This is a genomic window from Candidatus Neomarinimicrobiota bacterium, from assembly GCA_030743815.1.
Taxonomy (GTDB): domain Bacteria; phylum Fidelibacterota; class Marinisomatia; order Marinisomatales; family S15-B10; genus UBA2146.
In genome coordinates this window covers 1-54,013 of the sequence record JASLRT010000023.1, presented here as the reverse complement: position 1 = coordinate 54,013, position 54,013 = coordinate 1, and the positions used below count along the sequence as shown (strand labels likewise).

At 48.6% G+C, this 54,013-nt stretch carries 50 protein-coding genes; 45 read left to right on the top strand and 5 right to left on the bottom strand.

Going from position 1 to position 54,013, the window contains the following annotated elements:
* From QF669_02155 to arsC, 5 genes are all read right to left on the bottom strand, one after another.
* A partial coding sequence (locus tag QF669_02155) for a GTPase (GenBank protein ID MDP6456249.1) occupies positions 1 to 432 on the bottom strand: 432 nt, incomplete at its 3' end.
* 146 nt (positions 433 to 578) lie between these two features.
* Positions 579 to 2,213, bottom strand: coding sequence for an L-glutamate gamma-semialdehyde dehydrogenase (gene pruA, locus QF669_02150; protein ID MDP6456248.1), 1,635 nt, complete (start codon positions 2,211 to 2,213; stop codon positions 579 to 581).
* A gap of 177 nt (positions 2,214 to 2,390) precedes the next feature.
* On the bottom strand, positions 2,391 to 2,879 hold the full coding sequence (locus tag QF669_02145; GenBank protein MDP6456247.1) for a GNAT family N-acetyltransferase: 489 nt from the start codon (positions 2,877 to 2,879) through the stop codon (positions 2,391 to 2,393).
* A gap of 31 nt (positions 2,880 to 2,910) precedes the next feature.
* Positions 2,911 to 3,681, bottom strand: a complete 771-nt coding sequence (locus tag QF669_02140; protein MDP6456246.1) for a sulfite exporter TauE/SafE family protein — start codon at positions 3,679 to 3,681, stop codon at positions 2,911 to 2,913.
* 43 nt (positions 3,682 to 3,724) lie between these two features.
* Positions 3,725 to 4,078, bottom strand: coding sequence for an arsenate reductase (glutaredoxin) (gene arsC / locus QF669_02135; protein MDP6456245.1), 354 nt, complete (start codon positions 4,076 to 4,078; stop codon positions 3,725 to 3,727).
* A 254-nt stretch (positions 4,079 to 4,332) separates the two neighbouring features.
* Here arsC and QF669_02130 point away from each other — a divergent pair, with 254 nt between their 5' ends.
* The 45 genes from QF669_02130 to ccsA all read left to right on the top strand — a co-directional run.
* Complete coding sequence (locus tag QF669_02130; protein ID MDP6456244.1) at positions 4,333 to 5,349, top strand: rod shape-determining protein; 1,017 nt, start codon at positions 4,333 to 4,335, stop codon at positions 5,347 to 5,349.
* 9 nt (positions 5,350 to 5,358) lie between these two features.
* Positions 5,359 to 6,150 carry a rod shape-determining protein MreC gene (gene mreC, locus QF669_02125; protein MDP6456243.1) on the top strand — a complete coding sequence of 264 codons (792 nt, stop codon included), beginning with the start codon at positions 5,359 to 5,361 and terminating at the stop codon, positions 6,148 to 6,150.
* On the top strand, positions 6,147 to 6,641 hold the full coding sequence (gene mreD, locus QF669_02120) for a rod shape-determining protein MreD (protein ID MDP6456242.1): 495 nt from the start codon (positions 6,147 to 6,149) through the stop codon (positions 6,639 to 6,641). The genes mreC and mreD overlap by 4 nt, the downstream gene beginning before the upstream one ends.
* A 6-nt stretch (positions 6,642 to 6,647) precedes the next feature.
* Positions 6,648 to 8,423: a penicillin-binding protein 2 gene (gene mrdA / locus QF669_02115; protein ID MDP6456241.1), complete on the top strand. Its 1,776-nt coding sequence runs from the start codon at positions 6,648 to 6,650 to the stop codon at positions 8,421 to 8,423.
* A complete protein-coding gene (locus QF669_02110; protein ID MDP6456240.1) occupies positions 8,420 to 9,643 on the top strand; it encodes an FtsW/RodA/SpoVE family cell cycle protein in 1,224 nt (407 codons plus the stop codon). Before mrdA ends, QF669_02110 begins: the two co-directional genes overlap by 4 nt.
* Positions 9,644 to 9,769: 126 nt before the next feature.
* Positions 9,770 to 10,624: a tetratricopeptide repeat protein gene (locus tag QF669_02105; protein ID MDP6456239.1), complete on the top strand. Its 855-nt coding sequence runs from the start codon at positions 9,770 to 9,772 to the stop codon at positions 10,622 to 10,624.
* Positions 10,625 to 10,663: 39 nt separating this feature from the next.
* On the top strand, positions 10,664 to 11,506 hold the full coding sequence (locus tag QF669_02100; GenBank protein ID MDP6456238.1) for a glycogen/starch synthase: 843 nt from the start codon (positions 10,664 to 10,666) through the stop codon (positions 11,504 to 11,506).
* A 29-nt stretch (positions 11,507 to 11,535) separates the two neighbouring features.
* Positions 11,536 to 12,795 (top strand): hypothetical protein, encoded by a 1,260-nt coding sequence (locus tag QF669_02095; protein MDP6456237.1) that lies wholly within the window; start codon positions 11,536 to 11,538, stop codon positions 12,793 to 12,795.
* On the top strand, positions 12,782 to 14,020 hold the full coding sequence (locus QF669_02090; GenBank protein ID MDP6456236.1) for a hypothetical protein: 1,239 nt from the start codon (positions 12,782 to 12,784) through the stop codon (positions 14,018 to 14,020). Before QF669_02095 ends, QF669_02090 begins: the two co-directional genes overlap by 14 nt.
* Position 14,021: 1 nt before the next feature.
* Positions 14,022 to 15,317, top strand: a complete 1,296-nt coding sequence (locus QF669_02085) for a hypothetical protein (GenBank protein ID MDP6456235.1) — start codon at positions 14,022 to 14,024, stop codon at positions 15,315 to 15,317.
* 129 nt (positions 15,318 to 15,446) lie between these two features.
* Complete coding sequence (gene glyA, locus QF669_02080; GenBank protein ID MDP6456234.1) at positions 15,447 to 16,760, top strand: serine hydroxymethyltransferase; 1,314 nt, start codon at positions 15,447 to 15,449, stop codon at positions 16,758 to 16,760.
* 134 nt (positions 16,761 to 16,894) lie between these two features.
* Positions 16,895 to 17,713: a TRAP transporter TatT component family protein gene (locus QF669_02075; protein MDP6456233.1), complete on the top strand. Its 819-nt coding sequence runs from the start codon at positions 16,895 to 16,897 to the stop codon at positions 17,711 to 17,713.
* On the top strand, positions 17,697 to 18,728 hold the full coding sequence (dctP, locus tag QF669_02070; protein ID MDP6456232.1) for a TRAP transporter substrate-binding protein DctP: 1,032 nt from the start codon (positions 17,697 to 17,699) through the stop codon (positions 18,726 to 18,728). Before QF669_02075 ends, dctP begins: the two co-directional genes overlap by 17 nt.
* Positions 18,725 to 20,545, top strand: a complete 1,821-nt coding sequence (locus tag QF669_02065) for a TRAP transporter large permease subunit (protein ID MDP6456231.1) — start codon at positions 18,725 to 18,727, stop codon at positions 20,543 to 20,545. Before dctP ends, QF669_02065 begins: the two co-directional genes overlap by 4 nt.
* 159 nt (positions 20,546 to 20,704) lie before the next feature.
* The gene (locus QF669_02060; GenBank protein ID MDP6456230.1) at positions 20,705 to 22,027 is read left to right on the top strand and encodes a PorV/PorQ family protein; all 1,323 of its coding nucleotides are present in this window, start codon (positions 20,705 to 20,707) and stop codon (positions 22,025 to 22,027) included.
* Between the two features lie 66 nt (positions 22,028 to 22,093).
* Positions 22,094 to 24,979, top strand: coding sequence for a T9SS type A sorting domain-containing protein (locus QF669_02055; protein MDP6456229.1), 2,886 nt, complete (start codon positions 22,094 to 22,096; stop codon positions 24,977 to 24,979).
* A 14-nt stretch (positions 24,980 to 24,993) separates the two neighbouring features.
* Positions 24,994 to 27,972 (top strand): BamA/TamA family outer membrane protein, encoded by a 2,979-nt coding sequence (locus QF669_02050; GenBank protein ID MDP6456228.1) that lies wholly within the window; start codon positions 24,994 to 24,996, stop codon positions 27,970 to 27,972.
* Positions 27,973 to 27,974: 2 nt separating this feature from the next.
* Positions 27,975 to 28,859, top strand: coding sequence for a hypothetical protein (locus tag QF669_02045; protein MDP6456227.1), 885 nt, complete (start codon positions 27,975 to 27,977; stop codon positions 28,857 to 28,859).
* 30 nt (positions 28,860 to 28,889) lie between these two features.
* Positions 28,890 to 29,663: an outer membrane protein assembly factor BamD gene (gene bamD / locus QF669_02040; GenBank protein ID MDP6456226.1), complete on the top strand. Its 774-nt coding sequence runs from the start codon at positions 28,890 to 28,892 to the stop codon at positions 29,661 to 29,663.
* The gene (gene nadD / locus QF669_02035; protein MDP6456225.1) at positions 29,660 to 30,244 is read left to right on the top strand and encodes a nicotinate-nucleotide adenylyltransferase; all 585 of its coding nucleotides are present in this window, start codon (positions 29,660 to 29,662) and stop codon (positions 30,242 to 30,244) included. Before bamD ends, nadD begins: the two co-directional genes overlap by 4 nt.
* Positions 30,245 to 30,395: 151 nt before the next feature.
* Complete coding sequence (locus QF669_02030; GenBank protein MDP6456224.1) at positions 30,396 to 31,316, top strand: calcium/sodium antiporter; 921 nt, start codon at positions 30,396 to 30,398, stop codon at positions 31,314 to 31,316.
* Positions 31,317 to 31,463: 147 nt separating this feature from the next.
* Entirely contained in the window at positions 31,464 to 32,114 is a 651-nt protein-coding gene (locus QF669_02025) for an ATP-binding cassette domain-containing protein (GenBank protein MDP6456223.1), read from the top strand.
* Positions 32,111 to 32,980 carry a permease-like cell division protein FtsX gene (locus QF669_02020; GenBank protein MDP6456222.1) on the top strand — a complete coding sequence of 290 codons (870 nt, stop codon included), beginning with the start codon at positions 32,111 to 32,113 and terminating at the stop codon, positions 32,978 to 32,980. The genes QF669_02025 and QF669_02020 overlap by 4 nt, the downstream gene beginning before the upstream one ends.
* An 81-nt stretch (positions 32,981 to 33,061) precedes the next feature.
* Positions 33,062 to 34,105, top strand: a complete 1,044-nt coding sequence (hrcA, locus tag QF669_02015; GenBank protein ID MDP6456221.1) for a heat-inducible transcriptional repressor HrcA — start codon at positions 33,062 to 33,064, stop codon at positions 34,103 to 34,105.
* A complete protein-coding gene (grpE, locus tag QF669_02010) occupies positions 34,095 to 34,715 on the top strand; it encodes a nucleotide exchange factor GrpE (protein MDP6456220.1) in 621 nt (206 codons plus the stop codon). The genes hrcA and grpE overlap by 11 nt, the downstream gene beginning before the upstream one ends.
* Position 34,716: 1 nt before the next feature.
* Entirely contained in the window at positions 34,717 to 35,832 is a 1,116-nt protein-coding gene (gene dnaJ, locus QF669_02005; GenBank protein ID MDP6456219.1) for a molecular chaperone DnaJ, read from the top strand.
* Between the two features lie 29 nt (positions 35,833 to 35,861).
* Positions 35,862 to 36,266, top strand: a complete 405-nt coding sequence (locus tag QF669_02000; protein ID MDP6456218.1) for a helix-hairpin-helix domain-containing protein — start codon at positions 35,862 to 35,864, stop codon at positions 36,264 to 36,266.
* A gap of 35 nt (positions 36,267 to 36,301) precedes the next feature.
* The gene (locus QF669_01995) at positions 36,302 to 37,066 is read left to right on the top strand and encodes a hypothetical protein (GenBank protein ID MDP6456217.1); all 765 of its coding nucleotides are present in this window, start codon (positions 36,302 to 36,304) and stop codon (positions 37,064 to 37,066) included.
* Between the two features lie 36 nt (positions 37,067 to 37,102).
* Positions 37,103 to 37,993, top strand: a complete 891-nt coding sequence (locus QF669_01990; GenBank protein ID MDP6456216.1) for a hypothetical protein — start codon at positions 37,103 to 37,105, stop codon at positions 37,991 to 37,993.
* Complete coding sequence (locus QF669_01985) at positions 37,993 to 38,295, top strand: hypothetical protein (protein ID MDP6456215.1); 303 nt, start codon at positions 37,993 to 37,995, stop codon at positions 38,293 to 38,295. The genes QF669_01990 and QF669_01985 overlap by 1 nt, the downstream gene beginning before the upstream one ends.
* A complete protein-coding gene (gene rsmD, locus QF669_01980; protein ID MDP6456214.1) occupies positions 38,288 to 38,815 on the top strand; it encodes a 16S rRNA (guanine(966)-N(2))-methyltransferase RsmD in 528 nt (175 codons plus the stop codon). The genes QF669_01985 and rsmD overlap by 8 nt, the downstream gene beginning before the upstream one ends.
* Positions 38,812 to 39,297 carry a pantetheine-phosphate adenylyltransferase gene (gene coaD, locus QF669_01975; GenBank protein ID MDP6456213.1) on the top strand — a complete coding sequence of 162 codons (486 nt, stop codon included), beginning with the start codon at positions 38,812 to 38,814 and terminating at the stop codon, positions 39,295 to 39,297. The genes rsmD and coaD overlap by 4 nt, the downstream gene beginning before the upstream one ends.
* Positions 39,298 to 39,428: 131 nt before the next feature.
* Entirely contained in the window at positions 39,429 to 39,731 is a 303-nt protein-coding gene (locus QF669_01970) for a zinc ribbon domain-containing protein (protein ID MDP6456212.1), read from the top strand.
* A 114-nt stretch (positions 39,732 to 39,845) separates the two neighbouring features.
* A complete protein-coding gene (locus tag QF669_01965) occupies positions 39,846 to 41,045 on the top strand; it encodes an isocitrate/isopropylmalate family dehydrogenase (GenBank protein ID MDP6456211.1) in 1,200 nt (399 codons plus the stop codon).
* A gap of 139 nt (positions 41,046 to 41,184) precedes the next feature.
* Complete coding sequence (gene obgE, locus QF669_01960) at positions 41,185 to 42,162, top strand: GTPase ObgE (GenBank protein ID MDP6456210.1); 978 nt, start codon at positions 41,185 to 41,187, stop codon at positions 42,160 to 42,162.
* On the top strand, positions 42,149 to 43,243 hold the full coding sequence (gene dprA, locus QF669_01955; GenBank protein MDP6456209.1) for a DNA-processing protein DprA: 1,095 nt from the start codon (positions 42,149 to 42,151) through the stop codon (positions 43,241 to 43,243). Before obgE ends, dprA begins: the two co-directional genes overlap by 14 nt.
* Positions 43,244 to 43,423: 180 nt before the next feature.
* On the top strand, positions 43,424 to 44,464 hold the full coding sequence (locus QF669_01950; protein ID MDP6456208.1) for a bifunctional oligoribonuclease/PAP phosphatase NrnA: 1,041 nt from the start codon (positions 43,424 to 43,426) through the stop codon (positions 44,462 to 44,464).
* A 4-nt stretch (positions 44,465 to 44,468) separates the two neighbouring features.
* Entirely contained in the window at positions 44,469 to 45,323 is an 855-nt protein-coding gene (ispH, locus tag QF669_01945) for a 4-hydroxy-3-methylbut-2-enyl diphosphate reductase (protein ID MDP6456207.1), read from the top strand.
* A gap of 1 nt (position 45,324) precedes the next feature.
* On the top strand, positions 45,325 to 46,206 hold the full coding sequence (gene pdxS, locus QF669_01940; protein ID MDP6456206.1) for a pyridoxal 5'-phosphate synthase lyase subunit PdxS: 882 nt from the start codon (positions 45,325 to 45,327) through the stop codon (positions 46,204 to 46,206).
* Positions 46,206 to 46,793 carry a pyridoxal 5'-phosphate synthase glutaminase subunit PdxT gene (gene pdxT / locus QF669_01935; GenBank protein ID MDP6456205.1) on the top strand — a complete coding sequence of 196 codons (588 nt, stop codon included), beginning with the start codon at positions 46,206 to 46,208 and terminating at the stop codon, positions 46,791 to 46,793. The genes pdxS and pdxT overlap by 1 nt, the downstream gene beginning before the upstream one ends.
* Positions 46,783 to 48,675: a 1-deoxy-D-xylulose-5-phosphate synthase gene (gene dxs, locus QF669_01930; GenBank protein MDP6456204.1), complete on the top strand. Its 1,893-nt coding sequence runs from the start codon at positions 46,783 to 46,785 to the stop codon at positions 48,673 to 48,675. The genes pdxT and dxs overlap by 11 nt, the downstream gene beginning before the upstream one ends.
* A gap of 12 nt (positions 48,676 to 48,687) precedes the next feature.
* The gene (locus QF669_01925) at positions 48,688 to 50,436 is read left to right on the top strand and encodes a carbon starvation protein A (GenBank protein MDP6456203.1); all 1,749 of its coding nucleotides are present in this window, start codon (positions 48,688 to 48,690) and stop codon (positions 50,434 to 50,436) included.
* Complete coding sequence (locus QF669_01920; GenBank protein MDP6456202.1) at positions 50,429 to 52,090, top strand: methylmalonyl-CoA mutase family protein; 1,662 nt, start codon at positions 50,429 to 50,431, stop codon at positions 52,088 to 52,090. Before QF669_01925 ends, QF669_01920 begins: the two co-directional genes overlap by 8 nt.
* A gap of 18 nt (positions 52,091 to 52,108) precedes the next feature.
* A complete protein-coding gene (locus tag QF669_01915) occupies positions 52,109 to 52,516 on the top strand; it encodes a cytochrome c maturation protein CcmE (protein ID MDP6456201.1) in 408 nt (135 codons plus the stop codon).
* 28 nt (positions 52,517 to 52,544) lie between these two features.
* Positions 52,545 to 54,013, top strand: a 1,469-nt coding sequence (gene ccsA / locus QF669_01910; protein ID MDP6456200.1) for a cytochrome c biogenesis protein CcsA, incomplete at its 3' end; no start/stop codon positions are given.

Below are 54,013 nucleotides of genomic sequence, written 5' to 3'. Positions count from 1 at the left end.
TACTTCTGCCACTCGCCGAGTCGTCTGACTTTTCCCAGATCCGGTTCTGACAGCGCCGATTGCTATTACCGGTTTATTAGATTTGATCATTGTCTTTTCGCCACCCAAGAGCTTGAAATTTGACCCGCACTTCAGGACTTCCGACGCCTTGTGCATCACATATTGATGGGAAACATCGCTGTAGGCGAAGACTACATCGTCGATTTTCATTTCAGATATCAGACGGGACAGATCAGCCTCGTCCAGAATGGGTATCCCATCGGGATACAGTTCACCACTGAGAGCGGGTGGATATAGCCTACCTTCGATGTTGGGGATTTGCGTTGCCGTGAAGGCGACAACCTCGCTTTGCGGATCATCGCGGTAGATTACGTTGAAATCATGAAAATCACGCCCAGCGGCTCCCATGATGAGGACTCGAGTTCTTCTCATATCTGTTCAGGCCTTTCGCAGCTTATGCTTGATTCTATAGAAAACCCCGTGCCATCGCACTTGGAACAGGAGTTGCTTTGAGAGGAGAAAATGTTAGCTGAATCCGAAGAAGCTCCTGAATCCGAGAATTCTTTTGATGAACCTGATCATTCGTCAGCCATGAATGGATACCTATAATCTTTTGGGGGATCGAAATTTTCCTTGATGGTCCTCTGAGAAACCCAGCGTGCTAAGTTCCAGATAGAACCTGCCTTGTCGTTCGTTCCTGATGCCCTGCTGCCGCCGAATGGTTGCTGGCCTACCACAGCTCCTGTCGGCTTATCATTGATGTAGAAGTTACCCGCGGCATGAGTGAGTGCTAGCGAGGCATCATCGATGGCAGCTCTGTCTTGAGCCATAATACATCCCGTCAGGGCATAGATCGACGTTCGATCAACCAGTTGCAGAGTATCCTGCCATTCATTGGGATCGTAAACGTAAATAGTCAGGACGGGGCCAAATATCTCTTCTTCCATCGTTTTGAAGTGGGGATCGGTAGTAATGATAGTAGTTGGTTCAACAAAGTAGCCCACCGAGTCGTCATAGCCTCCGCCCGTGAGAAACTCGGCGTCGGACGATTCTTTTGCGTAGTTTATGTAGTCAACAATTGAGCCGAAAGCCGGTTTGTCTATCACCGCGTTCATGAAGTTCGTGAAATCTTCTACGTCTCCCATTCTGATGGATTCCACTTCGGCAGTGTACCGATCCTTCACCTCCGGCCAGATGGTTGACGGGATGTACGCCCGCGAGAGTGCGGAACACTTCTGTCCCTGATACTCAAATGCACCCCGCACCATACAGGTAACTAGGGCGTCGAGATCGGCGGATTCATGAGCTACACAGAAATCTTTGCCTCCAGTTTCGCCCACGATGCGAGGATAAGTAGCATAGCCGGCGATGTTTTCTCCAACTGTTTTCCACATGGACTGAAAGACAGCTGTTGAGCCGGTAAAATGGATTCCAGTCAGATCGGTATTCGGCAAAACAGTTGGTCCAACTTTAGAGCCTGGTCCCGGGATGAAATTGATAACGCCGTCTGGAATGCCTGCTTCCTGGAAAAGTTTCATCAGGTAATATGCAGGGAAGACAGCGCTGGAAGCCGGCTTCCAGAGCGAAACGTTGCCCATGAGGACAGGGGAGGTGGGGAGGTTCCCGGCGATAGAGACAAAATTGAACGGTGTCACCGCGAATACGAAACCTTCCAGCGGTCTGTGTTCTGTCCGGTTTTTCGTTGGCTTGGGAGAATACATCGGCTGATGACTGTATAATTCCTGCGCGTACCACGGATTAAAGCGGTAGAAATCAATAAGTTCACAAGCTGAATCGATCTCGGCCTGGAAGACGTTCTTGCTTACATTCAGCATGGTCGCCGCATTCAGGAGATTGCGATAGGGACCCGCCAGAAGATCTGCCATTGTGTGAAAAATTGCTGATCTTTCTTCCAGTGAACTTCGTGACCAATCGTGCCACGCCTCCTTCGCACTCTCTATTGCCAGATTGACTTCCGCCTTGCCCGCTTTGTGGTATCGTGCCAGGATGTGCTGATGATTGTGAGGCATAACACAATCGGTAAAATTGCCGGTTCGTACCTCTTTGCCGCTGATAATAAGAGGAATCTCAATTTCGGTGGTTCGGAGTTTCCTCAGTTCTGCCATAAGACTGTTACGTTCATCAGAGCCCGGTTCGTACGACTTGATGGGTTCGTTTACCGGTTCTGGACAGGGAATGATTTTATTAGTCATGATTCCGATAGATTGTAAAAAGATGATTATGCTGGATCAGATAACGATTAAATTTAGGAGAAGGGGGAGCTGGCAGGCAAGGGAAAGACAGTATAGTTTTCGATTGTGGAGCTTTTCTGCTGGGTCTGTTTTGTCGTTGCAAAACTGACATAAGTGCGAACTGTTTCCTGAAGAGGGTCAATCAGCTGACTTGTTTGTACTGCCGACCGGTGGTAAGACAAAGTCTTTCTCCATAATCTTGAAGCCGGACCATTCCATGCCGAGGTTCAGGTATACCTGTTGCGCTAACTTGTTTTCATCATGTACATAGACACGGATACCGCGGACTTCCTCTTTTTTTGCGGCCAATTCGGCTAAATATTCGTGGAGAGCTCGATAGATACCTTGTCGCCTGTATTTGGGTTTCACATAGACGCTTTGAATCCACCACATGACGCCGTTGCGCCAGTCAGTGAATTCGGTGGTGATCATCACCTGTCCCACGATTTCACCGTCTACTTCAGCGAGAGTGTAGAATCCCTGTTGCGGTTGCTGCAGAAATTGAGTGACGCCGCTCTTCAAAATTTTTGGTTCCAGGGATCGATTTTCACTTTCTTCAGCAAGGGCACTATTAAAGGCTACAATAATAGCTATGTCAGCTTCTGTCGCATTACGGATAGTGATCATAATTAATTCCTTTGTCTATTCAAGTTTTTCTTTAAATAAGACCCGACCCTAATGCAATACTCAGGACGATTAATGATATGGCAACAAATCTCTGGATATGAATCATAGTCACTTTCTCAACCATTCGCTTTCCGAGGTAAGCACCGAGAAATGCCGCCAGAGATCCGGCCAGGACAAGTTTACTATTTTCTAATTCTAGGATAGAGAAATTAACGCCGTAGACGGTGAGACGGGTGATATCAACCATGCAAGCGATGGTGACACCCGTACCGATGAACTGTTCCTTAGTAAGTCCTGTGTTAGCGAGGAAGGCACTTCTCATGGCTCCCTGGTGTCCGGAAAGTCCGCCGAACAGGCCGCTTAGAACGCCACCCAACGGCAACAGGCTGACGCTGAACTCGAGTTTTCGAAACATTGGCAGCACCTCAATCAATGCGAAGATGACTATGAGAGCGGCGATCATAAGTTTCACCCATTCTACTTCGAACTGTCTGGCGAACCAGGTGTAAGTTGCAACGGGAGGAAGACCTGAGATGCGTGTTAGAATCCAAGCCCCGGCGGCGGCAAAAACGATTGCTGGCATCCCGAATTTTACCACTACGTCGCCGCGACGATATTTGCCAAAGAGTGACAGTTTGAAAAAGTTGTTGGCCAGGTGAACAACGGCAGTTGCTACGATCGCTACCTGCATGGGAAAGAAAATGGCCATGACGGGCATGAGGAGAGAACCGAGACCAAAGCCCGAGAAGAGCGTTAACCCCGATACCAACAGAGCGACAAGTGAAACGATTATGTATTCCATCAGGGAGTTGATCTTTCAGGTCGTTACCAACCTGTCACATCTTTCAATGCAGTAGCTCAAGCACTCTATCTGGCGGCCGCCCGAGAACTACCTGATCTCCCTTTATTGCAATGGGGCGCTCCATCAGCTTTGGATGTGCTACCATCTGTCGAAAAAGTTCAGCGTCGTCTTCCAGTTTATCCTTCAGTCCAAGCTCTTTGAAATCGACCTCACGCCTGCGGATAAAATCCTTGGGGCGGAGACCCATCATTGAAGCCAGCTTCTTCAGGGTAGTCGCGTCAGGCGTCGTCTTAAGATACTCCACGATCTGAGGCTCAACTCCCTTATCTCTGAGAATCTGCACGGATTCCCGGATCTTTGATCAGCGCGGGTTATGATAGTTGGTAATGTCGTTCATTTGGTTCCTCCATTAGTTTTACCTACTTTCAGTGGATTGATTACTGGTCGAATTTATTCTATTCAGATAAAAATTACTTCCATTGAAAAATTCTCATTTCCAGTTTGGTTTCTCATCTCGCTTGTGATATACACATGATTGCTTAGATTCAGATTGACTAGTAGTTTGCCGGACAGTAACTTATAACCCTCCCGAGGACTCCGAGGAAGGGAAAATCATCTAAATTTGTTATTTCTTTAGCGTGAGTAGAGTAAATGAATAGTTTCCGTCCGGGTGGATGGGTTTCCGGTGATATCGCCATTGACTTGGGGACGGCCAATACACTTATCTGGCTTCAGGGCAAGGGGGTGGTTATTAATGAGCCATCCATTGTTGCCCGGGGAATTAATGACGGAGTTATCCTTGCAGTGGGAAATGAAGCGAATGAGATGGTTGGCAAGACTCACCGGGACATAGAGACGATCCGACCTCTGAAAGATGGTGTAATTGCCGATTTCGAGATGACTGACGGTTTGCTACAAGGATTCGTCAGGAAGATTCGATTCAATCGGATAGCCCGTCCCAGAATGGTCATCTGTGTTCCCAGCGGTGTTACTGAGGTGGAGAGGCGTGCTGTGAAGGACTCCGGTGAAAGAGCTAATGCACGTGAGATATATCTTATTGAGGAACCCGTGGCTGCGGCCATCGGCATCGGCCTCGATATAAGCAAGCCTGTGGGCAATATGATCGTAGATATTGGTGGCGGGACTACAGAGATTGCTGTCATTGCCCTCAACGGTGTTGTCACGAAAGAGACGATCAGGGTAGCCGGAAGGGCCATGGACAAGGCAGTCGTTTCTTGGTTTCGTAACGAACACAAGTTAGAAATCGGTGAACCGACCGCGGAGAGAATTAAAGTTTCTGTGGGCACAGCCATGCGCATGAATGATAAGCCAATTACCGTAAAGGGGCGCGATATGGTTTCCGGTATTCCGAAAACAGTCGAGATATCCTCTGATGAACTACGGCAAGCCCTCAAGGATACTGTAACCCAAATCGTTGATGCGGTGAAACGAACTCTCGAAAAGACGCCGCCAGAGCTGTCAGTCGATATTCTCGATCGTGGCATCATCCTTACGGGCGGAACGGCACTGTTGAAAGGTCTGGATCAAAACATTCGTGAAAGAACGCACTTGGCGGCAAACGTTTCTGAGTTTCCTCTTTTGGACGTTGTCAAGGGCACAGGCATAGTCCTCAATAATATCAAGAAGTATGCCGAAGTCCTCATTTAGCTCTTCTTAATGCGCAGATTTCTCGGTTTCCTCTTTGAGCGAAGAGATTACGTTTCACTCTTCCTCGCAATAGTTGTTTCAATCTATCTTCTCTCTTACAGTGAATCACCTGAAGTTCGATTAATCCAGAGCAAGGTTAATACTGTCTTGACCGTCTTATATCAGCCGGTCCTGTGGGTAAGAGGAATCAGTGAAGTGCGGGAGGAAAATCAGCTGTTGCGCGAGAAGGTGATGCAGTTGTTATTCTTGAACAGTTCGCTTCTGAGTTTTAAGGCAGAGAATGAGGAACTCCGTGCAATGCTGGATTATGAACGAGTCAGCCAATATGAATTGGTTCCGGCCAGGATTATTAATAAAGGGATCGCGCCGTTGATTTCGTCGGTCACTATCGATACGGGTAGCGAGTATGGAATCGGAATAGATTACGCTGTTGTCGGTTTGGGCGGTGTTGTTGGTAAGACTGTCTCAGTAGGAAAGAAAACGTCCGTTGTTCAATTAATGACCGACTACAATTTCCGCATAAGTGTGAAGCTTGAAAAATCCGCGGCAACGGGCATTCTGCGCTGGAAGAGTGGCGAAACGTTTGAGGTTTGGGAGATACCCAAAGCGGTCGATGTGGGAATCGGCGAACGGATTATTACTTCTGGTTTCAGTGATATTTTTCCCGAGAATTTCCCGGTAGGATTGGTTGTTGGCGTAACAGAGCGACCGGAGATGCTGCACAAAATTGTTGTAGCAGATGCATTTACCGATTTTACGGCGCTCCAGCACCTGTTTGTGATTTTGAAGGAGGCGAGGTGAACTGGAGACATCCTGCCATTGGAGCCTTCGCAGTTTTTCTGCTTCAGTTTGTCCTGTCAGAGTACCTGACAATTCAACGCATCCGCCCCGATTTCCTCCTTATTTTTGTCATCTACTTGGCTTTGAAGAACGGAAGCATGCAGGGAGTTATCTACGGCTTCGCTCTCGGCATCATTGAAGATTTTCTCAGTGCCGGATCCCTTATCGGTTTGGCACCTCTGACGAAGTCCATTACCGGTTTCCTGATTGGAAGATTGCAGGGAAAGTTCCACCGTATGAATCCTTTCGTATTTCACATTGCCTGGGTAGCTGTGGGACTGTTGCACTTCGTTGTGTACGTCTATGTACGCTATCAGAGTGTTTATGAATCTTCTCAGCCTCTTTTCTGGGGAACGTGGATTCTGGTTGCGGGATACACGTTTGTCTTCATCGGCATAATGCAGATTATCGTCCCTTTTCACCGCGTTCACCCAAACGATAAGCTGGCATAACTTTCAGTGCTGAAGAGTGAAATATATGTCACCACTGGTAAAAGGAATGTTGTTTATGGTGTGGCGGCGGCGCTGTTTGCTCTACTGATCACCAAATTCTTCATTCTTCAAATCTATCGGTACGACAAATTCTTTGAGCTGTCAGAATATAATCGCGTCCGTCCCATCACCACCTATGCTCCTCGAGGGAAAGTTCTAGACAAGTACGGGAATATTCTGGTAGCGAATCGGTCAGTTTACACTATTTCTATTATCAGGGATGAAATAGTTGATAAAGATCGGGAGTTGAAGATTGTTGCCAGCTATCTCGAAATGAACAGTGCCGAAGTAATTGAGAATCTTAATAAATACTATAGAGGCCGCTTCCTCCCGGCTCGCATCGCACGCGATGTCCCCATAGAAAGATTAAGTCTGGTAGAAGAACACAAGAATCAGCTCCCCGGCGTTATCTATTCTGAATTCCCCGTCCGTTATTATCCTAAACTGGAAAGAGTTAGAGCTTCTCACCTGCTCGGTTATCTACGCGAGATTGCCCGCAGTGAACTTGATGGTCCGGACTATTTGCCTGGCGATTTTATCGGTGCTCAGGGAATAGAGAAAGAGTTCGAATCTGTACTCCGCGGGAAGAAAGGCACCTATTTTCAACAGGTGGATGCGTACGGCAGACAAGTCGGTACGGTCAAAGAAAGACCGCCTATTCCAGCGGTACCCGGCGAAGATATCCATCTGACTGTTGACGGAAATCTCCAAGGTAATATTGAATATATCATGGAGGGCAAGATTGGGTCGGCAATTGTTCTTGATGCTGTGAAGGGTCAAGTGTTGGCTATGGTGAGTAAGCCGGACTATCAACTGGAGGATTTCGCTGGTTTTATGGAACCTGAGGTGTGGAGAAAATACACCGGGGACGGCAACAAACCGCTCTTTAATAGAGCCGTACAGGGTATATATCCTCCCGGTTCAGCTATGAAGCTCATTACTACTATTACTGCTCTTGAGGAAGGATTGGTTAATCCCGGCTGGACCGTTTCCTGTTCAGGAACTTATCACTACGGTGATCGATTTTACGGCTGTTGGAAAGAGGAAGGCCACGGAGTCGTGAATCTATCGAGAGCGATAGTAGAATCTTGTAACATTTACTTCTATCAGCTTGTTCAGCGCATTAAGCTCGATTCATGGCATCGTTACGCAATGATGTTTGGTTTTGGTCAAAAGACAGGGGTTGAGGTAACAGAAGAATATGGCGGTACCGTTCCTAATACCGTTTTCATGGACGGGAAATATGGGAAACGTGGCTGGACAAAAGGGCATCTCCTGAATATAGCCATCGGTCAGGGTGATATCCTGGTAACCCCGCTTCAGATGGCGCATTTTGCGGCATTGTTGGCCGCCAGGGGCGAAATCCCAAAGCTGACACTTATTCAAGCAGAGAGTGAATCAAAAATCAGGGAGATACGCGATCGTCTGTTTCTTAAACAATCTACTTGGTCAAGGATTCGCCGCTTGATGTTTGATGTAGTAAACAGCCCTGATGGAACAGCATACAGTCCGGGTTTTGTTGCTTCAGATGTCAATTTCTTTGGTAAAACGGGATCGGCGCAGAACCCCCTTGGTGACTTGCACGCCTGGTTTATAGGATTTGCTGAAAAAGGTGATCAGAAGATTGCTCTTGTGGTTCTGGTGGAGCACGGGGGTAAAGGTGGTACTGCCGCCGCGCCTCTTGCCGCTCGTATCGTCCGCGAATACTTCCAAGATAAAAAGGATCAATTGACATTTAGATGATTCGTTTTATCTCAAAGCTGGGAGAATCTTCTGTAAGATGGCTCGTAATTGGTCTGATATTGACCGGGTTCGGTTTGCTGGCCCTTTATAGTATCGCTTCCCACGCAGGTGAAATTTCCCTGTCATCCAGGTTCGCAAAGCACGCTCTCTGGATTATTCCTTCTCTTTTGATCTTTGTTGTCTGTTTCTCTCCTTCAACTAGGATTATTCATAAGTATGCTTACGTTGCCTTTGGGCTGGGACTTGGTGCATTGCTGATTCCTTTTCTTACGGGTACTGTAGCGGGGACTCATAGATGGATCTCTCTGGGAAGCGTCAGTTTTCAGCCGTCCGAGCCGATTAAGTGGTTCTTGGTAATCGCCCTGGCGAGGTATTTGTCGGACTACAATCTTGAAATGAAGAAAATTTATTCGCTGGCTTTTCCTATCATAATTGCGCTTATCCCAGCAGCTGTTATTCTGAGACAGTCCGATCTGGGCTCTGCGATCATCGTACTCACTCCCGTTATTCCCATGCTCTTCTGGGTTGGTGCCAAACCTGTCCACCTGTTTTTACTTCTGGCTCCTATACTCAGTATTATGACAGCGTCCAACTACTACTCATTCACGCTGTGGATTATCATTTTGGCCGTTATTCTCTACCGCTCCCGGCCGACACTAAGGGTTGGGCTTAGCAATTTTTTCGGTAATATCTTCCTCGGTCTCCTGACACCGTATTTCTGGGGTCAGCTGAAGCCTTATCATCAGGAAAGAATCCTCGTATTCTTCGATGTCTCGCGCGATCCCAAGGGCGCTGCTTATCAGGTCATTCAATCCCAGACAGCTATCGGCTCAGGCGGCTTCTGGGGTAAGGGGTGGGGGAAAGGAACCCAGACGCATCTTAAGTTCCTGCCGGAGCAGGAGACGGACTTCATTTTCTCTGTCATCGGTGAAGAATTCGGATTTGTGATCGTCTGTCTGATACTTGGTCTGTTCGCGTTTCTGGTACTGGATCTGATTCATTCAGCGTATAAAACCGTTGAACGTTTTCCTAGCCTCGTTCTCATTGGGATTGCCACACTTTTCCTTGCTCATATCTTTGTCAATGTAGGTATGACAGTGAATCTTCTGCCGGTGAAAGGGTTGCCGCTTCCGTTTCTCAGCTATGGAGGGACCTTTCTTCTTTCTTGTTATGCCATGCTGGGGCTTGCAATGAATATGTCGGTAGAGTTCAACGAATAACTGCGGAACGAACTTGACCGATTGTGTAACAATTTTTAGGACCAAAAACTGTTGATAGTTACCGTCGAGAAGAGTAACTTCCAAGGTCTATTTTGCCGAGGTTGGAGTCTGTTAATTGATCACATTATGATAATTCGTACAGTACGCGTACTGAGTTTTATGGTCATCTTGCTTGGTGTGACCCACGCTGTGGATCCAGAGCCCACTGTTAATTCACCGCCTCAAGCCCGTCAATCACAGACGAAAAGAACTTCCAGTTCGCAGGGTGAGCAGGCAGCCAAGTTAGAACAGCGGGTGGCTACGCTGGAGACTAAGTTGAACCAGCTTATGGGGATTGTGATCCCGGATGTGGAAAACGCTCTCAATGCCATGGTTTCCTCGAAGGCCCAGTCAGATAGTGCCACCATTATGGTAATCAATCGAATAAATACGCTCCAAAACAAGATAAAGATTCTGGAGGATAAGGCCGCTTATTCTGACAGCAGTAACTTGCAGATTCTGCAGCAGCTCATGATGATCGAGAATAAGATCGTTACACTGACAAAGAGCTTCAATGAACTTTACGGCATGCGGATAGGCAAAGCGGAGAGTAGGGCCGGCGGGATGAGTTCAGATGAGTTCAAACGTAACTATGTGAAGGCTCTCAGTCAGTATCAGAACGGTGACTTTCATAAAGCTATTGAAGGCTTCTCTGCTCTGGCTGGTGCTGATCCGAATCACAAATTGGCTGATAACAGTCAGTATTGGCTTGGCGAAGCTTTTTATTCGCTTAAGAATTACAAACGGGCCGTTCTCGAGTTTCAGAAAGTTTTTCAGTTTGAGGAGAATGACAAGTGGGACGATGCCCAGATAAAACTAGGAATCTGTCATCAGAAAATGGGTAATCTGGACAAAGCCCGTGATGAGTTTCAGAAACTCCTTGATCGATATCCTGACAGCGAGTATACCCAAAGGGCACAGCAGTATCTCCGTCAGCTGTAATTATTTTAACTCACCTGTGCCAGTTTAGGAGAGACAATAATGTCACGAAAAATCTACTTTTTAGTATCTGAAATCATCCCCTTTTCGGAAACTGGCGATCTGGCACATTTTGCCAGATATGTGCCCATAAGACTGCAGGAGCACAAACATGACGTCAGGCTGACGTCGCCGAAGTACGGGTTCATCAGCGAACGGAAGTATACACTAAGAGAAGTCATCAGACTGCGCGAGATCGAATGTGAAATGAATGGCGATATTGTGATGGCCTCAGCAAAATCGGCGTTCATTCCCAAGACACGGGTGCAAGTCTATTTCATGGAACACCCTGACTGGTTTCAGCCGTTGAATCCTCTGCTCTATAAATCGCGGAATGGTCGTCCTCTAAGTGACAATGATGAAAGGTTTGCCTTTTTCAGTAAAACGGCTCTCTGTATGCTGACACACCTTTTCTGGAGTCCGGATGTCATCTTGTGTAACGACTGGCAATCGGCATCGGTACCTATAGTATACAAGCAACTTTTCGCTGGTAAAGATTTCTACAAAGATATCAAAACGGTACAACTTCTTCACAGCTTGGACGACTATGCTCAAGTTTCAGCCGGAATCTATGAGAAGCTGGGAGTCAAAGTAGAAAGTTCCGGCGGTGAGGGGAAGAGTAGGAATTCTCTTGTGGTAGCATGTCAATTTGCCGATCTTGTGATTGCAATTGATCGCCCCGGCTCCGAAATCTCAAAGGAACTTTCCTCCCATACTGACTTTGAATCCTCATACAAAGCTATTGAATCAAAGTTAAGAACGGTTTCTTTGAAAGATAGTTCAGAGGAAAACTATAGAACGGTCGCGGACGAAATAAACGTTTTTATCGAAGAGCTTTTTGCCTGAAACTTTCTCGTTTCACTTATAGACTCACCTTGACCAGATACATTTATAAACTCCGCAAGCTGACCGTTTTTTTGTTCATTCTTGTCTCTTATTTCTTTGCCTGTACAGATGATCCGTTCGTTACAGAGTTGAATGAAGACACCTTTGTACATCCACACGATGTTATAACTAACGAAATTATTTTCAAGACATATCAGATTCCCCCGTCGCTGGGAGGTCATGGAGCTCTTTACTTTGGCAAGAAACGCGACTTTGAGATGCCGTTTACCTTCTTCAAACTTAGTACTGTTTCAGATGTGATAACATCATCCATGTTAGTGGACAGCGCACATTTTGAGATGACGCTTGATACCTCCAAAACCGATACAGTGCTCAACGATATACCGTTGACACTCGGTTATTTTGAGTCTGATACGCTCTATTCTGAGATTGAGTCAAATTACACCAATATTGACTGGTTACCATCGGATTCTCTCAAACTGCCGTCATTCACTTCCATCGATACCGCTGGCCTGACACATGTAAAATTCCGGCTAGACTCCAGCTTTGTTATGAGTCTGGCGGATACGGCGAATGAGGAGCGGTTGTTTGTTGTCAAAGCAGCGGACGATCTTTCAACCATGCTCGCTTTTCATTCTTCCGAGAGCACGAAGAACCAGCCTGCATTCAGGATTTTTTATCATACTGCTCCTGATAGTGCTGCTGACACAACAGCCGTTCCGATTGATTCAACTATAACGGTGAACATCGTAGATGATCTCTCCATAGTGATTCCGCCACCGCTTGATAATGCGCATTTTGACACGACCTTGAGCTATGCCGGTGCTGCAGCAGGTCTGCGCACTCTCATCCGGGCAGATCTGGAGTCGCTGGAGATCCCCTCTATTGCCGTAGTCATCGCTGCAAACCTGATCCTGCCAGTTGCTCATAGTGCGAGTGCAATCACCTCTGAAAGCGACACTAAGGTGCAGATATTTACACTCTCCGATACTGTTGACAGCTGGATGTGGGGGGAAGGCGTCATGGAAGAAGATACTTTTGAGCATTTGATCGTGGCGGGTACCATTTCTCCGACGGCAGTGATCAGCGATTCTACTTTTGTTCTGGATGTGAAGGATGTTTTCCAGTCGATCATTAGTGAACGAGTGGTGGAAGATTCTTCAATCACGAATCTTGGGCTCAAACTAATGATGGTCAGTTCACCATCCGTTTTCGATTATGTCGCTCTACATACCGGTGATCTGGCCGGAACAGCGCCACGCTTGGAGATCCTCTATGCGTTGCCTTAGAGTGAGATTGCTGTCGTTTCTTGTCTTGACGGCTGTTACTTACGGTCAGTCACCTTACAATTCTGCTCTGCACGGAATCATCCTGGACCGCGGAGCGGCCGCAAGTGTGGGTTATGGTGGTGTAGGGTTGGTCTCCGCTCACAGTTCTTGGTTCTCTTTTGAGAATCCTTCAACTTGGGCTAACCTGACATTTACATTGCTTTCAGCGCACTATAATACAGGCGAAGTTCAATACGGTGGAAGTGAGTCTAGGGCGGGTTTCGGACGTCTGGCGAATGCGTCGTTCATTATTCCCATCCGTGGCAAATATGCCTTGGGGTTAGGTGTTGCGCCCTTGTCGCGCAAACAGTTCTCTATTGTTGACAGCAGTGCCGCGTCGGTGATCTTTGCGGATGATACGCTCGGCATGGCAAAGAGTCTAATCGGTTCTGGCGGCATCAGCAGTTTTTTTATCGGCGGTACTTGGCGCTTCAATGAGACCAATTCTTTTGGACTGAATCTCGACTTTCTCTTCGGAACGTTCGATGATTCTACAACCGCTCTACTCCCCGTCAGCTTTCTGTCCGGGTACTACCATAATGAGTATCCTTACTACCGCAGACACTCCGAGTACCGGGGTACCATGGCATCACTATACTTCACTTCATCTCAACGAAAAGAACGACTCAAGTCTACGTTTTATCTCGGTTTGAAAGTACCGGTAGGTGAATCAAAGGTTGTCAGGACGGATTATTTTCCTTATGTCGATTCCGAAAAACAATCTCCCGAGGAATTCCCCCTGCCTGTAACTGTCATGGGTGGCATTGCTCGTCATCTGACTGGTAACCTGCATCTTGGAGTCGAATATCAAGGCCGTTACTTTAAGGAGAAAGAAGACTATGTCCTCAATTCGTTGACAGGTTCTTTCGGGGACGCTTCCCGACTGAGTGTAGGTCTTTTAAGGGAGCGTATTATTGGGTCGCGGGACTTCTTTGATCTGTTGCATTACCGCATTGGATTTTATAGAAGACAACATTACATTTTCCGTGCTGAAGATGCCCTGATTGAGAGGGGATTATCTGTAGGTCTTGGTATCCCGTTCGGGCTGACTCAGAACCAGATTGACTTTGGTTTTCAGTTTTCGAGTAGAAAAGGGTTTCTTACCGATAATCCTGAGATCATCCGTCAATTCACCATTGGATTGACTATAGGAGATATCTGGTTAGTGAAGCGAAGAAGGAGATAAAATGTCAGAAGCTATTATTGAGTTGAGAGTCAAGCTCTCAGTGACCTTATTCCTCATAGTAATCTTTTTAGCGATTGGTTGCGTTCCGCCTGCTTCCGAAGTGGATGAAGAAGCTATGGTAGAGAGAGAACCGGTCGATGAAATAAAGTGTCTGCAGATGTTAAGCAGTGCTGCTGAGTACTATAAAAACAAGGACTGGGCATCAACAGTACGCGTCTATGAGGAATTGGTGAACGTCGGCTGTGATAAGGGGAGTGAGGAAGAAGTATATCAGTATTGGGCAATTGCATACGAGTACCTTGGAAAGTTCGACAGTTCAGAGTACGTCCTGCTTCAGGGTTTGAAGTCACTGCCCGAAAACCTGAACCTCCATAACAGACTTGCCTATGCCTACAAGCGGATTGGCAACAAGGAAAAAGAGATATTTGAATATGAGAGAATTAGTGACATGACGCCTGATGACCCCGAACCGATGAAGAGTCTGAGCGACCTCTATGGCGAAGTGGGCCGGTACGATGACCAAATCTACATTCTCAAAAAGATCCTGGCGATCGAACCAGATAATAAGGATGCCCAGGGCGATCTGGCACGAGCATACGAGACGACGGGGAAAGATCCCATTGATATTTACAGGCAGCGGTTTGCTGACAATCCGGAAAACCTATCGTTCGGTCTGGATCTTGCTGATCAGCTCATGAGGGCGGGAGAGTACAGCGAGGCGGTGAAAGTCCTGTCGCGCCTGAGAGACTCAGGCAGCGGAAACGGTTCTGTCTCAACCAAGCTTATCTTGAACAAGCTGACAGATGCACACTATAAAGCGGACGAACTGGAGGAAGCATCAAAAGCCAGCGAAAAGCTGTTTGAACTGGATAGACGCGATTTTAAAACAGCCTTGGAAGTGACCCAAATAAACATTGAGCTGATGAACTTTGGCAAGGCCCTCTGGTGGGCTGAGGAAGCCATAAAAATTGCTCCCGATAATGGTGAAACCTATGGACACAAAGGTTTAGTCTATTATCGTGCTTTTCAGGAGTGCAGGGCAGATTATCCTTCCAAGGATGATAAGATTGTTGCGCGCCTCGCCTTCGGCTATTTCCAGACCAGTGAAGAGAAGGGGCATAACCGCTTCAAGAGAGATCGTAAATATCTTGAGGATAATAGCGATGATCTCATGTTTGGCAGTGAGGAGTGGTTCTTTCTTGAGGAGAAAGAGAAGAAGAAAGGCTCAATCAAGCCGACAGGTGAATGTTACAGCTGGGTAAAGGAATCGGTCAAGAAAGACCCCTCTTGGAAGTAAGAGTTCATCTTTCTCTTCGAAAAAGCTGATATGAAGCGTAATGTGAGTGCTGGATTCTGTCCGGCATTTTTATTAGGCGAAGATATTTTGCATTTCTGTTGATTGAGATTATAACTGGGATTGGAATCAATGGCAGGTAGTTTTTACGAAAATCTGAAGCATAGCGACCCCGATGTTTATGATTCGGTTCAGCGCGAAACTGACCGGGAGCACAAGACACTTGAATTAATTGCTTCGGAGAATTTTGTCAGTTATGCTGTGTTGGAGGCGGCCGGCGGTGTTATGACCAACAAATACGCGGAAGGGTATCCGGGGCGGCGCTACTACGGCGGTTGTGAATGGGTCGACGTGGCGGAAGATATCGCGCGGGATCGGGTCAAGAAACTTTTTGACGCTGAATATGCCAATGTGCAGCCGCATTCCGGATCCCAGGCCAATATGGCCGCCTATTTTACTTTCCTGAAACCGGGTGATGTTATCATGGGTCTCGACCTTTCACACGGTGGTCATCTCACCCACGGAAGCCCCGTCAATTTTTCGGGGCGACTGTTCGATGTAGTCTCCTATCAGGTGGAGAAGGAGTCCGGCCGAGTTGATTTTGACAAACTCCTCAAGAACGCGAAACAGGAAAAACCGAAACTCATTATTTGCGGAGGGAGCGCCTATCCGCGAAACATCGAATTTGAGAAATACCGCGAAGTTGCTGATGCGGTGGGCGCTTTTTTGCTGGCGGACATTGCCCATCCGGCGGGGCTCGTTGCCACAGGAATTCATCCCAGCCCGTGGCCGTACTGTCATGTGGTGACGTCCACAACCCACAAAACCCTCCGAGGTCCGAGAGGTGGACTGATCCTTATGGGTAAGGATTGGGAGAACACGTGGGGAATGGTGGCACCCAAATCGGGAAGGGTGAAGATGGTGTCGGAACTGATCGATTCCAACGTGATGCCGGGGATTCAGGGAGGCCCGCTCATGCATATCATAGCGGCTAAAGCTGTGGCTTTCGGGGAAGCTCTGCAGCCGGAGTTCCGCGACTACTGTGCACAGATCGTGAAGAATGCGAAAACGATGGCTGAAACACTGCTCCAGCTCGATTTCAAACTGGTGAGCGGTGGCACTGACACGCACGTGATACTCGTTGATCTCACAGATAAGAATATCACTGGCAAGGCAGCTGAAAAATCTCTCGAGACGGCAGGTATCACCGTGAATAAGAATATGGTACCGTATGATGAGAGAAGTCCCATGGTTACCAGCGGCATCCGAGTAGGAACGCCGGCGATAACTACGAGAAGGATGGGAGTGGATGAAATGCAGCAGATCGCCAAAATGATCGGCCGGATCATCTCTGCTCCCGATGATAGTGCAGTGCAGTTGACTATACGGCAGGAGGTGAAGGAACTGACCGGTCGATTTCCTCTCTATCCCGATCTCAGGACATAACTGATCTTCCGGGTATCATGCCACAACCGACTCACCACCAGCTAAATCAGACCGTGAGACTGATCCTACTTTCCTCACTACTTCTTTTTACCTCCAGCTGTTCCCTGATAAAGAACGCCGCGATAGCAAGCCTGATGAACTCGTTTGGCGGTATCGATAAGATCTACCTGACAGAGAATGATCCGGAACTCGTAAGAGAGTCGATGCCGACAAATCTCAAGCTGATGGAGTTGATGATCCAGCAGTCGCCTGACAATGCAGACCTTCTCCTTTCGACTTCTCAGGCATTCACGATATACGGCTATGCATTCGTGATGCGTGATGCGGAACTGGCAATGTCAGTTGATGTCCAGGAATCGATGCGTATTACGAGACGAGCAAGGAAACTGTTACGGCGGGCTAAGGGGTATGCCTTTCGTGCACTGGAAGTCAAGTACCCCGGTTTTTCGGACGCGTACAATGCTGAGCCTGAGAAGACACTGTTAAAGGTAGGAAAGGAAAATGTCCCTCTGCTATATTGGACAGCCGCCGCCTGGGGAAGCCTTATCTCCGCCTCGAAAGATGTTCCCGCCGCTATTATTGAACTACCTAACGTCGGCTATCTCCTCGAGCGCGCACTGGCACTGGATGAGAGTTTTGACAATGGAGCACTTCATGAGCTAATGTTCTCTTACGCATTAAGTCGCCCCGGTGGAGGGAGTGACGCTGAAGTTGAGGCGATAGCCCACTATGAGAGGGCTCTGGAACTATCGCAAGGAAAACGTGCCTCTGTCTTTGTCTCTTACGCTGAGTCAATTTGTGTGACGAAGCAGGATAGGGGACAGTTTATCTCTTTGCTGGATCGCGCTCTGGCTATAGATGTGGACGAAGATCCATCGTCACGATTGGCTAACATTCTGACCCAAGAACGCGCACGCTGGTTGAAGGGACGGGTTGATGAGCTGTTCTTCTGATATCTTGCGACGCACCGTTCTACTGCTTCTGTTCCTTCTGATACCTTGGACAGCGCAGGGAAAAAAAATCATTGTTAAGATGGCTACCCTTGCACCGGACGGTTCCTTATGGCACCAGCTTCTGATAGACATGGGTCACAGATGGCATGAAGCGACGGATGGGAATGTCGTTCTCCGAATCTATCCCGGCGGTATCGCAGGAGATGAGAGAGACATGATCCGGAAGATAAGGATCGGTCAGATACACGCCGCCGCAGTCACTATTGAAGGACTTACCGAAATCTCGAGGGATATGAATGTTTTTTACATCCCCATGCTAGTCGATTCTTTTGAGGATCTCGACACTATACGTCAAGCGCTTTCACCACAGCTCTTCGCTGCATTGAAAAAAGGTGGTTTCAGAGTCTTGAGCTGGGCGGATATCGGCTGGGCCTATTGGTTTACCAAAGAGCCTATAATGGTGCCGAAAGAATTAAGGAAGTTGCGCATTTTTACCTGGGCGGGCGACTACTATACCGCTGAACTGTGGAAAACGGCAGGATTTCACCCTGTGCCGCTTTCGTCTGTTGATATTCTGCCATCGCTTCAGACGGGCATCATCGACGCTTTTTCTACAACGCCTTTGGCGGCACTGTCATTTCAATGGTTTTCTCTGGCACCCAACATGCTGGATCTGAAATGGGGCCCTATCATCGGCGCCATCATTCTCAGCGACAGAATCTGGAATTCCATACCGCCGGAATATCACGAAGACATTGTGAGGATTGGTGCTGAAGTCGAAAGTGAAGCGAGAAGTCTCGTTCCTGAAGTGGAAAATGCTCTGGCAGTAATGGGCGAACACGGTCTGATCGTGAATCATCTGAAATTGGAAGAAAGAGAACAGTGGGTCCAATTGACGACTTCTTTCTATCCCCACATTCGGGGGACTTTGGTCCCCGAAGATATATTCGATCGCGCTATCGAGCTGAAGAATGAACTAAAGGAAACTAAGGCGCTTCAAAGCGGAGAGAAATGAAGAACAGCGAACGTTCCTCGCAATTCTGGTCCAAGACCGTCGGACATTGGGAAGACGTTCTTGCCATGGCCGCCCTTCTGGCGATGGCTTTTCTCCCCTCTATTGAGGCTGTGACGCGCCTTTTCAGAATTCAAGGCGTTCCTGGATCAGCCGTTATTGTACAGCATATGACGCTCTGGATCGGGTTTCTGGGTGCCATTCTAGCGGCGCGACGTGGGAAATTGCTATCGTTGACCAAACCAGTTGAAGTGCCGGAGGAAGCGCCCGGCGGACCGAAGTACTGGTTTGCAAAGACGGTCACGATCACGGTGACTGTTCTCTTGGCGTGGGCCAGTTTCCAGATGGTTCGCGTGGAGGCATCCTATCCTAGAGACGTTCTTCCCGGGGTCCCGATTTGGGTGATACAATCCATTATGCCGCTCGGTTTCTTTCTCATCGGGCTCGAAATCTTCAAGGCGAGCAGGAAAGACATGATGTGGCGGGCGCTCATGATTTTTGTGGTGATCGTCATAGGGGCAATTGGGCTCGGTGAATCGCTGCGCATCTCCTTCGTAGTTTGGGGCGGTGTCATTGCGCTCCTCACAGCGATCGTGTTTGGTGCACCTCTGTTCATAGGACTTGGAGGACTTGCTGTTCTTTTCTTCTGGAACGACGCGGTCCCTATTGCGGCCATCCCCGTCGAAATGTACAGGATTGTCGTCTCTCCCACACTGCCGACTATTCCGCTCTTTACACTGGCAGGATATATTTTGGCTGAAAGCGGTGCCTCGAAACGGATGATTGAAGTTTTCCGTCACTGGTTTGGCTGGATGCCCGGCGGCACGCCCGTAATGGTAACAGTGCTGTGCGGATTCTTTACTACCCTTACCGGTGGTTCTGGGGTGACTATTCTCGCCCTCGGCGGTCTCCTTCTGCCTATGCTCCGCGCCGAGAATTATTCTATGAGATTCTCCATCGGCCTGATCACTGTTTCGGGATCCCTCGGACTTCTGTTTCCACCGAGTCTGCCAGCTATCATTTATGGTGTTACAGCCGGTGTTGCTATAAACAAAATCTTTCTGGCGGGTATTTTACCGGGGACGCTTCTGGTGGCTGTCGTGGCGGCCTGGGGCGTCAGGCAAGGATTTAAATCCGGTGTTAAGCGTAAGCCTTTTGAGGCCAGAAAAGCCTTTGTAGCGCTGTGGCGGGCGAAGTGGGAAGTGGCGATTCCGTTTATGATCCTTGTAGGTATATTTGGCGGATTTACGACGCTGGTTGAAGTGGCCGCATTCACGGTGGTTTACGTCTTATTCGTGGAGACTATCATCTATAAGGATGTCAAACTCAACGACATCCCGGGAGTGATCGTCGATTGTGCAACCTTGGTAGGCGGTGTACTAATTATTCTGGGCGTAGCCATGGGCCTCACCAACTATCTCGTAGATGCTCAGGTGCCTCTCATTGCACTCGATTGGGTAAAGGAGAATATTCAGAGCAAGTATGTCTTTCTCCTGACGCTCAATATTCTCCTCTTAATCGTCGGGTGCCTCATGGACATCTTTTCAGCCATTATTGTCGTCGTACCGCTCATCGAACCGATGGGCGTCCATTTTGGGATCGATCCGGTTCATATGGCGGTTATTTTTCTGGCTAATCTTGAGTTGGGTTATCTAACGCCTCCGGTAGGGATGAATTTGTTCCTCTCTGCCTATAGATTTGATAAGTCGATGCCGGAGGTGTATACGGCAACTCTCCCCTTTTTCATAATCCTGTTGATCGCTGTATTAGCTATCACCTATATACCGGCTATATCGCTGAGTCTGGTGGGGGGGATGTGACGAAAATGTCAGCTGCCTTTCAGAATTATGTTAATGAAATCGCAAGTGGCAAAATTCTATTTCTTGATAAATGGATGTCGCGAAGATATATTCGCCGCACATTAACCGACGGTATCTTGACGGAACTGAATGAGATGAAGCGAGTTTAACGGTTTGTTCATGAAGAGGCAATTTACCTCAATATTGGTGGTTTTGACTGTTTTGACGGGTAACCTTTCAGCCGTCAGCGAAGCAGGCGCCCTGTTTCTGCTGATTTCACCGGGAGCACGCGCGGGCGGTATGGGAGAAGCTCAGGTAGCAGTGGCTAATGATGCTTACGCCAGTTATTGGAATCCCGCCGGGCTGGCATTCCTGCAGAAAAGTGAAATCGCCCTCATGCACGTAAACTGGCTCCCCAATCTCGTATCCGACATGTACTATGAGTTTATGGCGTTCCGGCATCACGTCCCTAATCTCGGGACTCTTGGAGGCCACATTATCTTCCTCAATCTTGGAGAGCAGACACGTACCGATGAACAGGGAGAAAACCTCGGTACCTTTACGAGTTTCATGTTTGCGGCTACCGGATCTTACGGAGCTTTTATCTCCAGGAATACGGCCATCGGGCTGAACGTGAAGATTCTGCATCAGAAACTTGCCGAAATAGGCGCCGGTGCTGAAAAGGGCAAGGGTGTTACAACAGATTTTGCGTTTGATTTTGCGCTATTGAAGCAGTCTCTCTGGTCTACCCGCATGGATCTTGGAATGACCGTAACAAACATCGGACCCAGGATCTCTTTTATTGATGAAGCGCAGGCCGATCCGATGCCGACAAACTTTACTTTGGGTCTGAATTACCGCCTCGTTGATACTGAGTTCAACAAATTGAATTTTGTCATGGATATCGATAAAATGCTGGTGGCATCCTACCCGGATATGGATTGGGACAGCGATGGCAAAGTTGGCTACTTCGATAAAGATGGAACCTACATTGGACCGAGCGGGGAGTATAATGAAAAAGGTCAGAGAGAGATTGCTCATACTGACCCGATCTATCTCGGCATCTTTACCTCTTGGCTTGACGATTGGCTTTTGGGTGGCGACATCGACAGGCCCGGAAAGAACGGCACGACAGATGGCAAGATCGGCGGTTATACTCAGGATAGCGATGGCAACTGGACGGCGACTAACGTCGAATGGAGCGATGCCGCCTACGGTAAATATAACGATGCTGGCGAATTGGAAGTTGGTTCAGGCAAGCAGAGAAGTTTCCGGAGTGAGTTGGATGAACTGGTTATTAACCTTGGAGCCGAATACTGGTATTCAAGGTACTTTGCCCTGAGAGCGGGATACTACTACGATAAGACCGGCAAGATCAGTAATCCTACATTCGGTATCGGACTCCGCGTGGGGAGATATGGCTTTGACGCCGGATTCACTCTGGGTGAGCCCGGCCATCCGCTCACAAATACGATGCGGTTTTCCCTTAACATGGAGTTCTGACAGGATCTCTGACAATGGTGATGAAGTCCTGTGATCCGTGATTACAGGACTTTTTTGTAAATAGTCTTGAAACGATCAGCTCTCTGTTTTTTTCTTCTCTCTCCCCTCTTTGCACAACTTGTTCTGACGCACGATGAGGTGAAGATTCTTGCACTCCGCGTTTCGTTTCCACAAGATAACAGTATTAGTTCGACGGGCGACGGTCGATTTCTTGAGGTCCTGTCGGGCGATGGCTGCGGCGGCTACACCATAGATCCGCCGCCTCACAATAGAGACTATTTTCACGCCCAGATCGAAGCGGTGGACAACTACTTCAGAAATGTCTCTCGTGGCAGATTCGGTATCGATCTCGACGGCTCCAAAATCATGCCGCAAGATCCGGAAGGGAGCTATGAAATGAGCATGATGCTGAGTGAGTATCATCCGTATGCTGGGGAAGAGTTACAGGATGAACAGATGGCTGAGTTTTTCCGCGAAGCTGTAGAGCTGGCCTATGAAAAAGATGAGGTAGATTATGATGCTTATGATCTGTTGGTCATTTTTCACGCCGGTATCGGGCAGGATTTTTCGCTGCCGTTCCTTGATCCGACACCGGAAGATATACCGTCGACATACATAGATGCCGAATTTCTGCAGCAACAACTCAGCGTTGATAAAATCACCTTGCCTGATGGAAGTTCAGTTTCTTCCGGTATCATCCTGCCTGAAACACAAAACCATCTTTTATACGACATCGCTGAAGAGGTTTTTTTCGGTGTCGATGAGCCGTGCGATTACCAGTTCGGCCTCACGGGTACGTTTGCACTCATGATGGGCTTCGCCATCGGTTTGCCGCCCCTCTGGGAGATTGAGAAAGGCGTCGCAGGCGTTGGAGTTTTTGCGCTTATGGATCAGGGTTCCAACAACGGTCGCGGCCTCATTCCAGCGCCGCCCGATCCGTGGACGCGAATCTGGGCTGGGTGGGAAACAACAACAACTGTCACGCCCGGAACGGTTGTAGAATTGCTGTCACGGGATGCTGCGGCAGACAAGATCGTTCGGGCAGAGATTAACGGTTCCGAGTACTTTCTCATCGAGAACCGCAATAACTGGGTTTCTGGTGCGGCAGATGTTGATTCGCTGCGATGGAAGAATAGAGACGCGGATAATATCATGCCACCATACGCCGAAATTCTGTTGGATTCGGTTAATATAGGGATAGATGAAACCAGTGGAGTCATTGCGAAAATCCCGGATTATGACATCGGTCTTCCCGCTTCGGGACTTCTTATTTGGCATATCGATGAATCGAAAATCGCGCAAGGGCTTGGAAGCTATGCCGTGAACATCGACCGGGATCACCGGGGCATTGACCTGGAAGAGGCCGATGGTGCGCAGGACATTGGTTATCCGTCTCTGTTTATCTTCACCGACCCCTCCATCGGTCTCTGGTCGGATATGTGGTTTGACGGGAATTCCCAGTACACTCTCGCCAACCCCGCCTTTGCCGATCAGCCGCCGTCCTTCGGTCCGGACACTTATCCCAACACACGCGCCAACAACGGCGCCGACTCCTTTATCGAAATCAACAACATTGCCGTAGCAGGGAAGACGATGACTTTTTCCGTGGAGAATTCTCTCGTGACCGACGGATTTCCTGACTCTTCGCTTGGCATCCAATTCTTCTATGACTTTGACGGAGACGGTCAGCGGGAGATCATCGGTGGTAAAGATTCGTTGTGGTGGTCTGGGGCGGACTCGATCGTCACAGGAGCATTTCACAAGCTCCACGGTAAAGACTTTCAACTCTGCATCACCAACGACGAAGTGAGTCCCCATCTGGTGGCGCTGGAAGATTTGGGTGATTCGCTCCATCTGCACCTTTTTTCGCCCGCAGCCGGTGGCGAGGGAGGCTTCGACTTGCTTTGGACGCAGACAGTCCACGATACCATGCCGGGATTGCTGTACGGTTTTGCTGATGAAGATGAACTTGTGCTTGAATATTATGATGAACAACTCGTCAACAGAAAATCAATACACATGACTGAGGATTCTGTATGGACGATTGTGGAAGACGTAATAGATGTGACGCAGCCTTTTCGCCGTGTAGCGTGGGAGTTATCTTATCAAGATGACGGAAGCAGTCCAATCTCGGGGATTGCGAGTGTTCATCGGGACTACGGTCTCCACTATTCATCTGAGGATGGGGAAGGTCAAACCGGGTTCCAGATGATTCTGTTCAATTCGTTAGGTATAGTGGATATAGACTTAGACGGCCGATTAGAATTTCTGGCCACAGACACAGATGGTACTGCCTATGTCATCAATAGCAACATGACACATGAATTCGGCTTTCCTCTCGATCTCCATGCCACATCCGCCGTGCTGGCGCGGGACCTCTTCGGTGATGCTCATCCCGAAATTGTGCTGCAAGTAGAAGGGGGCGATATCGTCGTTGTGGATTGGGGCGGGAGAGAACGGTATCGGCTCTCCAACAGCAAGGAGAGCGAGTTGAGGATGGTGACCGAATTCAAGGGGAAGAGTGCCGTTGTTGCCGAATCAGTCATCTGGCAGTTTGATGATGCTGCGGAGACCAGCGGAAACGAGTGGCCCATGGACCTCGGCAGTCCCACGCACAGCGCTGAGTTTGTCGCTACATTCCCGTCACCTCGCCAGCCCGCTGCCACTCTGATGGACAACAATCGTACCTACAACTATCCAAATCCGGTACAGGAAGGGTCAACAACGATTCGCGTCTTTGTGGAATCGGCGGAGAAGGTGGAGATTCGCATCTACGATGTGGCCGGATTCTTTGTGGAGAAGCTAACGATGGATGACCTGGTTCAGGGGGAAGTCAATGAAATTGTCTGGGATGTACAGACAGTTGAAAGCGGTCTCTACTTTGCTAATGTGGAAGCTACACAAGGCGCCAAGTCCGAGAAAAAAATTCTGAAGATATCAGTCATCCATTGACCGATGTTTGACAAATGAAATCTCAGTCAGCTACGTTTATGTCCAAAAAGCTTCCCCAAACATTTCGTATGATCCTCGTATTCCATCTCGTTTCTTTAACTGGTGTCACTGGTCAGATCAGTTACAACCATCCCGAGTTGAAATGGCAATCCTTCGAGACCGCTCACTTTCAGGTACACTTTCACGATGGAACAGAACGAACCGCCCGCGAGGGAGCCTTTGTCGCTGAAGCAATCTATCCTCACATAACAGAACTGTATCAATACGAACCGCCCCAGAAAACGCACCTCATTTTCCTGGATACCGATGACTATTCCAACGGGATCACATATTTCTACGACAATAAGATCGAGATCTGGGCGTCGCCTATGGACCTAGAGTTTAGAGGTTCACATCGGTGGCTTCAAAACGTCATCACGCACGAATTCACTCACATTGTATCGATACAGAAAGCGATGAAATTTGGCGGCAAGATTCCAGCGGGATATTTGCAGTGGATTGGGTATGAAAAGGAAAAAAGGGAAGACGTTCTCTACGGCTATCCTTACACCGTCGTTTCTTATCCTGTAGCGGGCACAACGGTCCCTCCTTGGCTGGCGGAGGGCGTTGCTCAGTACATGTACATGGGTGCCACCTACGATTTCTGGGATACCCACAGGGACATGATCCTGCGGGACCGGGTGCTGAACGACAAACTTCTCACCCTTACTGAAATGAGTACCTTCGGCAAGCCGGGGATTGGCAATGAATCGACCTACAATGCTGGATTTGCTCTCGTGCGGTATATAGTCTACAAGTACGGCGAGGACGCTCTCAGACAGATCACCTCCGGTCTGTCCGATCCCCTCAAGATTTCGGTTGACTCGGCCATTGAGAGCGCAACAGGTGTTTCGGCTGAGCGGTTGTATATCGATTTTGAAAGTACCCTTATAGAGCGCTACAGCATTCTGGCGCGGGAACTTGAGGAAACTGAGGTTAAAGGAACGGTTCTTGTAGAAGACGGCACCATAAACATCCATCCTGTCTGGTCGCCGGATGGTGAACATTTCGCGTATCTTTCGAACAGTAATCACGATTATATATCGCAAACAGATCTCTTTATCTATTCATTCGACGACGGTACTTCGGAAAGGATTGCCAGAGGCGTCCTTTCATCACCGGACTGGAAATCGACCGGTGACATCATATACTATACGAAAAAATCGAAGCACAATCGTCACGGTTCGCGCTGGTTTGATCTGTATGAATATTCTATTGAAGATGAGAAAGAAACGAGAATCACAAAGGGGGCGAGGGCCTTTTCGGCTGTTGTGCTTGAAGGAGACAGTCTGATTGCATATCTGGCAGCCCGGGACGGTACGCACAACATTTCTCTCATCAACTTGAACACAGAAGAATCTGTCCAGTTAACAGATTTCAAGGATGGCAGACAGGTTTTCAGCCTCGCCTACGATCCGGGGCGGAACTGGCTCATGTTTGACTATCTGCAGAATCATTTCCGCAATACCGCTTATCTCGGTCTGTCGGATACCACCTTCTTCGATCTCGTATCCATCCCCGAATGGGACGAGCGAGACATTGTAAAAGGACCCGGTGATACACTGATCTATGCCAGCGACAAGAGCGGCATCTTTAATCTGTTCATGCTCAATCCGGCGAACGGTCAACAGGGATATATCACTAATGTCCGCGGCGGCGCATTCATGCCGGACATGGATGTCAAAGGGAGGGTACTTTATTCTCTCTACGAAGACGGCCGATTTCGCATTGCGCTACTCGACTCTCTAAATTTAATAGATGAGAATAGAGTAGGCTACGACCCTGACCATTTCCAGAAATTCAACGGTTTACCGCCATCGATAACAGATGTGGATTCGTCGCAGGTTATGGCCTACAGTGACAACTTTTCGCCCATGTTCTTGTTCCCGAAAATGATGATGGACTACGGCATGCCCAAGCTGGGACTCTATTTTATGAACAGCGAAATACTCAACCGTTTGAACGTTTTTGGTGGGGTATCGGCAAATTTCGTACGTGATCTCGATATGTTCCTCCTTTTCGAGTTGCGGACTTTCTATCCTACACTCTATACCGATGTATTTTTCTTAACACGCCACATCTCAGACCGGTCAAAATTGATGGACGTGTACGGCTTTGATGCGGATATTCGCTATCGCCTGTTCCAGATCGAGAGCGGGGCGAAATTCCCTGTTATGGGAAGCAACGAGATTAAATTTTACGGCTCCTACCAGAATTATCGGGCCAGCTCTGTCTGGTGGGTGAATCAGGAGAACCTTTCGGGCAAGTCGGGTGTGGACTATTACGTTGGCCAACATTTTGGGTTGGCCTGGAAAACGGATGTATTCAGACCTACAGTGGATCAGGACATCAATCCCAGTAACGGCTATCATTTCGATCTGGATATAAGGCATGAAAAGAATCGATTCTTCAATGCGAATGAATCGCTCTTCCAACTTATCTACGATCGATCCAGTTTCCTGAGGTATTCAGCAAACGGCCGGATACACGCTACCGTCCCGCGAACAGAGCGGTGGACAGTTTCGGGAGAGATATCCCTCGGCTGGATGACGGAGACAGCGGTCGATTCATTTTTTAATTTCTTTGCGGGCGGTATGCCGGGATTACGCGGTTATCCATTCTATGCTATAGAAGGCAATAGAATGGCTGTGGCATCACTGATGTTTCGTATGCCTCTTGTGCGCCAAAGACATATCGCCTTTGGCCCCTTCATCCTTCAAAATGTTGTTGTGGGATCAGTCGTACAGATGGGCGATGCTTGGGACGGTTCACAATCCGAACCGGTTGCGAAACGGTCAGTGGGAGTGCAAATTCGATTGGGTGGGTTTTCGTTCTACAACTATCCCACAGGAATTGGCGTGGAAATCCACAGAGGATTGGATAAATTTTCGTTTATGAACCACCGATATGGGGGTGAGTTAAGAACATATTTCACCCTGCTTTTCGGCTTTTAATCATGAACATCCAATTAACTAACGTCGCGCTACCACTCCTGGTCTTGTTAACATTTGCTTCAGCAGGATCTGGACTGCTGGAATACCGTCCGCGTTATCACGGGAGCTTTCTTTTCCAGCAAGAGGTACTTCCTGATACAACTGAACAGGATTCTTCCGTTGTAAAGTACCCTGCCCGTGGACTGGTGATGTCGTTGGCTGTGCCGGGACTGGGACAGCTCTATGCAGGATCAAAGAAGAAGACCGCACTGTTCGCTGTACTGGAACTGGCGGGGTGGGCTACGTGGCGGCAGATGGACATTCGCGGGGAAGATCAACTGTCGGAGTATCAAGACTTTGCTGATATACACTGGGATCTCTATCAGTGGTGGCAAAGGACTTCCCTGCTCACATCGAAATTTGCTGATGTGGCATGCCATGGAACGCATCACTTGCGGATACTCCTGCCCGGAGAAGCTGTTGTGACTTCTGACTCCTTATGCTCGGGCTGGATCGAGGGAGCAACGGTGATTGCCAATCACGAGTTTTATGAGAATATCGGTAAGTATGATCAATTCGTGGCGGGCTGGGACGATCTTTTTGATGAGAACGGCAATCAGGCGTGGTGGGAAAAAGAGAAATCGGTTGGAGACAGCGTTGAAATTTTGGTCATGACTGAAAGGCGAGATAAGTATCTGTCCATGCGTCAGGAATATAATCGCCTGCTGCAAGTGGCGAGCTACGCCGTAAGCGCTATTATGTTCAATCATCTGGTTTCAGGGATCGATGCTTTTCGGGAAACAAATCGGAGATGGAGTTCGCTCGAGATCAAGACGTCTATGGGATTGATGTTTTCACCTGTGGCGAGAAGAGGTGTCGGCGGTATTGCGCTGGCTGTAAGCTGGTAGATATTATCGATATTTAACACATTCTCTGATATGCGCCGTATAGCTGATCTATCCTTCATTTTGTGTTTGGGTATGTTTCTGGGATGTTCACGTTCCCAGGTGGACTTGGCAGTTGACGATGTAGACGAGCGGTTCGAAAAAGGTAAAATGTATCTGGAAAAAAAGAAGTACTATCGCGCCCAGCAGGAGTTCGAATATGTGTTGATGCGAGGAAGACATACTGATCTGGGAGATGATGCTCAGTTCTACCTTGGGGAATCGTATTATCTCAATAAGGAATATCTGCTCGCCATCTCAGAGTACGATCGACTGGTCAGGCAAATGACTTACAGTCCTTTCGTTCACAAGAGCAGGTATCGTATCTGTCAGAGTTATATCAAGAAATCTCCAAAATATTTCCATGATCAGGATTACACCATAAAAGCGATTAATAAGTTGCAGGAATTTATTGAAGATTATCCAGAGTCTGAGTTTCGCGACGAGGTAGCCGAATCGTCAGAGTTTCTGAGAGCAAAACTTGCCCGCAAGGCATACGAATCAGCAGTGCTATATACCAAGATGGAGGAGTATGAGTCGGCTATTCGCTACTATACTGATCTGTTGACATCCTACTACGATACGGACTATGCCGACCGCGCGCGTCTGGGAATCGTTGAAATACATCTGAAAGTTGGTGAAATTCATGAGGCAGAGGAGTTCATCTCGGAAAATGAAAACAAATTCAGAGATGAGGAAACTCTGCGGCAGGCAAGATCTCTACTGGAAGAGAAAAAAACAGATATAAAGAGCGGAGGAAAGACGTGAGAATTTGTCTTTTCGGCGGAACCTTTGATCCTCCTCATATAGGTCATCTCATTATCGCTGAGACGATCAAGGAGTCCGAACGGTTTGACAAGATGATTTTTGTGCCAGCATTCCATCCGCCGCACAAGAATGACTCCAATCTTTCGTCCATTGAGGATCGACTGGAAATGTTGAGACTCTCGGTGAGTCATGATGAAACTTTTGAACTTTCCGATATCGAGATTGAACGGGGAGGAATTTCTTACACAATTGATACTATACTTGAGCTCAAATCGCGTTACAGTCTCACCAAGCGAGACATTTACTTTCTGATGGGTAGCGATTCGCTTCTCCAGTTTCACATATGGAAAGATCACCTCGCGATTCTTAAAGAGTGTCGTGTTCTGGTGGCGATACGACCCGGTTTCCGCTCCAGCAGGATTGCACCAGATATTATGGCGCAAATCCGGTTTGCCAATATGCCTCAGTTTGAAATTTCCTCATCCCAGATAAGACGCAAAGCTCGGAGCGGACAGACAATCCGTTATATGGTCTTGGATCCTGTCTGGAAGTATATCCAGGAAAAGGGTCTTTACGAGTGAAATATTCTTTTCAGATCGTGGTACTTCTATCGAGAACCCGCACGATGCTTATGATAGTTGAAATGCTACCCCCTGAATGGATCATCAGTGAACTGCCATAAGGCTAAGTGACGCTGCATCTCTTTAGTGAATTGATTGGAAAAAGGGAATCATGGAAATTCTAAAAGATGTACTCATTCTTCTGGTCTCCTTCGTAGTGATCGGGAAAGGAGCCGGCTGGCTTGTGGATGCAGCTGCCAGGGTTGCCAAACATTTCGGAATTTCAGAATTGGTGATTGGGTTGACAATAGTAGCTCTTGGAACTTCAGCGCCAGAATTTGGTGTGACGATTCTGGCGGCTCTGCGGGGAATGGGTGATATTTCTGTTGGCAATATTGTAGGTTCAAACATATTCAATCTTGGATTTATACTTGGGGGTACTGCAATTATCCACAACCTTAAAACGAGCAGGATTGTCATCCGGAGGGACGGCTTCTTCTTGTTATTTGGTGCGTTACTGTTATCCGTTTTTCTATGGGACTTGACTCTAAGCAGAATAGAAGGCGTAATCCTGTTTACTTTACTTGTGCTCTATTTGATCCAACTGTACGTGAAAAAACAACCTTTAGAAACTGAGTTGCCAAGTCACGAGATGTATTGGTGGGATCCTGTAGTGCTGCTATTGGGACTGATAATGGTTCTAACTGGAGCCCACTTTCTGGTTGAGTCTGCCGTTAATCTTGCAAGGTTAGTAGGAGTCTCAGAATGGGTAATCGGGGCTACCATCGTTGCTGCGGGAACTTCGGCTCCTGAATTCGCTACATCATTAGCAGCCGCTCTCAAATCGCGCTACAGCATGTCAGTCGGTAACCTCATCGGGAGTGATATTTTTAACCTGTTTGGCGTTCTTGGAGTGGCGGGAATCCTGAGAGATCTTCCTGTCGGCGTAGAAGCCAGAGTGAATCTGGTGATTTTATCGATGATGGTTGCAATTGTGTTACTGTTCATGCGCACAGGGTGGGTTGTCTCCCGCAAGGAAGGAGTGATACTGGTGTTGATTGGTTTGTTGCGGTGGATCTATAGTTTTTCCTGATAAAAACTCTTGCTTGATGATTGTATCATGTTCGTAGTTCAATTGTATTGAAAAGACGGCAGAGGAGATTTTGATATCTTACATTTCCCCAATTTTAAACTGTGTTTATACTAGAAGAATATGTACTGATCTGATGTGGTGGCCAATATGATAAAGTTTGAAAGTGTCACCTGTAAATTTGTTAGCGGTTCTGGTATCGAAAAAACCAGTTTCGAGGTAGATCCAGGGGAGTTCGTCTGCATTATAGGTCCTACAGGTGCCGGCAAGACTACACTTTTGCGTCTTATCTACATGGATATTTTTCCTGAGAAAGGGAAAGTGACAGTAAATGAATTCAGTTCAGTTAAGATAAAGCGCAGGCGTATTCCGTACCTGAGGAGAAAGGTAGGAATGGTGTTCCAGGAATTCGAGCTACTTGAGGACCGCAGCGTTTATGAAAATGTTGCCATTCCACTACATGTAATCGGATTAAGCATCAAGGAGATTAGACCACGAGTCACCAGCGTTCTGGAAGAGCTGGGGATCGCCGACAAGAGTCATCACTTGCCGTCAGAATTATCTGGCGGCGAGCAACAAATTGTTTCACTGGCGCGGGCTATCGTGAAAAAGCCGATTGTAGTTCTGGCGGATGAGCCAACAGGTAATCTCGATCCGGCCGCATCGCTTAAGATCGTAAAGCTCCTGGAGCAGATCAACGAGGATGGAACAGCTGTTCTTATGGCGACACATGACTATAGTCTTGTGAAAGATCGCGGCCACCGTTTCATCGAAGTAGTTCAAGGACGTGTTGCAGCGTGATCGATAAAATCCTTTATTTGATTGCGGAAGGATTCCGTAGCCTGTGGCGCGCCCGACTGACGGCAGTTGCATCCATCACGGCCATCGGGGTCTCCATGAGCTTCGTCGGTTTTGGTGCCATTATCGGTCAAAACTTTTCTGACCTTATCGAGTTTGCCAGATCTCAATACAGGTTTGAAGTATTCTTTTCGCCTCTCATTTCCGATTCTGAAGCAAAAAAAACCGTTGATAATATCATGGAGATTGAGCGCGTTAAGTCAGCAAGGCTGATCACTAAACAGGAAGCATCGGAAATCTTTGAGAGCGAGTTTGGCGAAAACATATACGACTTGCTGCAAGAGAATCCGCTGCCTGCCAGCTGTGTGGTAAAGCTTGAGGAAGAGGGCGAAGAGAGGCTTCGCGTAAGTCCGATCATCAGACAGATACGTGCCATGCCAGATGTGTCGGATGTGCGCTATCAGGGTCGCATCATTTCACTCGTTGAACAATACTACCAGGGATTCTTTGCCGTGGTGACGGCTCTGGCTGTAGTTGTCCTGTTAGGGACAGTTCTTCTGATATCGAACACCATTCGTCTCACTATCTACTCCAGGCGTGATTTGATCAGAATACTTAAGCTGGTTGGTGCAACCGATCGTTTCATCCGCTTTCCTTTTTTGGTTGAGGGGATTATCGAAGGGGTTCTGGGAGCGTTTCTGGCGAGTGCGGTTGCTTACGGTTTCGTCCACGCCGGAAACTATTTTCTATCCCTGTTTGTTAGATATCGCCTGATGTGGGATATGAAGATAGTGGCAATTCTGGTGGTGGTTGTCGTCTTTTTCGCTATTGCCGGCAGCCTGAGATCTGTGCGAAAGTTTCTGGTGTGAGCTGTGAAAAACAGGCATGATGTTCATCTTGATTCTCCTTCAGGAAGAGATTAACTTAATATACTATACTCGAGTTGAAAAATGACAGAAAATATCCCTGATAAAGTGCCTACAGATCGCGAGCGTGATATTCTTAAGCTCGTGGTGGAAGACTATATCCAGACAGCCTCTCCGGTACCTTCAAAGCGTCTGAAGGACAGGTTCAACATTGCGCTAAGTCCAGCCTCTATCCGCAATACGCTGCATGCTCTTGAGGAGACAGGGTTCTTGAATCATTTGCATACATCCTCCGGACGTGTACCTACCGATTATGGCTACAGGTTCTACGTGGATGAACTGATCGATCTTATTTCAGGCCCTGAAAATATTAAGAGCAGGATGATGGAAGAGCTTTCCATAGTCGCTCTGAATGTTGATGAGATTCTGCAGGTAACTGCGAATGCCCTGGCTCAGATAAGCAATCTCTTCGGTTTCGCATACCTTTCATCTAACAGAAATGCAAAATTGACCGATCTTGATCTGGTATCTCTCAGTTCCGGGCATGTTTTGCTGATTCTGGGATTTCAGTCCGATCAGATTAAAACAGTTGTGCTGAATGTGGCCGTCGAGGTACGTGATTCTCTCATGGAAACCGTTTCCTCGGTGTTGCGGGAACGTCTGCTGGGTTTGACAATTAAGGAGATAAGGCAGACAATTGCGGAGAGGCTTAAGGATCAGGACATCTTTAGCAATGAGATTGTACAAGTTATCATCGATAACGTAGAGGTCTACTTTTCAACTTCGACCACTAATACTGTTTGCACTTCACAGAAAGATTATCTGCTCCAGAATCCTGAGTTCAGCGAACCCCGGGAAATGCAGTCAATCGTGACAGCTCTTGATAATGAATCACTTCTTGTTCAATCAATGCCCGTCACTGATACCACTGGTGAGGCCGAGGTGGTCATAGGTTCTGAGAACCGATCAGCTGCTTTTAGGGACTGTTCTGTAGTTGCCGGGACATTTGAGCACGGTGAACTGATGGGCAGGCTCGGTATAATCGGGCCGACACGTATGTCATACAAAGATGCCCAGTTGCTGGTGAATACGTTCATTTCAATTGTTATGGATGTATATGATGGCTAAAAAGGGAAAGACGAAAAAAGAGGTTAAAGAGGAAAAAGACAGATCTGCTGAGCCAAATGGCGAAGCGAAGACGACTAAGTCCGTCGAAGACGGTGTTACGGAGCTTGAAGATCAGATTAAGGAGCTTGCGCTGGCATCAGCTGAACTGGAAGATCGGCACCTTCGTCTGAGAGCTGAGTTCGACAACTACCGAAAGAGGAAAGAGAGGGAATTCAGCCGCCTGTTGCAATATCAGGGGGAAGAAGTGATCAAATCGTTACTGCCTGTAATCGATGATATCGAGAGGGTGGTTAATTCAGGTAACGGTGGCGAGGAACAGAATCTTGATTCGGTACTTGAGGGGATAAACCTGATTCTGGCAAAGTTCAGGCGGCGGCTCTCCCGTAACGGTGTGGAACCTTTCGAGTCCGTTGGTGAGGAGTTTGATCCCGAGCTCCACGAGGCTATGATGACAGAAAATTCAGACGAGCACGATGAGAACATAATCCTGCAGGAATTTGAGAAAGGTTACCGCTACAAAGACAGAGTGATCCGTCACGCGAAAGTGATAGTCAACGCAACATCCGTTGCGGAAGAGGAAAAAGAAGACAAGACAAAGGAAGCGAAATAGCGTGAAAAGAGACTACTACGAAGTCCTCGATCTGGACCGCAACGCATCGGAAGCGGAGATCAAGAAGGCCTACCGCAAACTGGCAATGAAATATCATCCTGATAAAAATCCCGGAAATGCAGAGGCGGAAGAGAAGTTCAAGGAAGCGGCGGAGGCCTACTCGGTACTCAGTGATGCTCAGAAGCGTTCGCAGTATGATCAGTTCGGTCATGCGGCTACAGAAGGGGCAGGAGCGGGTTTTGGTGGTTTTGGATTTGGAGATTTTGATCTTTCTGATGCATTACGCACCTTTATGGAAGGTTTTGGTTCGTTCGACGATTTCTTCGGCGGCGGTGGACGCCACACACGTAGAGTAAGCGGCGGCGACCTGAAAGTGACCCTCGAACTGGATCTGGAGGAGATTGCCATTGGAGTCTCAAAGACCATGAAGATCAAGAGGTGGAATCCCTGCGATACGTGTGCCGGAACGGGTGCCGAACCTGGGACGATGCCTTCGCGCTGTTCAGCCTGTAACGGCTCCGGCCAGTTGAAGCAGATTTCGAAGTCGCTCTTCGGACAGTTCGTGAATGTTGTCCAGTGCGCTCACTGTGGCGGTACTGGCGAGGTTGTGAGCAGTCCTTGCCGCAAATGTTCAGGAGAGGGGCGGAAAAAGGAACCGTCCCAGATAAAGGTCGAGGTGCCTGCGGGAGTTGCCACGGGCAACTATATGACTCTACGGGGTGAAGGCAACCGGGGACCAAGAGGTTCGGAATCCGGCGATCTTATCATCTTTTTCGAGGAAAAGGAACATAAGTATTTCACACGCCACGGCTCGGATATCATTGCCGAACTAGAAATATCATTCTCTCAGGCGGCGTTGGGAGATTCGGTCAAAGTACCAACTCTCGATGGTGGCGCAAAACTGAGTATTCCGGCGGGTATTCAATCGGGGCAGGTATTACGCATGCGCGGCAAAGGACTTCCTGAATTGAGAGGAAGTTATAGAGGAGATGAACTGGTGAAAATTCAGGTCAAGACACCAACGAAACTCAATTCGAAGCAGAAGAATCTATTAGAAGAACTGGCCGCCAGCAACGGCAGTATAGGGAAAGCGAGCATAAAAAGGGTGCGTTCATAGCGGTAGCGGTTATGACTTCCCAGGAAAAGATGATACTAAGATTTCTCCTGACTGTTTTTGTAGTAGGGGTCGTGATTGGTTTTGTGAGAAGGGAATGGTTTGGTACCTCACCACAACTCAGTGCTGAGGCTGAGGAGACAGCCATTGCCATCGCATCCATTGCGGCATCAAATCGTGACCGGTATGAGGCTAGCCTCACCTCGGAAGATGGTGAGGGGAAAAATCAAATCATCTCCGCAATGGTAAAAGTGAACATAAACACAGCCGCGCTGGAGGAACTGGTACTCTTGCCGGGTATCGGACCTGCGCTCGCCGAGAAAATTATCATCTATCGCCAGGATTACGGTAATTTCAAATCGATTGAAGAACTGAAAAAAGTAAGAGGAATCGGAGAAAAGTCGTTGCAACGACTCGGAAATCTGATAACAATCTAAACAGAAAACGGATTTGGAAAGGAGCAAGCGGATCGATGGTTGAGATATCTGACTTTAAATTTAAATGGTGGGTGCGTGACCTGCTGGAATTGGGCATACTTATGGCAATCGTTATATTCATACTTGTGATATATATACCTCGCGCCATATGGGATGAGGAGGAGACTATAAGAACTGAAAGTCGTTTCAGAATGGAAAACGATTATGATGTTCTTACCTACTATGAAAGATTGACGGATCAGCAGACAGAGAATGGCCTCTGGGCACTTAAAGTAGTAAATGCAACCAGGGATTCCCTAACCGCAGATTCAACATTCCTTGGTCAGCAGACGATCCACCTTGGGGACGAATCAATTGATGTTGATGTATTCGAAGGCTATGATGTTGTGTATGATACTTCCTTCGGCTTCCTAATGACGCGCAAAGATACAATTGTTGACACCGTCTACACGGTAGTGACTTACAATCAGGAAGATGCACGCTACGACACCTCTTTTATACGGCTCGATATGATTGATCCTTACCTTAAGGATACGACTCTTGTGGACATTCCGGATACGAATCTCTCAAGCCACGTGGAAGTTGTCAGCTATTACGATTCCTACATGCCGGATTCCACTATGTTTTTCTGCTCTTTGACAGAGAAACCTTACATCATTACGATCTCTGAAGATGACATGCTGACAGTGCAGAGTCCAATAACTGAAACTTACAAAGAACAAAGATACCTGGTATTTTCGTTCAAATCCAACTCTCATGGAAAGATTGAAGACGGAGATAAAAGCTGGGACAGGTTCTAAAAAGCTGTGCTAGCTGTCTGTATTAAAGGTGGCTGGTTGCGGTACACCCAGGCTGATATCGGTGGCCACAGTTTTAAGATTAACTGTATAGACAGTCTACCCCTCCCGTCTGAACTTTCCCCTCCTGAACTGGGTTCACCCGGCCTTCGAGGACTACTTCATGATGTATTTGAACAAGTTGCCGACACACTTGAGAAACCTGACAGGGAAGTGTTTGTTTCACTGGATCCGGAATGGATCGACTGTACCCTGTTAAAGAGCGATGCGGTCCTTGATGAGGCGACAAAAGAGTCTTATCTCAGGTGGATCCTTGCCCAGAGATGGGGGACTCTCTGGAATGAATCGGCGGTTTTCTTTCAAGCTGTCCCAAATGGTGACGAGGGAGAAGAACTGACTGTCGCCTGTACTACCACTGAAAACCTCGTCGAAAGTGTTAGATCCTCTATCGATAGTATAGGTTATGTCCCTTCGTGGCTTGAGTCCACTTCTCTTTCCGTTTACCGAACAGTGAAAGCTTCTGATGACGGGAGACATTCGAAGGCGATAGTCGCGGTTGCGCGAGAAACAATCTTGGATGCACAATTCATTGATCGGGGAAGATTAAGAAGTTTTGGGGTGCTGAACGTCCGGTCGGGAAAGGTAAAAGGTGTGTCTCTGCAGGGAGACGCAGATTTCGCCGACAGATGTATTGAAGAGTGGAACAGCTATCTTAATGATTCTGATAAATCTCCGAATCTGCGGATTGTCCTCACAGGTGAGTTTACAAAGCCACGTTTTAGTGCTCTTAAAGGTAATGAAGCCGGTGACGGGGTAACAGATGTTATCGACCCTTTTCCGCGAACAGATATATCTGGAATGGGATCCTCACGCAGGAAAGGTTCTCCATTTGTGGAGTTGCTGGGTCTTATTCAGAGGAGAGCGGGCTGATGCCAGACATCAATCTTTTTGGAAATAGAGGATTTCAGGAGGATATTCCGGTGCCTGAATTAGTGGAAGAGAAGGAGAATCGGGTGACAGAGGAAAAAGAAGCGGCAACGAAACAGAAGAAAACGAAACAGAAGAAGATGAAGAAATCGTTCCTCGTACAGGAACTCGGTGCGGTTGTGCTTGCTGTTATCGTGGGTGCGCTAATATGGTGGTATTTTGTAATGAAAACTACGGTGCGATCTGAAGTGACGGAATATACGCCACACGAATTCCTGGCCAGGCCGAAAGCTGACAATGACTAGAACAGCTATCCTTGCAGGCAGTCTGAAGGGGGTTCGTCTCAAAGTGGGTGGAGCTGACGATGTCCGCCCGACGCAAGCGAGGGTACGGAAGAGTATCTTTGACATCTTGCAGACAGTGGTAGGGGAAAAAGCCCTCGATTTGTATGCGGGGTCAGGATCGCTCGGTTTCGAAGCGCTCAGCCGGGGGGCTGCATCAGTAACATTTGTTGAATTGAACGCGAAGGTTGTGGGAGTGATCGAGAAGAATAGGCTTCTCTTTGACAGCCATAAGATCACTATCCTGTACAGTGATGTTTTCCGCTATCTCCGCAGCTGTAAGGAAGAGTTTGACCTCATTTTTGCTGATCCTCCATATGGGATGGTTAATCTTGATCTGCTTGTGAACCTGGCGTGTAGACGCCTTGGAGAAGAAGGTGTCCTGATCGTTGAGTCGGCCCGGCGTGAGGAGTGGCAGAGCGATGAAGCTGACGTCAGATATTATGGCGATACACAGATTTCCCTTTTCCGGAATGTGCCGTGAATAAGAAAATAGCCATCTATCCCGGATCGTTCGATCCTATTACCTACGGTCATCTGGATGTCGTCGACCGAGCCGTTCATCTGTTTGATCATCTCATTATAACGATAGCCACCCATAGAGACAAGGAACCACTGTTTGGTCTTGATGAGAGGCTCGAAATGATCCGTACCTGTTCAGTTGACTATGAGAATGTTGAAGTTACATCGTATGACGGACTTATCGTTGACTTTGCCCGCGAAAAAGGGGCCTGTGCACTTATCAGGGGACTCAGGTTCGTGAGTGACATCGAATTCGAATTTCAGCTTGCTTGGGTAAACCGACATCTGAACAGAGATGTCAATACGGTATTCCTGATGACGGATGCTAAATATACGCATCTAAGTTCAACAGTCATCCGTGAAGCAGCAGAACTCGGGGCGGATATCGACAGCTATGTTCCACCAGCTGTCGTTGAACGACTCCACGAAAAATTCGGTAAATGAACAGGAAAGATTGCTTTAAACTGTTTTCAAGAATAAAGGAATTCTTTGAGCCATAATAATGGCTCCCTGTAAAGTATAGTATTTGTAAATTCTTAGCCGGAATTTGTGAAGTTCGGAATACAGAAAAGCTAATGCCAACATACGATTACAGATGTAGTGATTGTGGACATGAGTTTGAGCACCTTCAGACTATGACTGAAGACCCTCTTGCACATTGTCCTGTTTGTGCGGGTACCTTAAAGCGGCTGATAGGCGGTGGGGCTGGTCTGATCTTTAAAGGTTCCGGATTTTACATTACTGATTACAAGAACCGTAACACCTCAGGGGGCAACAGTCAGAATAAGGTTAAGCCTAAGACCGATGGTAAAAAGGAGGAGTCACCACAGTTGGAAACGAATAATAAGACGTCAACCAAGAAGGATAAAAAGGAGTGATGACAGGTAATTATTTCATCATTCTATCTGAGCACGGTAGCAACGGCGTTTCTGACTGGAGTTAACTGTTTACCGTGTAGTTTGTAAGTCTTCCTAAATCTAACAGGGGGAATCATGAGTAACCCAGCAGTTGAGCAGGCGAAGGAGCATTTTGGTCGAGTACTGGAGCAACAGTTGGTCCGCATCGAGAAGATGAAGGCGGGAGAAGAAGAGACCGACTACGCCGCGCTCAAACCTATCATTATCGGAATTATTGGTGGTGACGGCATCGGCCCGTATATTGCTGAAGAGGCGCGGCGTATCCTCAAATTCCTATTGGCGGAAGAGCAGAAATCGGGCAAGGTGGAATTCAGGGATATCGAGGGTCTTACAATTGAATATCGTGCAGAAGTGGAAAAACCAATTCCGGATGACGTTCTGGAAGAGATAAAGAAATGTCACGTGACGCTGAAGGGACCTACTACCACGCCAAGGAAGGGTGATCCATGGCCCAACATCGAGAGCGCCAACGTAGCGATGAGAAAAGAGCTTGATCTCTTCGCAAACGTCCGTCCCGTTCGTGTCCCTTCTGAAGGAATCGACTGGATGTTTTTCAGGGAAAATACTGAAGGGGCCTACGCTCTCGGCGACGATGGGATAGAAGTTACGGATGACATGGCAATCGATTTCACTGTTGCCACCACGCAGGGGTCAGAGCGCCTCATCCGGTTGGCCTTTGACTACGCCAGCAAGAACGGTATCAATAAGCTGACGCTTGTGACTAAGGCCAATGTTGTAAAAACGACAGACGGCAAATTTCTTAAGATCGGCTATGAGATTGCCAAGGAGTACCCCGATGTGGAGGTAGACGACTGGTATATAGATATTATGACGGCTAAGTTGGTAGATCCCAAGCGGCGGACTCAGTTCCGTGTCATGGCTTTGCCGAATCTCTACGGCGATATCCTCACTGATGAAGCGGCTGAATTCCAGGGCGGTGTCGGTACTGCCGGGGCTGCCAACATTGGTCGGAAGTATTCTATGTTTGAGGCGATTCACGGCTCCGCGCCGAGAATGGTGGATGAAGAACGCGCTAAATACGCCGATCCCAGTAGCATGATTCGGGCCGGTGCCATGCTTATGCAGCATATCGGTTATCTTGACCGCGCGCAAAAGCTGGAGATGGCCCTGGATATTTGCGGTCAGTTCGAGAAGAAACTCGTCATGACTGGCCGGGACACAGGTGCTACGGGAGAGAAATTCTCCGCCTATCTGATGGAGACAATACAGGATCCCGATCTCGAGAACAGGTGGCAGACTTACCAGGCAGTCTGAGTTAGTATCTGCATAGTTATCTTTTGGAAAAGGGAGAAAGAGTGCCCCTTTTTTATCTACGTGATCTCTGCACGTCAACTACCAGAGGATCTATTCCAGGTGCGTCCCACCGGTTTGTTATATAAATTTCGCACGACCAATGTTTGTCGACTATGCAAAGATCAAGGTGTCTGCCGGTCACGGCGGAAATGGATGCGTCAGCTTTCGGCGTGAGAAGTTCATACCGAAGGGGGGACCTGATGGAGGAAATGGCGGCCGCGGCGGCAGTATCTTCTTTGAGGTGGATCCGCAGCTGCACACCTTGCAGGATGTAAAGTATCGCAAGTCATACCGCGCCGATAACGGTCGTGACGGTTCCGGTGCACGCAAGACCGGCCGCGATGGTAAAAATGTCATCATCCCCGTTCCACCCGGGACTGTTCTGCGGCGGGATTACTGTAAGACGGTCGCTGCTGATCTGACAGAAGCGGAAGAACAGTTTGTAGGAGCGCGAGGTGGTAAGGGCGGCAGGGGCAACGCCCTCTTTGCAACCGCAACGCGACAGACGCCGAGGATTGCCGAGCCGGGTCAACCGGGAGAAGAATTTGTCTATGAAGTGGAACTGAAAGTACTGGCGGATGTTGGCCTTATCGGACTTCCCAATGCCGGCAAGTCAACCCTTCTCTCAAAACTTTCCGCCGCCCGGCCCAAGATCGCTGATTATCCCTTCACCACTCTCGAACCTCATCTCGGTATCGTTAAGTATGGCGACTTCCAATCGTTTGTGATGGTGGATATCCCCGGTCTCATCGAAGGTGCCAGTCGAGGCAAGGGGATGGGGATCAAGTTTCTAAAGCATATCGAGAGAACGTCTGTACTGTCGCTTCTAATTGAAGCAAACGATGACAATCCTGAAGTGACCTTCGCTACACTGATGAAAGAACTGAAAAATCACAATGAAGTACTCCTTCAACGTCCGAGATTGATTGTGTTCACCAAGCGCGATCTTTTGCCGCAGAGTATCGATCTTCCTTCATCATTTGCGGGGGAAAAAGCCGTTGCTGTCAGTAGCGTGACCGGTGCAGGATTAGGTGAACTGGTGCAAGAACTAACTACGATTCTCCATGCAGACAGCTGAAATCAGTGCTCTTCTGGAACTGACCCAGATTCACGGTCTCGGGCCGGCGCGTATCCGCACGCTTGTAACCCGGTTGGGGAGTTCTGAAGCTGTACTGGAAGCTTCCGTTGCGGAGATGAGTCGTCTGGAAGGTATTGACCTCAAACTGGCGCAGACTATCTCACGCTACAAACCGGCTGGATTTGCGGATGTACAGCTGGAGAAAAGTGAGGCCGAAGGATGTACCATAATTTCATTCCGTGACGAGGCTTATCCCGACTATCTGAAGAGGATTTACGATCCGCCAGTGCTCCTTTTCGTTCGCGGGTCGTTTGCCGAAGCTGATCGCGATGCTGTTGCAATTGTGGGTACACGGATGCCGTCAGCTTACGGCAGGCAGATAGCTCAGGAACTGGCTCGCGGCATGGCTTCTTCCGGATTGACCGTGGTGAGTGGTTTTGCAAAAGGGATCGACACTGTGGCTCACAGAGGTGCCTTGGTGGTGGGTGGCCGGACTATTGCTGTTCTCGGTAACGGTCTCGATATTGTCTATCCGGCGGCGAACCGCAAGATAGTTGACCAGGTGGAAAATAACGGTGCAGTAATTTCTGAGTTTCCATTCGGCACAAAGCCCGATGCCGGCAACTTTCCACGCCGCAACCGGATCATAAGTGGTCTCAGTCACGCAATCGTCGTAGTGGAGGCGGGTCACCGCAGCGGTGCTATTCTCACCGCCCTCAATGCCGTAGATCAGAACCGTGATGTCTTCGCGGTGCCGGGAAGGGTGACGGATTCCAAAAGTGTTGGCTGTAACAGACTCATCCGCAACGGCGCCATCCCTGTCCGGGACTCCCAGCATATACTCGAAATTCTTAACCCGCGGCTCCATACACCCGCCAGACCAGTCCAGCGCGAACTTAAGCTTGAAATGACCGAGCCGGAAATGGCCGTCTACTCGGTTCTCTCGGGTGATCCCAAGTATGTGGACGATATTGTGGCACAGACCGAACTCGATCCTTCAACAGTACTCACTATCCTACTCGGTTTGGAGCTGAAAGGGGCGGTGACACAACTGAGCGGGAAACAGTTTACTCGAACCTGAATTGGTGTGTTGCAACGTACTTTCTGGATCAGGTGTCGGACTCGTCAGGTATATCTATCCTTCAACTCAAAGACCTGGCTTCCGTCGGGAGTTGCCCGAATAGCATTTTGAGTTGCGGACATGCCAGCGTAAATTTCCTGACTGAGTAGGATATGATTTCCTCATAAGAGAGAAGCGACGATGATTGACTCAAAACTGGAAAAGCGGTGGGCGTCGGTGCACCAGCTTATTGATGATTCAGATCGGATCGTGTTTTCGACGCACATCAGTCCTGATGGCGATGGTCTTGGCTCCCAACTCGCCATGGCCAGGTTTCTGGAAAAACGTGGCAAAGAGTGCAGAATTTTCAACCCTACGCCACTACCGGGTGATATGCACTTTTTAACCGAGTTTGGAACTTTTGAGGAATATGATCGCCAGATGCACTTTGATTGGGTAAAGAGTGCGGATCTGGCCATAGCATTCGATATCGGTGACTACAAAAGGCTCGGCCGGCTGGGACATGATTTTCAGAAGGCATGTCTTCCCGCATTGTCCATTGACCATCATCCTCATCCTTCTCCCAACGGATTTACCTACTCCGTTCACGACATTTCTGCCTGTGCCACAGGTTTTCTCGTTTATGAGTACATAAAATATGCGAACGGTAAGAACGGTTCTAGGCCAGCTCTCGAGCCAGAGATTGCTAAGAGTCTATATGTTGCAATCCTTACGGATACAGGGTCGTTCAGGTTCAACAATACATCCGCTGAAGCTCACGAGATGGCCAGCGAACTGATAAGAAGCGGCGTAAGGCCTTACGACGTTTATGAACAGGTTTACGAATCAACACCGGTTGAAAGAATACGCCTGATGGCGCTGGCACTGGATACGGTTGAGGTTGAGGGGGATGGTACTCTAGCGTGGTTTACCGTGACGAAGGAGATGATGGAAGAGGCGGGAGCCAAAGATGAGCATGTAGGCGGTTTTACCGATCTTGTGCGTTCTATCAAAGGAGTTGAAGTAGCTGCGATGGTACATGAGAAACCGGGAGGCCAATCACGCGTGAACTTCCGCTCCAAAGGCCGGGTGAGAATAGATGAACTGGCGAGGTGCCTCGGTGGAGGAGGTCACGCCTTCGCCGCTGGAGTCTTGTTGGAACAGCCCATTGAGGAGGCTACCAGCCTTGTCGTTTCAAAGATCCTGACGGAGATCAAGATCCAGCTGAATCTTGAGGAATGATCCGGTGAAAATCAGCGTGGCAAAAGATGCCGGATACTGCTTTGGCGTCAGAGATGCGGTGAATCTGGCGTACGAGACCGCGCATGAACATGGAGAGGTCTATATGCTAGGACATATCGTCCATAACGAACATGTTGTTCACGATCTGGGACAGGCGGGAGCCAGGGTAGTAGATACTATGTCCGCAATTCCCAGCGAAAAACCTGTCCTTTTCCGTGCCCACGGAACAGAGACCGAAGTATGGAGTAAAGCTGAGAAGAAAAACTTGAACATCATCGATGCTACCTGTCCGCTGGTAAAAGAGATTCATCACGAGGTAAAAAAACTTACGCAGGAAGACAGGCCTGTTATTATCATCGGTGATCACGGGCACGATGAGGTAGTGGGGATTGCCAGTCAGGTTGAGAATGCTGTTGTGGTGGCCACAGCGGATGAAGCTAAAAGATTGCGTAAGATGAAGAGGGCCGGCGTGGTAAGTCAATCGACACAGTCAATTGAAAATGTGCAAGCCATTATCAATATCCTGATGACGAAAGTCTTCGATCTACGATTTGTGAATACTATCTGTTTCCCCACCAAGCGGAACCAGGAACAGATTATAGAATTAGCAAAAGAGAGTGACGCAATAATTATTATCGGTTCATTCACCAGCGCGAATTCGAAACGTCTCGCACTGCTGTCCAGTCAGGTTAATCCAGTTACATATCAGGTCAATTCAGCCGATGAGCTGGACGAGTTATGGTTTCGGGATGTTGCTCATGTAGGCATCTCCGCCGGCGCCTCAACACCGGACTATCTCATTGAAGAGGTAAAAGCAAGAATTGAACAGTTTATCACCGAATTAGAGGAGGTGTGTTAGAATGGAAAAGGGTTCATTTGAAGTAAAGGTCGGTCTTGCCGAGATGCTGAAAGGCGCCGTCATCATGGATGTGACCAACGTGGAGGATGCTAAGATAGCCGAAGATGCAGGGGCTGCGGCCGTAATGGCTCTTGAACGCATTCCGGCAGATATCCGCGAAGACGGCGGTATTGCCCGCATGTCAGATCCTCAGATGATCAAGGATATCCAGGAGGCAGTCTCAATTCCCGTCATGGCCAAGTGCCGTATCGGTCATTTTGCCGAGGCGCAGATTCTTGAATCTATCGGTGTCGATTTTGTAGATGAGAGTGAAGTTCTGACGCCGGCGGATGAGCACAACCACATCGATAAGCACGCTTTCAAGATTCCTTTTGTCTGCGGCTGTCGTGATCTTGGTGAAGCGCTGCGGCGAATCGGGGAAGGCGCAGCCATGATCCGCACCAAGGGTGAAGCCGGCAGTGGCAATATTGTGGAGGCTGTGCGCCACATGCGCAAGGTGCAGGGCGACATAAGGAAATTGACCGTGTTCGGAGAGGAAGAGATGATGGCGCAAGCCAAGGAACTGGGAGCCCCTTACAGTCTCGTAAAACAGGTGGCTAAACTGGGCAAACTACCTGTTCCTAACTTTGCTGCCGGCGGTATAGCTACGCCGGCTGATGCGTCACTTATGATGCAGCTGGGCGCCGAAAGCGTTTTCGTCGGTTCCGGCATATTTAAGTCTGAGGATCCACCGGTAAGAGCTGCCGCCATCGTCGCCGCGGTGACCTATTATGCCAATCCTGAAAAGTTGGCTGAGGTGTCTTACGGTCTGAAGAAGGCGATGAAAGGTCTTGATATTGCCGAAATTCCGCAGGAGCAGAGACTGCAGGAAAGAGGCTGGTAGTGATCACAATCGGTATCCTCGGCTTGCAGGGCGCTTTTGCCAGACATGAAGCTGTCCTGTCGCGGCTCAATGTCTATACGCGGATTGTCCGTCTCCCCGCCGACCTTGATGGATGCGATGGTGTCATCATTCCGGGGGGTGAGTCCACTACTATAACCAAGCTTATGGACTATATCGGTATTCGGGAACCACTGCTAGATTTTGCTGAACGATACCCTCTCCTCGGTACTTGTGCCGGAATGATCATAATGGCTTCACAAGTGGAGGATCTACAAGTGCGCCCTCTGAACCTTATCGATATTGAAGTGGTGCGCAACGCCTACGGCCGACAGGTCGATTCATTTATCCGCTCGCTGGAGATCTCTACAAATGGGTCTATCTCCCGGATGGCGGGCGTCTTTATCCGGGCACCACGGATCAAGTCAGTAGGTAAAGATGTGAGTGTACTCGCCTCTATTGATGGTGAGCCGGTGTTTGTGCGGCAGGGTCACCATCTGGCAAGTTCATTTCATCCCGAGTTGTCAGACAACACCACTGTCCATGAATATTTCGTGTCATTAGCCGAGGAGACGGTTCTTGCAGAATAGTTTTAAACACCTTCACAAGATTGACTCGCCTGACGATCTAAGAAAGCTCTCCCAAAAAGAGCTCGATGCGGTTTGTAATGAGTTGCGCACATATATTATCGATGTAGTGGAAGAAAAAGGGGGACATTTCGCCTCACCTCTTGGAGTGGTCGATTTAACGGTGGCTCTTCACAGGGCATTCGATACACCCACAGATCAACTCATTTGGGATGTCAGCCACCAGTGCTATGCTCACAAGATTCTCACCGGTCGCCGCGATGAGTTTCCTACCTTGCGTCAGGACGGCGGTATCAGCGGTTACTGCAGCCGGGAGGAGAGCGAATATGATGTCTTCGGTACTGGTCACGCCAGCACTTCGATTTCTGCCGCTGTCGGGCTCGCCAAAGCAAGAGACCTGAAGGGAAAGAAACATAAGATTGTTACCATTATTGGTGACGGCGCCCTGACAGGCGGTCTCGCTTACGAAGGGCTAAATAATGCCGGCGTCCTGAAAAGTCAGTTATTGATAGTACTAAATGATAACCGCATGTCCATTTCACCCACGGTGGGTGCCCTCTCACACTATCTGACAAAGATCGTCACCAACCCAATCTACAATCGCGTCCGGGACGAGATATGGAAACTGACGGGTAAGTTACCAAAGATCTCCGGCGCGGTCAGACGATTCCTCCACAGCTTGCAGGAAGGACTTAAGAATTTTCTCGTTCCCGGTATGATCTTTGAGGAACTGGGCATACGATATTTTGGTCCCATCGACGGACACGACGTGAATGAAATGATCGAGACTTTTGCGAACCTTAAGAATTTCAATCAACCTGCTGTTGTCCATGTTCTGACGAAAAAAGGGGTCGGCAGGGATCATGCTGAGGAAGATCCTCTCAAGTACTATAGTCTATCTGGACGCGCGGACGGGAAGAAGGGAGATGATCTGGCGGTGGGATACAGTGACGCTTTCGGCAAGATCACCTGTCAGCTGGCAGCTGAAGATGAAGATATCGCCTGCGTGGTCGCTGCCATGCGCGAGGGGACCGGCCTTGTAGAGTTCGCAGAGAGATATCCCGAACGTTTTTTCGACTGTGGAATCGCTGAAGAACATGCGGTAACCTTCGCCGGAGGATTAGCGATATCCGGTCTGAAACCTGTGGTAGCCATCTATTCCACCTTTCTTCAGCGAAGTTTCGATATGATAATCCACGATGTTGCTCTTCAGAATCTGCACGTGGTCTTTGCCCTTGATCGCGGTGGCGTTGTCGGTCCGGACGGCCCAACTCATCATGGTGTATTCGATTTTTCTTTTCTGCAAATGATTCCCGGCATGGCAATTACAGCACCCAAAGACGGTAATGAGTTGAGGGACCTCCTGTATACGGGACTCAATCACTACGAAGGCCCTTTCTCCGTTCGCTATCCGAAGACCTCAAGTCTGAGCTTTGATGAGGATGCGCAGCCAAAAGCGGTCGAAATCGGTTCCTGGGAAGTTTTGGCGGAAGGTAAGGATGTTGCAATTCTGGCAGTGGGAAGTATGGTGGATGAAACGCTGAAGGCGATTTCCGCTATAAGAGCCGAGGGCATCAGTCCGCATATTGTAAATGCAAGATTTGTGAAGCCGATAGATGAAGCAATGTTGAGAAATATCAGTAATAGGTTTCCTGCCGTCTTGACTATAGAAGAGGGGAGCCTTGCCGGAGGATTTGGTTCTGTGATCCTCTCGTGGCTTAACGAACACGGCTACAGAGGGACGACGCAACAGCTGGGGATTGCCGATGAATTTGTGGATCACGGCAGCCGGAGAGTGCTTCTGGACAATCTCGGCCTTAGCGCCCGACAGATTGCCGGAACCGTCAGCCGCATCCAGAGCGCCAGAAAGGTACTCGCCACTTAACGCATTTTCACAGTGAATTCGGCTTATCTGGCTATTGTCGGAATTGTAATATTCCTTCTCGGCTATCGTTTCTACTCCCGTTACATAGGCACCAGAATATACGCGTACAATGAATTGCGCAAAATGCCGGCCCATGAGCTTCGCGATGATCTCGATTATGTCCCCACGAAACGACACATTCTGTTTGGGCACCATTTCACTTCAATTGCCGGTGCGGCGCCCATCATAGGACCGTGCGTTGCGGCCTACTGGGGCTGGCTTCCAGCTTTCCTCTGGATTGTAATCGGCACTGTTTTTATGGGCGCTGTACACGACTTCGGGGCTCTGGTAGTCAGCGTTCGTGAGAAGGGAAGAAGTATTGCCGATATCAGCAGTAAGGTTATCAGCGATCGTGCCCGCATCATGTTCCTTATTTTCATCCTCATGCTGGTGTGGCTTGTTCTTGCCGTCTTTGCCATGGCCATCGCAGACCTCTTCGTGGCGGTGCCTACAGCTGTCCTTCCCATTAATATCGAAATCATCCTGGCGATAGCCGTCGGCTGGTTAATCTACAGGAAGAATACAATGGCGCTGGCTCCTTCCCTTATTGCACTGGCTTTGCTATACTTTTTTGTCTGGGCTGGTACCCACATGCCTCTCAGTTTCGAATCACTGGGGATGACGAAACAGGATGCTACCACTATCTGGGTGGTGTTGCTTTTTATCTATTCATCAATAGCGAGCCTGTTGCCGGTCTGGTTTCTGCTGCAGCCGCGGGATTACATTAACAGTCATCAGCTGTTCGTAGGACTCGGTCTTCTTTATCTTGGTATTTTTATTGCTCAGCCGGCCATAGATGCACCCGCCATCCGTACAGCAGTAGATCCCGGTGCGCCACCCATGATCCCACTCCTTTTTGTTACTATAGCCTGTGGCGCCATCAGCGGCTTTCACGGTTTGGTAGCTTCGGGTACTACATCCAAACAGGCGAACGAAATGAGAGACACCCGAATTATCGGCTATGGCGGCATGCTTGGGGAGGGATCTCTTGCACTGGCATCCACGGTAGCGGCGGTTGCCGGCATAACGCTCGTAGCATCCTGTGAACTTCCCTCTATTGGTCATGTGGATAATCTTTCCTGGGCGGTCTATTACGATACGTGGGCCCACGCCAGCGGCAATAAGGCGGCGGCATTTGTTTTAGGCGGCGGAGCGCTCCTGGAGCAGATTGGCTTGCCGTCAGCACTGGCTAAGACACTCATGGCGGTTCTGGTTATTTCGTTTGCGGCAACTACCCTCGACACGGCCACGAGGATCCAACGTTTTGTCTTGAGTGAACTTGGAATAGCCCTCAAAATCAAGTCCCTCACCAACAGGTATCTGGCGACAGCGGTGGCTGTTCTTCCTGGAGCGTGGCTTGCGCTGTGGAATATCACTGATCCCGCCAGCGGAAGTGTGAAGCAGGCAGGATGGGTTCTCTGGCCTATCTTTGGCGCCAGTAATCAGATGCTGGCCGCCTTGACGCTCATGGTGGTCACCCTCTACTTCTGGCAGCGCAAGAAATCTATCAGTGCTCTTTTTATCCCCATGGTTCTTGTGATGGTGGCGACCCTTTCATCTCTCATGCTGAAGACAGTAGATTTCTATGGCCAGAACAACGTACTTTTTCTTATCAATACTATTCTGACAGTGCTCATAGGGTGGATGATCGTTGAAGGGATACTGGCGGCAAGGCGTCGCAAAGAAGCGCCGCCCCCTGTGAATGGAGAGGCTGGTGGTTAACAAGAAGGCTGACTTTTTCGAAAAGCGACGGGCCGAGTGGGAAGCTGAAGCAAGTGCCGGTGAAGGGAGAGACTACAGCTTCGACACGGTGAGTGGAGAGGAGATCGATCCGCTCTACTATCCGGAATTCCCGGATAGTGACTATTTGGATAAGCTCGGTTTTCCGGGACAGTACCCTTATACCCGCGGTATCCATGCCAATATGTATCGTGGCAAACTGTGGACCATGCGGCAGTTTTCGGGTTTCGGTACGCCCGAAGAAACCAACGAACGCTACAAGTTTCTGTTGGATCAGGGGCAAACGGGTCTCTCCGTAGCTTACGATATGCCGACACTTATGGGTTATGATGCCGACGATCAGCTGGCCGCCGGAGAGGTAGGAAAGTGCGGTGTGGCGGTCAGTTCCCTGGCAGATATGGAAGTTCTATTTGACGGGATCGACCTGGGAGCAGTCAGTGTCTCGCAGACAATTAACGGTCCGGCAATTATTTTGCTTGCCTTTTATATCGCTACTGCAGAAAGACAGGGTGTCGCCATAGACAAACTTCAGGGTACCCTGCAGAACGATATCCTGAAGGAATTTATTGCCCAAAAGGAGTGGATCTTTCCGCCTAAACCACATATGCGGGTCATTACTGATATTATCGAGTTCTGCACGTCCAAGATGCCGAAGTTCAACACTATTTCAGTCAGCGGGTATCACATTCGCGAGGCCGGTTCCACTGCTGCCCAGGAACTCGCTTTTACGCTCCTTGACGGATTCTGTTATGTGGATCACGCTATGGAACGGGGTATAGATATTGACGATTTTGCGCCGCGTCTCTCATTTTTCTTCAATTCTCATCTCGATTTCTTTGAGGAGATTGCCAAGTTCCGGGCTGCACGGCGTATCTGGGCAAGACATATTAAGGAGCGCTACAAGGCAAAGGAAGAGCGGACGTGGAAACTCCGCTTTCACACTCAGACCGCTGGATGTAGCCTCACGGCGCAACAGCCCGAAATCAATATCGCCCGCACAGCATTTCAGGCTCTTGCCGGCGTACTCGGTGGAACGCAGTCCCTGCATACCAATTCCATGGATGAGACACTGGCACTGCCGACACAAAAGGCGGCTGAGATCGCCCTCAGAACGCAGCAGGTGATCGCGTATGAGACAGGGGTGGCGAATGTGGCCGATCCACTTGGCGGATCGTGGTACCTTGAATCGCTGACTGATAAGCTTGAGGCCAAGGCGGAAGAATACTTCGAAACGGTGAAGAAGATGGGAGGCGTGATCCGAGCTGTCGAGGAAGGATATTTCCAGAGAGAAATCGCCAGGGCTTCTTTCGAATACGAGAAAGAGGTAAATGAGAATAAAAGGGTGGTCGTGGGTGTAAATAGGTTTGTCAAAGAGGATGAAGAAATCGAAATTCCTGTCTTGCAAATAGGCCCGGCAGTGGAACAATCTCAGATAAAAAAACTTAAAGCGTTTAGAAAGACCAGAGATGATGTCGCCGCTGAAAAATCTTTGAAGAAGGTTGAACAGGCTGCGTCTGGGAACTTGAACCTGGTTCAGCCCATCGTGGATGCGGCAAAATCAGGTGCTACAGTTGGTGAAATCGTTGCATGTATGAAGAACGTTTTTGGGGACTGGCAGGAATCACCTGTCCTTTGAAATGAGAGAAAACAAGGTATGAACAGTAAAAAATTCGGTGTCGTCATAGGTGCCATCGCTATTATTCTGGTCATATGGGTGGTGATGGGATTTGAGGGCAATGAGCTACCTTATGTGACTATCGTTGAGTTGAAAGACGCCGCCTCTAAGAGACCGTCGAAGCGGTTCCGCCTGGGTGGGAATGTGGAAGAAGGATCAATCCTCAGGAGCGAAAGCGATCAGCTCGATCTCAGCTTCGTGCTGAAGCAAGAGACAGAAATGTTGCCGGTGAGGTATCACAAAATTGTGCCAGATATGTTCGGTGATGGTGCTGAAGTAATTGTTGAAGGTTACTATATTGATGGTGAATTTCAGGCCGATAACCTGATGACCAAATGCGCCTCCCGCTATGAGGGCGACTTAAGAGAGACTCAGGAATCCAGCTAAGGGTTCAGGTACACAAGGAATACTCCTCATGCCTGTTTACGGCGCTACCCTGTTGAACCTCTCCCTCGGACTTGCCGTCCTCACTCTGGTTGCTCTCTTTTTTTATGTTCGCGGAGGTGATTACCGGCTGTTCCAGGTAGGGCAGAGAGCTTCCCTGGGAGTCTCCTTTCTGGTGCTTCTCGCCACTGTTACGCTGATTACAAACCTTCTTCAGGGAAACTTTGATGTCGACTACGTAGCCAAGTATACAAGTCAGGCGACCCCGGTTCTATATAAATTGAGTGCCCTCTGGGCCGGCCAGTCCGGTTCACTTCTCTTCTGGCTGTTTATCCTCTCCATCTATTCAGTAATAGTTGTGATCCAGAATCGCTCCAGTTATCACGATTTGATGCCATATGTGATTATAACATTGACGGTAATTCAACTCTTCTTTCTTTTTCTGGTCAATTTTGTTGAAAACCCCTTCAGACCGGTGCAAGCGGATTTTGTGGTTCAGGATGGTCTGGGACTGAACCCTCTGTTGCAGAATCCTACCATGGTTATCCATCCGCCTATGCTCTATCTGGGCTACGTCGGATTCTCTGTCCCTTTCGCCTTCGCCATTGCGGCCCTCATCTCCAGGAGACTTGACGTTATGTGGGTTCGGAGCATACGACGCTGGACACTCTTCACATGGCTCGCTCTCGGATGCGGTATCATCCTCGGCGGATGGTGGGCATATATTGAGCTTGGTTGGGGCGGATACTGGGCTTGGGATCCAGTGGAAAACGCATCGTTCATGCCGTGGCTCACGGGAACAGCATTTGTTCACAGCATTATCATCCAGGAGAAAAAGAAGATGCTCCGCGTCTGGAATATGGTGCTGATTATTGGAACTTTTGTGCTCTGTATTTTCGGTACATTTCTCACCCGCAGCGGAATTGTTTCCTCCGTTCACTCGTTCACCCAGTCTTCTCTCGGTCCCATGTTCCTCGGTTTTGTGCTGTTCATCATCGTCGTTACCGTTTCGCTTCTTATTACCCGGATGAAGGATCTGCGGTCAGAAACTCATTTGGATTCCTTCCTGTCACGGGAGAGCGGTTTCCTTTTCAACAATGTTGTCTTTGTGAGTATCTGTTTTGCTGTACTGTGGGGAACCCTTTTCCCTATCATTTCGGAAGCTGTCACAGGTTCTCAGATCACGGTAGGAGCACCTTTCTTTAATCAGGTAGCTGTACCCATCGGTCTTTTCCTGCTACTCCTCATGGGTGTGGGTCCTCTTCTGGCCTGGAAAAGAACCTCAAAAGAAAGTCTGATCAGGAATTTTTCAATACCTGTTCTGGCAGGGCTTGTGGCACTGTTCAGCGTGTTTCTGCTGGGAGTTCGGTCGCCGTATCCGCTGGTCGCCATTTTTCTCAGCTTTTTTGTACTGGGAACCATTGTGCTGGAATTTACCCGTGCTGTTCGTGTGCGGAGGGGTAAACGTGATGAAAGTATTCCCGTGGCACTGATTCGAAT

Bases quoted from the DNA above. Each gene is read 5' to 3' on its own strand.
- QF669_02025 (MDP6456223.1), top strand. From the start codon at position 31,464: ATGATAAAGTTTGAAAGTGTCACCTGTAAATTTGTTAGCGGTTCTGGT.
- mreC (MDP6456243.1), top strand. From the start codon at position 5,359: ATGCGCAGATTTCTCGGTTTCCTCTTTGAGCGAAGAGATTACGTTTCA.
- QF669_02130 (MDP6456244.1), top strand. From the start codon at position 4,333: ATGAATAGTTTCCGTCCGGGTGGATGGGTTTCCGGTGATATCGCCATT.
- QF669_01985 (MDP6456215.1), top strand. From the start codon at position 37,993: ATGCCAGACATCAATCTTTTTGGAAATAGAGGATTTCAGGAGGATATT.
- QF669_02085 (MDP6456235.1), top strand. From the start codon at position 14,022: ATGTCAGAAGCTATTATTGAGTTGAGAGTCAAGCTCTCAGTGACCTTA.
- QF669_02105 (MDP6456239.1), top strand. From the start codon at position 9,770: ATGATAATTCGTACAGTACGCGTACTGAGTTTTATGGTCATCTTGCTT.
- QF669_02140 (MDP6456246.1), bottom strand. From the start codon at position 3,681: ATGGAATACATAATCGTTTCACTTGTCGCTCTGTTGGTATCGGGGTTA.
- QF669_02110 (MDP6456240.1), top strand. From the start codon at position 8,420: ATGATTCGTTTTATCTCAAAGCTGGGAGAATCTTCTGTAAGATGGCTC.
- QF669_01970 (MDP6456212.1), top strand. From the start codon at position 39,429: ATGCCAACATACGATTACAGATGTAGTGATTGTGGACATGAGTTTGAG.
- QF669_01965 (MDP6456211.1), top strand. From the start codon at position 39,846: ATGAGTAACCCAGCAGTTGAGCAGGCGAAGGAGCATTTTGGTCGAGTA.
- bamD (MDP6456226.1), top strand. From the start codon at position 28,890: ATGCGCCGTATAGCTGATCTATCCTTCATTTTGTGTTTGGGTATGTTT.
- dctP (MDP6456232.1), top strand. From the start codon at position 17,697: ATGAGCTGTTCTTCTGATATCTTGCGACGCACCGTTCTACTGCTTCTG.
- QF669_02030 (MDP6456224.1), top strand. From the start codon at position 30,396: ATGGAAATTCTAAAAGATGTACTCATTCTTCTGGTCTCCTTCGTAGTG.
- glyA (MDP6456234.1), top strand. From the start codon at position 15,447: ATGGCAGGTAGTTTTTACGAAAATCTGAAGCATAGCGACCCCGATGTT.
- hrcA (MDP6456221.1), top strand. From the start codon at position 33,062: ATGACAGAAAATATCCCTGATAAAGTGCCTACAGATCGCGAGCGTGAT.
- QF669_02060 (MDP6456230.1), top strand. From the start codon at position 20,705: ATGAAGAGGCAATTTACCTCAATATTGGTGGTTTTGACTGTTTTGACG.
- pdxS (MDP6456206.1), top strand. From the start codon at position 45,325: ATGGAAAAGGGTTCATTTGAAGTAAAGGTCGGTCTTGCCGAGATGCTG.
- QF669_02090 (MDP6456236.1), top strand. From the start codon at position 12,782: ATGCGTTGCCTTAGAGTGAGATTGCTGTCGTTTCTTGTCTTGACGGCT.
- QF669_01915 (MDP6456201.1), top strand. From the start codon at position 52,109: ATGAACAGTAAAAAATTCGGTGTCGTCATAGGTGCCATCGCTATTATT.
- obgE (MDP6456210.1), top strand. From the start codon at position 41,185: ATGTTTGTCGACTATGCAAAGATCAAGGTGTCTGCCGGTCACGGCGGA.
- grpE (MDP6456220.1), top strand. From the start codon at position 34,095: ATGATGGCTAAAAAGGGAAAGACGAAAAAAGAGGTTAAAGAGGAAAAA.
- QF669_02145 (MDP6456247.1), bottom strand. From the start codon at position 2,879: ATGATCACTATCCGTAATGCGACAGAAGCTGACATAGCTATTATTGTA.
- rsmD (MDP6456214.1), top strand. From the start codon at position 38,288: ATGACTAGAACAGCTATCCTTGCAGGCAGTCTGAAGGGGGTTCGTCTC.
- QF669_02075 (MDP6456233.1), top strand. From the start codon at position 16,895: ATGAACTCGTTTGGCGGTATCGATAAGATCTACCTGACAGAGAATGAT.
- QF669_01995 (MDP6456217.1), top strand. From the start codon at position 36,302: ATGGTTGAGATATCTGACTTTAAATTTAAATGGTGGGTGCGTGACCTG.
- QF669_02000 (MDP6456218.1), top strand. From the start codon at position 35,862: ATGATACTAAGATTTCTCCTGACTGTTTTTGTAGTAGGGGTCGTGATT.
- QF669_01950 (MDP6456208.1), top strand. From the start codon at position 43,424: ATGATTGACTCAAAACTGGAAAAGCGGTGGGCGTCGGTGCACCAGCTT.
- QF669_02065 (MDP6456231.1), top strand. From the start codon at position 18,725: ATGAAGAACAGCGAACGTTCCTCGCAATTCTGGTCCAAGACCGTCGGA.
- QF669_02100 (MDP6456238.1), top strand. From the start codon at position 10,664: ATGTCACGAAAAATCTACTTTTTAGTATCTGAAATCATCCCCTTTTCG.
- dprA (MDP6456209.1), top strand. From the start codon at position 42,149: ATGCAGACAGCTGAAATCAGTGCTCTTCTGGAACTGACCCAGATTCAC.
- QF669_02045 (MDP6456227.1), top strand. From the start codon at position 27,975: ATGAACATCCAATTAACTAACGTCGCGCTACCACTCCTGGTCTTGTTA.
- pruA (MDP6456248.1), bottom strand. From the start codon at position 2,213: ATGACTAATAAAATCATTCCCTGTCCAGAACCGGTAAACGAACCCATC.
- QF669_02050 (MDP6456228.1), top strand. From the start codon at position 24,994: ATGAAATCTCAGTCAGCTACGTTTATGTCCAAAAAGCTTCCCCAAACA.